Annotated in this window: 45 protein-coding genes and 3 pseudogenes (2 of these 48 cut by a window edge); 14 read left to right on the top strand and 34 right to left on the bottom strand. The window is 59.9% G+C overall.

The features are described 5' to 3' along the window. On the top strand, positions 1 to 239 hold the 3' portion of the coding sequence (locus LOY36_RS12425; protein ID WP_258673815.1) for an aromatic ring-hydroxylating dioxygenase subunit alpha. Its footprint begins 808 nt before the window's first position; only the last 239 of its 1,047 coding nucleotides appear in the window; its start codon lies beyond the left edge, outside the window; the stop codon is at positions 237 to 239. Then, positions 236 to 1,186, top strand: coding sequence for a PDR/VanB family oxidoreductase (locus tag LOY36_RS12420; RefSeq protein WP_258673814.1), 951 nt, complete (start codon positions 236 to 238; stop codon positions 1,184 to 1,186). The genes LOY36_RS12425 and LOY36_RS12420 overlap by 4 nt, the downstream gene beginning before the upstream one ends. Before the next feature lie 10 nt (positions 1,187 to 1,196). Here LOY36_RS12420 and LOY36_RS12415 read toward each other — a convergent pair whose 3' ends face one another. From LOY36_RS12415 to LOY36_RS12395, 5 genes are all read right to left on the bottom strand, one after another. After that, positions 1,197 to 1,910 carry a GntR family transcriptional regulator gene (locus LOY36_RS12415; protein ID WP_258673812.1) on the bottom strand — a complete coding sequence of 238 codons (714 nt, stop codon included), beginning with the start codon at positions 1,908 to 1,910 and terminating at the stop codon, positions 1,197 to 1,199. A gap of 83 nt (positions 1,911 to 1,993) precedes the next feature. Then, positions 1,994 to 3,235 carry a thiolase family protein gene (locus tag LOY36_RS12410; protein WP_258673811.1) on the bottom strand — a complete coding sequence of 414 codons (1,242 nt, stop codon included), beginning with the start codon at positions 3,233 to 3,235 and terminating at the stop codon, positions 1,994 to 1,996. After that, positions 3,232 to 5,115, bottom strand: coding sequence for a feruloyl-CoA synthase (locus LOY36_RS12405; RefSeq protein WP_258673810.1), 1,884 nt, complete (start codon positions 5,113 to 5,115; stop codon positions 3,232 to 3,234). Before LOY36_RS12405 ends, LOY36_RS12410 begins: the two co-directional genes overlap by 4 nt. A gap of 143 nt (positions 5,116 to 5,258) precedes the next feature. Continuing rightward, on the bottom strand, positions 5,259 to 6,707 hold the full coding sequence (locus tag LOY36_RS12400; RefSeq protein WP_258673809.1) for an aldehyde dehydrogenase: 1,449 nt from the start codon (positions 6,705 to 6,707) through the stop codon (positions 5,259 to 5,261). Positions 6,708 to 6,836: 129 nt separating this feature from the next. Continuing rightward, the gene (locus tag LOY36_RS12395; RefSeq protein ID WP_007895816.1) at positions 6,837 to 7,667 is read right to left on the bottom strand and encodes a p-hydroxycinnamoyl CoA hydratase/lyase; all 831 of its coding nucleotides are present in this window, start codon (positions 7,665 to 7,667) and stop codon (positions 6,837 to 6,839) included. Positions 7,668 to 7,879: 212 nt separating this feature from the next. On the opposite strand from LOY36_RS12395, the gene LOY36_RS12390 reads away from it, so the two are divergent. Continuing rightward, on the top strand, positions 7,880 to 8,368 hold the full coding sequence (locus tag LOY36_RS12390; protein ID WP_258673808.1) for a MarR family winged helix-turn-helix transcriptional regulator: 489 nt from the start codon (positions 7,880 to 7,882) through the stop codon (positions 8,366 to 8,368). 5 nt (positions 8,369 to 8,373) lie between these two features. On the opposite strand, the gene LOY36_RS12385 is transcribed toward LOY36_RS12390, so the two are convergent. Beyond that, positions 8,374 to 9,684 carry an OprD family porin gene (locus tag LOY36_RS12385; protein ID WP_258673807.1) on the bottom strand — a complete coding sequence of 437 codons (1,311 nt, stop codon included), beginning with the start codon at positions 9,682 to 9,684 and terminating at the stop codon, positions 8,374 to 8,376. Between the two features lie 332 nt (positions 9,685 to 10,016). Here LOY36_RS12385 and mhpT point away from each other — a divergent pair, with 332 nt between their 5' ends. Then, positions 10,017 to 11,243, top strand: a complete 1,227-nt coding sequence (gene mhpT / locus LOY36_RS12380; RefSeq protein ID WP_258673806.1) for a 3-(3-hydroxy-phenyl)propionate transporter MhpT — start codon at positions 10,017 to 10,019, stop codon at positions 11,241 to 11,243. Between the two features lie 71 nt (positions 11,244 to 11,314). Here mhpT and LOY36_RS12375 read toward each other — a convergent pair whose 3' ends face one another. The 6 genes from LOY36_RS12375 to LOY36_RS12350 form a co-directional block, all read right to left on the bottom strand. After that, the gene (locus tag LOY36_RS12375) at positions 11,315 to 13,738 is read right to left on the bottom strand and encodes an RND family transporter (RefSeq protein ID WP_258673805.1); all 2,424 of its coding nucleotides are present in this window, start codon (positions 13,736 to 13,738) and stop codon (positions 11,315 to 11,317) included. A gap of 52 nt (positions 13,739 to 13,790) precedes the next feature. Then, on the bottom strand, positions 13,791 to 14,891 hold the full coding sequence (locus LOY36_RS12370) for a YCF48-related protein (protein ID WP_258673804.1): 1,101 nt from the start codon (positions 14,889 to 14,891) through the stop codon (positions 13,791 to 13,793). A 71-nt stretch (positions 14,892 to 14,962) separates the two neighbouring features. Then, on the bottom strand, positions 14,963 to 16,324 hold the full coding sequence (locus LOY36_RS12365) for a DUF1329 domain-containing protein (protein WP_258673802.1): 1,362 nt from the start codon (positions 16,322 to 16,324) through the stop codon (positions 14,963 to 14,965). 15 nt (positions 16,325 to 16,339) lie between these two features. After that, entirely contained in the window at positions 16,340 to 17,989 is a 1,650-nt protein-coding gene (locus LOY36_RS12360) for a DUF1302 domain-containing protein (RefSeq protein ID WP_258673801.1), read from the bottom strand. A 79-nt stretch (positions 17,990 to 18,068) separates the two neighbouring features. Continuing rightward, positions 18,069 to 18,836 carry a coniferyl-alcohol dehydrogenase gene (locus LOY36_RS12355; protein WP_258673800.1) on the bottom strand — a complete coding sequence of 256 codons (768 nt, stop codon included), beginning with the start codon at positions 18,834 to 18,836 and terminating at the stop codon, positions 18,069 to 18,071. A gap of 71 nt (positions 18,837 to 18,907) precedes the next feature. Beyond that, a complete protein-coding gene (locus LOY36_RS12350; RefSeq protein ID WP_258673799.1) occupies positions 18,908 to 20,383 on the bottom strand; it encodes a benzaldehyde dehydrogenase in 1,476 nt (491 codons plus the stop codon). 293 nt (positions 20,384 to 20,676) lie between these two features. Here LOY36_RS12350 and LOY36_RS12345 point away from each other — a divergent pair, with 293 nt between their 5' ends. Continuing rightward, on the top strand, positions 20,677 to 22,452 hold the full coding sequence (locus LOY36_RS12345) for a sigma-54-dependent Fis family transcriptional regulator (RefSeq protein ID WP_258673798.1): 1,776 nt from the start codon (positions 20,677 to 20,679) through the stop codon (positions 22,450 to 22,452). Positions 22,453 to 22,670: 218 nt separating this feature from the next. Beyond that, complete coding sequence (locus LOY36_RS12340; RefSeq protein WP_258673797.1) at positions 22,671 to 23,282, top strand: TetR/AcrR family transcriptional regulator; 612 nt, start codon at positions 22,671 to 22,673, stop codon at positions 23,280 to 23,282. Between the two features lie 92 nt (positions 23,283 to 23,374). On the opposite strand, the gene LOY36_RS12335 is transcribed toward LOY36_RS12340, so the two are convergent. The 3 genes from LOY36_RS12335 to LOY36_RS12325 form a co-directional block, all read right to left on the bottom strand. Beyond that, positions 23,375 to 24,478 (bottom strand): polyamine ABC transporter substrate-binding protein, encoded by a 1,104-nt coding sequence (locus LOY36_RS12335; RefSeq protein WP_258673796.1) that lies wholly within the window; start codon positions 24,476 to 24,478, stop codon positions 23,375 to 23,377. A 39-nt stretch (positions 24,479 to 24,517) separates the two neighbouring features. Next, on the bottom strand, positions 24,518 to 25,855 hold the full coding sequence (locus tag LOY36_RS12330) for a hypothetical protein (protein WP_258673795.1): 1,338 nt from the start codon (positions 25,853 to 25,855) through the stop codon (positions 24,518 to 24,520). Positions 25,856 to 25,972: 117 nt separating this feature from the next. After that, positions 25,973 to 27,235, bottom strand: a complete 1,263-nt coding sequence (locus tag LOY36_RS12325; protein ID WP_258673794.1) for a serine hydrolase — start codon at positions 27,233 to 27,235, stop codon at positions 25,973 to 25,975. 388 nt (positions 27,236 to 27,623) lie between these two features. Between LOY36_RS12325 and fdhA the strand changes: the two are divergent. Continuing rightward, positions 27,624 to 28,823: pseudogene (gene fdhA / locus LOY36_RS12320) on the top strand (formaldehyde dehydrogenase, glutathione-independent). A 50-nt stretch (positions 28,824 to 28,873) separates the two neighbouring features. Here the strand turns inward: fdhA and LOY36_RS12315 are convergent. From LOY36_RS12315 to LOY36_RS12300, 4 genes are all read right to left on the bottom strand, one after another. Beyond that, a complete protein-coding gene (locus LOY36_RS12315; protein WP_258673793.1) occupies positions 28,874 to 31,243 on the bottom strand; it encodes a hypothetical protein in 2,370 nt (789 codons plus the stop codon). Between the two features lie 61 nt (positions 31,244 to 31,304). Beyond that, the gene (locus LOY36_RS12310) at positions 31,305 to 32,054 is read right to left on the bottom strand and encodes an ABC transporter permease (protein ID WP_258673792.1); all 750 of its coding nucleotides are present in this window, start codon (positions 32,052 to 32,054) and stop codon (positions 31,305 to 31,307) included. 7 nt (positions 32,055 to 32,061) lie between these two features. After that, complete coding sequence (locus LOY36_RS12305; RefSeq protein ID WP_258673790.1) at positions 32,062 to 33,063, bottom strand: ABC transporter substrate-binding protein; 1,002 nt, start codon at positions 33,061 to 33,063, stop codon at positions 32,062 to 32,064. Beyond that, on the bottom strand, positions 33,060 to 33,899 hold the full coding sequence (locus tag LOY36_RS12300) for an ABC transporter ATP-binding protein (protein WP_258673789.1): 840 nt from the start codon (positions 33,897 to 33,899) through the stop codon (positions 33,060 to 33,062). The genes LOY36_RS12305 and LOY36_RS12300 overlap by 4 nt, the downstream gene beginning before the upstream one ends. Positions 33,900 to 34,034: 135 nt before the next feature. Here LOY36_RS12300 and LOY36_RS12295 point away from each other — a divergent pair, with 135 nt between their 5' ends. The 3 genes from LOY36_RS12295 to LOY36_RS12285 all read left to right on the top strand — a co-directional run bounded on the left by LOY36_RS12295 (position 34,035) and on the right by LOY36_RS12285 (position 36,322). After that, positions 34,035 to 34,787, top strand: coding sequence for a GntR family transcriptional regulator (locus tag LOY36_RS12295; RefSeq protein WP_258673788.1), 753 nt, complete (start codon positions 34,035 to 34,037; stop codon positions 34,785 to 34,787). A gap of 276 nt (positions 34,788 to 35,063) precedes the next feature. Next, entirely contained in the window at positions 35,064 to 35,351 is a 288-nt protein-coding gene (locus LOY36_RS12290; RefSeq protein WP_258673787.1) for a putative quinol monooxygenase, read from the top strand. 80 nt (positions 35,352 to 35,431) lie between these two features. Next, complete coding sequence (locus tag LOY36_RS12285) at positions 35,432 to 36,322, top strand: AraC family transcriptional regulator (RefSeq protein WP_258673786.1); 891 nt, start codon at positions 35,432 to 35,434, stop codon at positions 36,320 to 36,322. A 25-nt stretch (positions 36,323 to 36,347) separates the two neighbouring features. On the opposite strand, the gene LOY36_RS12280 is transcribed toward LOY36_RS12285, so the two are convergent. The 10 genes from LOY36_RS12280 to LOY36_RS12235 all read right to left on the bottom strand — a co-directional run bounded on the left by LOY36_RS12280 (position 36,348) and on the right by LOY36_RS12235 (position 46,654). Continuing rightward, positions 36,348 to 37,298, bottom strand: a complete 951-nt coding sequence (locus tag LOY36_RS12280; RefSeq protein WP_258673785.1) for a helix-turn-helix domain-containing protein — start codon at positions 37,296 to 37,298, stop codon at positions 36,348 to 36,350. A 77-nt stretch (positions 37,299 to 37,375) separates the two neighbouring features. Next, complete coding sequence (locus LOY36_RS12275; protein ID WP_258673784.1) at positions 37,376 to 38,161, bottom strand: 2-keto-4-pentenoate hydratase; 786 nt, start codon at positions 38,159 to 38,161, stop codon at positions 37,376 to 37,378. Next, positions 38,158 to 39,762, bottom strand: coding sequence for a bifunctional 3-(3-hydroxy-phenyl)propionate/3-hydroxycinnamic acid hydroxylase (locus LOY36_RS12270; protein WP_258674176.1), 1,605 nt, complete (start codon positions 39,760 to 39,762; stop codon positions 38,158 to 38,160). The genes LOY36_RS12275 and LOY36_RS12270 overlap by 4 nt, the downstream gene beginning before the upstream one ends. Before the next feature lie 2 nt (positions 39,763 to 39,764). Then, on the bottom strand, positions 39,765 to 40,628 hold the full coding sequence (locus LOY36_RS12265) for an alpha/beta fold hydrolase (RefSeq protein WP_258673783.1): 864 nt from the start codon (positions 40,626 to 40,628) through the stop codon (positions 39,765 to 39,767). A gap of 29 nt (positions 40,629 to 40,657) precedes the next feature. Beyond that, positions 40,658 to 41,260, bottom strand: a complete 603-nt coding sequence (locus LOY36_RS12260; protein ID WP_258673782.1) for an amino acid synthesis family protein — start codon at positions 41,258 to 41,260, stop codon at positions 40,658 to 40,660. A gap of 15 nt (positions 41,261 to 41,275) precedes the next feature. After that, on the bottom strand, positions 41,276 to 41,725 hold the full coding sequence (locus tag LOY36_RS12255; protein WP_258673781.1) for a VOC family protein: 450 nt from the start codon (positions 41,723 to 41,725) through the stop codon (positions 41,276 to 41,278). A gap of 11 nt (positions 41,726 to 41,736) precedes the next feature. After that, positions 41,737 to 42,777: a YCF48-related protein gene (locus tag LOY36_RS12250; protein ID WP_258673780.1), complete on the bottom strand. Its 1,041-nt coding sequence runs from the start codon at positions 42,775 to 42,777 to the stop codon at positions 41,737 to 41,739. Positions 42,778 to 42,789: 12 nt separating this feature from the next. Continuing rightward, on the bottom strand, positions 42,790 to 43,584 hold the full coding sequence (locus LOY36_RS12245) for an SDR family NAD(P)-dependent oxidoreductase (RefSeq protein WP_258673777.1): 795 nt from the start codon (positions 43,582 to 43,584) through the stop codon (positions 42,790 to 42,792). Between the two features lie 26 nt (positions 43,585 to 43,610). After that, a complete protein-coding gene (locus tag LOY36_RS12240; RefSeq protein WP_258673776.1) occupies positions 43,611 to 45,101 on the bottom strand; it encodes an aldehyde dehydrogenase family protein in 1,491 nt (496 codons plus the stop codon). 11 nt (positions 45,102 to 45,112) lie between these two features. Further along, positions 45,113 to 46,654, bottom strand: coding sequence for an acetolactate synthase large subunit (locus LOY36_RS12235; protein WP_258673775.1), 1,542 nt, complete (start codon positions 46,652 to 46,654; stop codon positions 45,113 to 45,115). A gap of 261 nt (positions 46,655 to 46,915) precedes the next feature. On the opposite strand from LOY36_RS12235, the gene LOY36_RS12230 reads away from it, so the two are divergent. After that, positions 46,916 to 47,671: an IclR family transcriptional regulator gene (locus tag LOY36_RS12230; RefSeq protein WP_258673774.1), complete on the top strand. Its 756-nt coding sequence runs from the start codon at positions 46,916 to 46,918 to the stop codon at positions 47,669 to 47,671. An 18-nt stretch (positions 47,672 to 47,689) separates the two neighbouring features. On the opposite strand, the gene LOY36_RS12225 is transcribed toward LOY36_RS12230, so the two are convergent. The 3 genes from LOY36_RS12225 to LOY36_RS12215 all read right to left on the bottom strand — a co-directional run bounded on the left by LOY36_RS12225 (position 47,690) and on the right by LOY36_RS12215 (position 52,005). Continuing rightward, the gene (locus LOY36_RS12225) at positions 47,690 to 49,015 is read right to left on the bottom strand and encodes an alginate export family protein (protein WP_258673773.1); all 1,326 of its coding nucleotides are present in this window, start codon (positions 49,013 to 49,015) and stop codon (positions 47,690 to 47,692) included. An 82-nt stretch (positions 49,016 to 49,097) separates the two neighbouring features. Continuing rightward, on the bottom strand, positions 49,098 to 50,447 hold the full coding sequence (locus LOY36_RS12220; protein ID WP_258673771.1) for an aminotransferase class III-fold pyridoxal phosphate-dependent enzyme: 1,350 nt from the start codon (positions 50,445 to 50,447) through the stop codon (positions 49,098 to 49,100). Positions 50,448 to 50,556: 109 nt separating this feature from the next. After that, positions 50,557 to 52,005 carry an APC family permease gene (locus LOY36_RS12215; RefSeq protein ID WP_258673769.1) on the bottom strand — a complete coding sequence of 483 codons (1,449 nt, stop codon included), beginning with the start codon at positions 52,003 to 52,005 and terminating at the stop codon, positions 50,557 to 50,559. Between the two features lie 327 nt (positions 52,006 to 52,332). On the opposite strand from LOY36_RS12215, the pseudogene LOY36_RS29140 reads away from it, so the two are divergent. Beyond that, positions 52,333 to 53,526: pseudogene (locus LOY36_RS29140) on the top strand (HAMP domain-containing protein); the annotation flags it as partial. A gap of 342 nt (positions 53,527 to 53,868) precedes the next feature. Then, a pseudogene (locus tag LOY36_RS29135) lies at positions 53,869 to 54,384 on the top strand (methyl-accepting chemotaxis protein); the annotation flags it as partial. A 151-nt stretch (positions 54,385 to 54,535) separates the two neighbouring features. Here LOY36_RS29135 and LOY36_RS12205 read toward each other — a convergent pair. Together LOY36_RS12205 and LOY36_RS12200 are read right to left on the bottom strand one after the other, a co-directional pair. Continuing rightward, on the bottom strand, positions 54,536 to 54,904 hold the full coding sequence (locus tag LOY36_RS12205) for a DUF6124 family protein (RefSeq protein WP_258673765.1): 369 nt from the start codon (positions 54,902 to 54,904) through the stop codon (positions 54,536 to 54,538). 912 nt (positions 54,905 to 55,816) lie between these two features. Beyond that, the gene (locus LOY36_RS12200) at positions 55,817 to 56,350 is read right to left on the bottom strand and encodes a UDP-N-acetylglucosamine acyltransferase (RefSeq protein ID WP_258673764.1); all 534 of its coding nucleotides are present in this window, start codon (positions 56,348 to 56,350) and stop codon (positions 55,817 to 55,819) included. Positions 56,351 to 56,805: 455 nt separating this feature from the next. On the opposite strand from LOY36_RS12200, the gene LOY36_RS12195 reads away from it, so the two are divergent. After that, positions 56,806 to 57,671 carry the 5' portion of a hypothetical protein gene (locus tag LOY36_RS12195; RefSeq protein ID WP_258673763.1) on the top strand. 304 nt of this gene lie beyond the right edge of the window, so 866 of the gene's 1,170 nt are visible here — the first part of the coding sequence; it begins with the start codon at positions 56,806 to 56,808; its stop codon lies off the right edge, out of view.

Raw genomic sequence — 57,671 nt, 5'->3', positions numbered from 1 at the left:
GGGGTATGGCGCGCAACTTCAATCCGCAGGATGAAGCCTTGACCGCGAGCATTCGCGAGGGACAGGGCAAGATTTTCAGCGAGGACCTGGAGATGCTCGAACGCCAGCAACAGAACCTGCTCAGCCATCCCGCGCGCAACTTGCTCAAGCTCAATATCGACGCTGGCGGCGTGCAGTCGCGTCGAGTTCTGGAGCGCCTGATCGCCAGGGAACAAGCCCCGCAGGAGTCCATGGCATGATCGAAGTGCTGGTGGTATCGCGCAACAACGAAGCCCAGGACATCTGCAGCTATGAGCTGGCCAGTGTCGATGACCGACCGCTGCCGGCCTTCAGCGCCGGTGCGCATATCGATGTGCACCTGCCCGGCGGCTTGATCCGGCAATATTCCCTGTGCAATCACCCCGAAGAACGCCATCGCTACCTGATCGGCGTGCTCAAGGACCCGACCTCCCGGGGCGGTTCACTGGCCATGCACGAGCAGATCCACCCCGGCACGCGCCTGCCGATCAGTGAACCGCGCAACCTGTTCCCGTTGGTCCATGAGGCCAGGCGCAGCCTGCTGTTTGCGGGCGGTATCGGGATCACGCCGATCCTGTGCATGGCCGAACGCCTGGCCCACAGCGGCGCGGATTTCGAGCTGCATTACTGTGCCCGATCACGGGACCGCGCAGCCTTTGTCGAACGCCTGCAACGCTCGCCTTTTGCCGACCGGGTGTTCCTGCATTTCGATCAGGAACCCGACACCGTGCTGGATGCGGCCAAGGTTCTGGCCACGCCGCAGAGCGACGTTCATTTATATGTGTGTGGCCCCGGCGGCTTCATGCAGCACGTGTTGGACACGGCCAGGAAGCAGAGTTGGCAGGAGCAATGCCTGCACCGCGAGTACTTTGCCGCCGCACCCGTCGACACTGGCACCGATGGCAGTTTCTCGATCAAGGTCGCCAGCAGCGGTCAGGTCTTCGAAGTACCAGCCGACAAGAGCGTGGTGCAGGTGTTGCAAAACCAGGGCATCGAGATCGCCATTTCCTGCGAACAGGGCATTTGTGGCACTTGCCTGACTCGGGTTCTGGAGGGTGTGCCGGAGCATCGCGACCTGTTCCTCACCGAGGATGAACAGGCTTGCAACGACCAGTTCACCCCTTGCTGCTCGCGCTCGAAAACGCCGCTGCTGGTGCTGGATATCTGATAAACCGCACCTATTCCGAGCGGAGAATGACCTTCATCCGCTCCTCGGCCGTCGCTGAGCCGAAGACCTCGGCGTAGCGCAACGTGGCGTTGGCGTGTTCGCGCATGATCGCTTCGGCCCGCGCGCCCTGGCGATTGACCAAGGCATCGAACACCGAATGGTGTTGCATGTGGGCATAGTTGAAGCGTCGGTATTCCCGGACCATATCGTTGCGGTCCACGGCCAGGGCAGTCACCGAAGCGAAGGGCAAATGATCGTTGCGCGCCAGGGCGTCGGCGATCGCCGGGTTATGGCTGCCTTCGACAATCACCTCGTGAAAACGCATGTTGATGTCGTGATAGACCTCCAGGTCTTCTATGGTCACGTACCCTTTGTCGAACAGCTGATCACCCTGCATCAGGCACTGTTCGAGGGTCGCCCGGGCTTTGTCCGAGAGCCCGCGCTCGGCGGTCTGACGCGCCGCCAGGCCTTCGAGTACGCCCCGTACTTCGACCGCACCGGCAATGTCATCGGGGCTGACCGAACGCACCTGAAACCCGCGCCCGCCAAAACGCACCAGCAAGCCTTCCTGCTCCAGCGTGCGGAACGCCATGCGCACCGGCATCCGCGAAACACCGAACAGCTGCGCCGTGGGGATTTCCATCAACCGCTCGCCAGCCGCCAGCTCGCCCGAGGCGATCATCTTGCGCAATGCGACCAGCACCGTTTGACCGGGCTTACTCATCCAGGCAACTTCCAGAAAGGTGGGCCTGCATAGTAACGCAAGAGAGTGACGCCAGGTTTGGGCAGAGGCTGCGGTGTTCTGCCTCAGCCTTGATAGGCTGGGTTCTCGATCAGCAGCGCCATGCCCTGCCCGCCGCCGACACACGCGGCGGCAATGCCATAACGCAGATTGCCCTCGCGCAGTTGCCTGGCCAGGGTCAGCACCAGACGCAATCCACTGGCGGCCAAGGGATGCCCCAGGGCGATGGAGCCGCCCCGCCGGTTGAGGCGGTCGCCGTCCAGTTCCAGCACCTGCGCCACGGCCAGCACCTGTGCCGCCTGGGCTTCGTTGATTTCCAACAAGCCGATGTCGTCAATGGCCAGGCCGCTGCGTTGCAGCAGCAACTGGATCGCCGGCGCCGGCCCGATGCCCATGAACTCCGGTGCCACGCCCACCACGGCACTGGCCAGCAAATGCGCCAACACCGGACGCCGCGCCGCAGAGGCTCGCCCCACCAGCGCGGCCGCCGCACCATCGACCACCGCGCAACTGTTGCCGGCCGTTTGCACACCGCCGGCATGCACCGCCCGCAACCGGCCCAAAGCGCTCAGATCGGTAGGTCGCGGGTGGCTGTCGCGCGTCACGCAGTCCACGCCCCGTGGCAACTGAATATTCCGTGGCTGATAGCCGGCCAACTCAAAACGCTCATTGCCGATCGCTACCAGTTCCGGTTCGAACCAGCCGTCGGCTTGCGCCTGCAATGCCAGTTGATGACTGCACAGAGCGTAGCGATCCACTTCGTCGCGGCTCAGGCCATGCCGCCGGGCCAGGTTGTCGGCGGTGGTGATCATGTCTACGCCTGGGGCCGGGTCGTAGAGGGCTTCCCAGAGAAAGTCCTTGAACGCCACCTCGGCGCCGAGCCGAAAACCGCTACGGTGGGTGTAAGCGGCAATCGGGTTGCGTGACATCGATTCGGCTGCCACACACAGGGCCAGCTGCACGCCGTCATCCAGCTGCCTGGCGGCCTGCCGCAAGAGTTCGAAACCGGTGGCGCAGATGCGCTGCACCCCCAGCGCCGGAGTCTCTTGCGGCACACCACTGTAAAGGCCGATATGTCGAGGCAGCAGGTAAGCATCGAAACTGGCCTGAGCCACGGAGCCGGCGAGCACGCTGTCCACCGAGGACGGATCGACAGCGGCGCGGACCAATACCTCACGCCCGACCTTGATCCCCAGATCGATCGGCGAGACCTGAGCCAACGCCCCGCCGAGGTCGACCCAAGGCGTGCGTAGGGTTTCGAAAATCACCACATCGCTAAAGCTCGAATACTGCCCCGCACCGTTCACGGCAGAGGTCCGGCGCGCAGGATAGAAGGATCTTCACCGCGATACAGCGCCTCGACCTTGTCGGCACGCCACTGCAACACCGCACGCTGATTGATCGAGCCCTTGTCGGTGATTTCACCACGGTCGATGGAAGCTGGTTCGTCGAGCAGCGCGATCCATTCCAGACGACTGGCATTACCAGTGGCGTCGCGGTTGAGCCGCTGCAGCCAATCGCTGAACCACTGACGCACCGGCGCGCTGGCCAAGACTTCTGCATCGCTGGCGTGGGCACTCAAACCGGCCAGACGTCGGCATTCATACAACCGGGGAAAGACCAGCGCCCCCAGGCACTCGCGGTCCGGTGCGGCCACCACCAGGTCCTGAACATAAGGAGAACCTTCGAGCACCGCGCGATTGCGCAGCGGGCCGACGCTGACAAACACACCGGAGCTGAGCTTGAAGTCCTCGGCGATGCGCCCGTCGAACATCAGCCCGAGTTGCGGATCACGGGGGTCAGCCAGTTTCAGCGCATCGCCAGAACAGTAGAAACCCTGTTCGTCGAACACCTCGGCGGTCTGCTGCGGCGCGCGCCAGTAACCCGGCATGATGTGCGGCCCGCGAAAACGCCCTTCCAGCTTGCCGTCCACCGGCACCAGCCGCACTTCGCAACCAGGTGCCGGCAGGCCGATGTAACCGGCCATGGACAGCGGCCCGGTGGTGAACGTGCAGGACGGTGACGCCTCGGTCATGCCGAGCCCGGCCATCATGCGAATGCGTTCGCCACAATGCTGTTCGGCGACCCGGTCCAGGCGATCCCAAACCCGTTGCGACAAACCGGCGGCAGCGAAAAAGAACAGTTTCATGCGCGAGAAGAAACGCTCGCGCAACTCGCCATCCTGCTCCAGAGCGTTGACCAGTTCTTCCCAGCCCTTGGGCACGGTCAGGTAGGCGGTGGGCGATATTTCCTTGAGGTTGCGCAGTGTTTCAGCAAAACCCTGAACGGTCGGCTTGCCGTCGTCCAGGTAAAAAGTGCCGCCGTTGTACAGCACGATGCCGACGTTGTGGCTGCCGCCGAAGGTGTGATTCCACGGCAGCCAGTCCACCAGCACCGGAGGTTCTTCGCCGAACACCGGGAAGGTTTGCAACAGCATCTGCTGGTTGGCGCAGAGCATGCGCTGGGTGGTGACCACCGCCTTGGGCAATTTGGTGGAACCTGAGGTAAACAGAAATTTGGCGATGCTGTCCGGCCCGGTAGCCGTGAAGGCGCAATCGGCCTCGGCACCGCCGGGTTGTTCCAGCAGGCTGGCAAAACTCACCTGACGGCGGCCCGGTACTTGGCCATGCACGGTAATCAGCGGCGTTTCGGCCGGCAGCACCGCGTCGATCGCCCGCTGATAGGTCGCGGCGTCGCTGACGAACACCAGCCCCGGTTGCAGCAGGTCGCAGACATGCCGCAGCTTGGCGAAATCCTGGGACAACAACGAATAGGCCGGGGAAATCGGGCTATAGGGAATGCCGGCATACATAGCGCCCAGGGCAATCTGCAAATGCTCGATGTCGTTGCCCGAGAGGATCGCCAGTGGTCGCTCTGCCGACAGGCCATAACTCAGCAGGCTTTGGGCAATGGCGCGGACGCTGGTCAGCATCTCGGCGTAACTCACCCGGCGCCAGTCGCCGCCCTCCTGGCGAGCGGCAACAAAGGTCTGTTGCGGGCGCACCCGGGCCCAATGCACCAGGCGATCGAGCAAGCGTACGGGCAACTCGGCCAAGGGTTCCAGGGAGCGCATATGCAATATGCCCTGCTCTTCGCTGACTTCGACCGCAGGACAGCCGATGGATACCTGGCGATAGCGCGGTGCACTGGCTTCGGTCTGGGGTGGCGATCTGAATTCGGAACTCACGTGCTTGTTCTCCATCAAGTCACGCCACCGGTCCGCTGCGAAGCAGTCAACTGGGGCATGGCAGCCTTGTTATTGTGATATCTGGCCTGCACGCGGGCGACGAGCGCTCTCAAGCGTACGTCGCCCGACGCTGCGACAGCTGCTCAGATCGGGTAGTGCCGCGGTCCGTTCTGCAAGGTCACCCAGCGCAATTGGGTGAAGTGCTCGATGGACGCCTTGCCGCCAAAACTGCCATAGCCGCTGGACTTGACCCCGCCGAAAGGCATCTGTGCCTCGTCGTGCACGGTCGGGCCGTTGATATGGCAGATGCCCGACTCGACTCGCTGGGCCAAGGCCAACGCGTGACCGGTGTCACGACTGAAGATCGCCGCCGACAAGCCGAACTCGGAATCGTTGGCCAGACGCAGCAGCTCTTCATCACCTTCGCCGCGCAGCACCACCGCCACCGGGCCAAAGGATTCTTCGCGGTACAGGCGCATGGCATCGGTGACGCTATCGAGCAAAGTCGGCTGCAGAATACTGCCCTCCAGCCGCCCCCCCGCGACCAGGGTTGCGCCCTTGTCGAGAGCATCGTCGATCAGCAGTTTGATCCGTTCGCCGGCGTTGCTGTCCACCAGCGAACCCAGCACCGAACCTTCGGCATTGGGGTTGCCGGCGGGCAAGGTGGCGATCTTCGCCGCCAGTTTGGCGACAAAGGCATCGGCCACCTTGGCATCGACGATCAGGCGCTCGGTGGACATGCAGATCTGTCCCTGGTTGAAGAAGGCACCGAAGGCCGCGGCCTCGACTGCCGCATCCAGGTCGGCATCTTCCAGCACCAGGAACGGCGCCTTGCCGCCCAGTTCCAGCAACACCGGTTTGAGATGACGCGCCGACAGTTCACCGACGATGCGCCCGACATGGGTCGAGCCGGTGAAGTTGACCCGACGCACCGCCGGGTTGGCGATCAGCCGTTCGACAATCGCCGCGGCATCCTGGGGCGCGTTGCTGATGACGTTGACCACGCCATCGCCGAGGCCGGCGTCCTGCAATACCTGGCCAATCAGCCTATGCACCGCCGGGCTCAGTTCCGACGCCTTGAGCACCACGGTATTGCCGCAGGCCAGCGGCATGGCGATGGCGCGGGTGGCGAGGATGACTGGGGCGTTCCACGGCGCGATGCCGAGCACCACGCCACACGGTTGACGCAGGGCCATGGCGAAGCTGCCGGGCACATCCGAAGGAATGACTTCGCCGGTGATCTGGGTGGTCATGGATGCCGCTTCACGCAGCATGTTCGACGCCAGATGCACATTGAAACCGTACCAGTTGGCCATGGCGCCGGTCTCACCGGCGGCGGCGATGAATTCCGCGCTGCGGGCCTGCAACTGCTCGGCGGCGCGTAGCAACCGGGTGCGTCGTTCATTGGGGGCCAGGGCCGCCCAGGTGGGGAATGCCGCTTTGGCCGCAGCCACGGCGGCGTCGGCATCTTCCAGGGTGGCGGCGGCAACCCGCGACACGATTTCGCCGGTCACCGGATTACGCCGTTCGAAGGTTCGACCGTCTCGGGCGGGGCACGACTGGCCGCCGATCAGCAGGGGCACGTCCAGCATGGTGATTCCTCTTTATTGTCTTTATCGGGAATACGTTCGAGGGGCTCACAGTAGCGCCGAGGCGCCGGGGCGAACAGCTGGCGGACGCTCGATCGCCCGGCCAGCTCGCCTTGTTCTCAACGCCAGGGCTCAGCGTTTATAAGCCTGCAAACCGGGCTTGATGCTCTTGTCGTCGAGGAACTGCTTCATGCCCTGCTCGCGGCCACCTTCGGTGTCCAGCAGGCGCGACTGATCGAGCTTGGCGTACAGGTAATCTTCGTTCTGCTCCCAAGTGAGTTCGCGGCAACGCTTGAAGCCGTGCTTGGCTGCGCGCAGCACCACCGGGTTTTTCTCCAGCAGGTTACGCGCCAGCTCGATCGTCACCTCACGCAGTTGCGCCAGCGGCACGCTCTCGTTGACCAGGCCCATCTCGGCGGCTTTCTGCCCGCCGAAGGTCTTGCCGGTCATGATGTAGTACAGCGACTGGCGATGGCCCACGGTGTCGGCCATGGCTTTGCTCACCAGGTTACCCGGCGGGATGCCCCAGTTGATTTCCGACAGGCCGAAAGTCGCTTCATCGGCGCAGATCGCCAAATCGCAGGCCACCAGCGGGCTGAAACCGCCACCGAAGCACCAGCCGTTGACCATGGCGATGGTCGGCTTGGCGTACATGCGCAGCAGTTTCCATTGCCATTGAGAGGCTTCGCGGCGGATTTTTTCCTGAAGGATTTCCGGGCCGGCGTCTACTTCGCGGAAGTATTCCTTGAGGTCCATGCCCGCAGTCCAGGCTTCGCCCGCACCCGTCAGCACCAGGACACCGGCGTCCGGATCCTGCTCCAGGGTTTCCAGAACGTCGATCATCTCGCGGTTCAGGGTCGGGCTCATGGCGTTGCGTTTTTCCGGACGGTTGAGGATGACCCAAGCGATGCCTTCCTCGATTTCCACTTTGACCGTTGTCCAGCGACCTTCGTAATTACTCATGGCGATGCTCTCTTGTTCTTGGCTTGACGATGGGTAAAAACTAAACCGCAAATATAGTTATGTCAATTAACTATTAATAAAATTAACCGAGTTGCTTTCGTGCCTGAAACGGGCGCAGCTCCCAGAAATCTGAAAGAGGTCGTGGCTATCCCCGGCCAATCTCGGCAAACTAGATAGTCTTCTTAACCGCCAGCCCGAGGATTCACCCTGCAATGGCCAAGTCTTCCAAGATTGCCGCCGCCCCCGAGGCGCCTGCCGACAGCGTCGAAACCCAGGCGTCGCTGGACGCAGCCCTCGACGACCTGATCGGTTACGCCATGCGCCGGGCGCAGCTGAAACTGTTCCAGAACCTGATTGGCCGGCTCTCGGCCCACGACTTGCGCCCGGCGCAGTTCTCGGCCCTGGCGATCATCGACCAGAACCCCGGGCTGATGCAGGCCGACCTGGCCAAGGCGCTGGCCATCGAGCCACCGCAAGTGGTGCCGCTGCTCAATAAACTGGAAAGCCGGGCGCTGGCGGTGCGAGTGCGCTGCAAACCGGACAAACGCTCCTACGGGATTTTTCTCAGCAAGACCGGCGAAGCCCTGCTCAAGGAGCTGAAACTGATCGCTGCCGAGAGCGACATGGATGCCACGTCCGCCCTCGACAGCCAGGAACGCGAAGAACTGCTCAGGTTGCTGAAGAAGGTCTATCAGGCCTGAAAGACTTACCAGATCGGCACGGTGTAGAGCACCAGAAAGCGGGTCTGGTTTTCATCGCGAAACGCCGCGCCGGCGGGGAAGTCATTGCGATAGATCGACTTGCGCGCCATCAGCCCGACGTTCTTCAAAGGGCCACTCTGGATCACATACCCCAGTTCCATCTGGAACTCCCGCTCCTTGCGGTCGTCGGCATTCAGCGCCGCCAGTTCGATATGATCACCGCGCACATAACGCAGCCGGCTCTTCAGGCCGGGTACCCCGGCAGCGGCAAAGTCATAGTCGTAGATCGCCTGCCAGGTTCGCTCCTTGGCATTGAGAAAGTCCGAGCTCATGGTCAGCTCACTCATGCCCATCAACTCGGTGCCCGACACGTAAGGCGTCGCGGTGTCACCACTGGAGTGCATATAACCCAGGCTCAGGCGATGGCCGCCAAAGCGATAGCCGAACAGCGCCGAAAGGTTGCGGTTGTCGACCTTGCCGGCCTTGGCGCTGCCGTCCTCGTCGCTGAAAAAACTGCGCAAGTCAGTGGTCAGCGTGCCCTCGCCCACCTGCAGCGTGTGCAGCAAGGCCAGGGTGTTCTGCTGGTACAGGTCCGCCACTTCGGCGTGATAGGCACGCAGACTCAGATCCTTGTTCACCTGGTAATCGCCGCCGACATAGGCCATGTGCGATGAGGTGGCCGCGCCGTTGAAACGCCGGTTCGGCGAAGCGATGCTCATCGGCTGGTAGTTAGTGGAATCGCGCTTGTTGATGCGATCGATGTAGCCGGTGTTGAAGGTCAGCCCGTCGATGTCCTTTGAACTGAGGGTGGTGCCGCGAAACGTCTGCGGCAGCAGCCGTGACGGACTGGCGAAAGCGAACGGCAGGAAGATCGATACATCGCCAGTCTTCACCGTGGTTTGGGCAAAACGCATCTTGGCGGTCATGGCCAAGCGCGAATACTCGTCCGCCGCGCGCTTGTCGCTGGCGGACACCGGCAACAACTCGGTGCCGCTGCGGTCCGGCGACGAGTCCAGCTTGACCCCCATCAGGCCGCGAGCGTCAAGGCCGAAGCCGACGGTCCCCGGGGTAAAGCCCGACTCCACATTCATGATGAAACCCTGGGCCCATTCCCGGGCCGCGGTCTTCGCACCGTCGTCCTTGTAGTCCCGATCCAGGTAGTAATTGCGCAGGGTCAAGGTGCCGTGACTGTCATCGATAAAGCCTTCGGCCAGCGCCGGAGTGGCAATCACACTCAAGCCCAACAGGGCCAGACGACGTGCGCGAACAGGTAAGGTTGAGATCGCCACGAGGGCGTCCCGAGGGAGATTTGGCATGTTCGATGTCCACTTATTGTTGTTGTTTTTTGAACGGGATCGTCGGGGTTGCCCCAAGGATCTCCGGTCAGAGAATGGAAACGCCTGAGAGTGGAGTCAATCCGCAATGACCGATAATCGAACATTAATATTATTATCTATTTTTTAAATACATCACCAACCCTATGTCATCACATTGATTTAAATGAAATTAATGGCATTTTTCAGTAAAAAACCTTGGTCATTCATTTTTTAGTTATCTTTGTTAATCTTAATTTCAGCCTGCTATCGCCTACAGCAATCAGGCTCGCGTTCCCCCGTAAGCCCCAACAAAAACAATAATGAGGTTCGCCATGGACACCCCATCACGTCGCACGACGCTGACCATCGCCCTGTGTTTTATCGTTGCACTGATCGAAGGCTTCGACCTGCAAGCCGCTGGCACTGCCGCCGCAGGCCTGCGCCAGACCTTTGCCCTGGACCCGAAAATGATGGGTTGGGTATTCAGCGCCGGCATCATCGGTTTGCTGCCGGGCGCCTTCTTCGGCGGCTGGATCGCCGATCGCATCGGCCGCAAGAAAATCCTCATCGGCGCGGTGCTGCTGTTCGGCGTGTTCTCCCTCAACACGGCCTATGTCAGCAGTTTTTCCGGCCTGCTGCTGGCGCGCTTCATGACGGGCCTGGGCCTGGGTGCCGCCCTGCCCAACCTGATCGCGCTGTGTGCCGAAGCCGTGGGTGAGCAACGTCGCGGCACCGCGATCAGCATCATGTATGCCGGCGTGCCGTTGGGCGGCGCACTGGCGGCGGTGGTCGCCATGCTGTTTGCCGAGCATTGGCAGATGACCTTCATCATCGGGGGGCTCGTGCCCCTGCTGGTGGTGCCGTTGATGGTCCTGCTGCTGCCTGAGTCCAGCGCCTTTCGCCAGCAACAAGGCAGCGTCAACGTGGCGCGCGCCTCAACCGGCCAAGCGCTGTTCGGCGAAGACCGGACCCGCGTCACCCTGGCGTTGTGGCTGAGTTACTTCTTCACCCTAACCGTGATGTACATGCTGCTCAACTGGCTGCCATCGCTGTTGCTGGAACAGGGTTTCAGCAAACCCCAGGCTGGCCTGGTGCAGATGCTGTTCAACATCGGCGGCGCCCTCGGTTCCCTGCTCGGCGGGCTGCTGCTGGATCGCTGCAACGGCATCAAAGTGGTGCTGTTTGTCTACGCCGGGTTGCTGGCGGCGCTGGCCGGGGTCGGCCTGTCGGTGGGCATCGTCCCCATGGCTATCGCCGGTTTTTCCGCCGGGTTATTTGTGATGGCCGCGCAGCTGGTACTTTACGCCCTGGCACCGCCGTCGTACCCGACCTCGGTGCGCGCCACCGGTGTTGGCGCAGCGGTGGCGATCGGTCGCCTCGGATCGGTGGCCGGGCCGTTGGCCGCGGGGCAGATTCTGGCGGCCGGGGCCGGCACCACCGGAGTTTTGCTGGCGACCTCACCTGGGCTGCTGATTGCCGCACTGGCGATCATCAGCGTGATTGCCCGTTCGGCCGAGCCACAGTTACGTACGGCGAACCCGGTCGCGGATAAAACCTGACCGGGGTACACATCTTTGTAGCAGCAGCCTCGCAAGCTCGGCAGCTGCTACAGACGGTGTACCCCTGTCCTTCAGCTCTCCTTGACCAACTGCCCATGCCGGCTCGCTTCAGGCTTTTTTGCGAAGACCTTCTGCGGCAGCAGCAGCCAGGCCAAGGCCGGCAACAGGATCAAGGCACCGAGCATGTTCACCAGGAACATGAACGCCAGCAGAATTCCCATGTCGGCCTGGAACTTGATCGGTGAGAACGCCCAGGTCGACACTGCAACCGCCAGGGTCATGCCGGTCAGCAACACCACTTTGCCGGTGAACAGCAGCGCCTGGTAATACGCCTGGGCCAAGGTGTCGCCGGCACGCATTCGAGCCAGGATCACACTCAAGACATACAGCGCGTAGTCGATGCCAATGCCCACGCCCAATGCGATTACCGGCAGGGTCGCGACTTTGACCCCCATGCCCAGCCCCACCATCAGCGCCTCGCACAGAATCGAGGTGAGCATCAGCGGCAGCATCGCGCAAAGGGTTGCGCGCCAGCTGCGGAAGGTCAGCAGGCACAACAGGCTGACCGCGCCGTAGACCCAGAACAGCATCTCGCGCATGGATTTTTTCACCACGATATTGGTCGCGGCTTCGATCCCGGCGCTGCCGGCGGCGAGCATGAATTTGACCTCTGGCACCTGATGCTCGCTGATGAATTTTTCGCTGGCCTCCACCACCCGATTCAGGGTATCGGCCTTGTGATCGGCCAGGTAAACGTACAGCGACAACATCGAGCAGCCCTGATTGAACAGCTCCCGTGGTGCACGGGTTTGCACGGCTCCCAGCGCACCGTCATTGGGGATCAGCTCATACCATTTGAAGTTGCCTTCGTTGTAACCGGCCGTGGCGATCTTGCTCAGCGCCGCCATCGAGGTGGTCGACTCCACGCCTGGCAATTGCTCCAGCCGCCAGGCCAACGCATCCACTGCCGACAGACTCGCGTAGCGGGTGCACTGATCTTCCGGAGTCTTGATCATGACCACGAAAATATCCGAGCTGGCCGCATAGTTCTGGGTCATGAACAGCGCGTCGCGGTTGTAGCGCGAGTCAGCCCGCAACTCCGGAGCGCCGGGATCGAGATCGCCGATCTTCAAGTGCAGGCTCACGGCAAAACCGAACGCTGCCAACAGCAGACCGCCCAGCATGGCGCCCATGGCCCAGCGCCGTTGGGTGAACAAATCGAGCACGCGCCACAACGGATGCTTGATCTGCGCCTGCAATTCGGCGTTTTCCGAACTCAGGCTGCGTTGCGCCGCTGCCGGGCTGACACCGATATAGCTGAGCAGGATCGGCAACAGAATCAGGTTGGTGAAGATCAGCACCGCCACACCGAGACTGGCGGTGATCGCCAGATCCTGAATCACCCGGATATTGATCAGCAGCAACACCGCGAAGCCCACCGCATCACAGAGCAACGCGGTCATGCCGGCTGCGAACAGTCGGCGGAAGGTATAACGCGCCGCCACCACCCGGTGGGTGCCCCGACCGACGTCCTGCATGATGCCGTTCATCTTCTGCGCGCCATGGCTCATGCCAATGGCGAACACCAGAAACGGCACCAGTGCCGAGTAGGGGTCCAACTCATAACCGAGGATGGCGAGCAGACCCAACTGCCAGAGCACTGCCACCAGCGAACACGTCACCACCACCAGCGTGCTGCGTGCGCAACGGGTGTAGCCAAACAGCACCACCACGGTCACCAGCACCGCCATCACGAAGAACAGCAAGACCTGGGTCAGCCCCTCGATCAGGTCGCCGACGATTTTGGTGAAACCGGTGATGTGAATCCGCAGGTCATCGCTCTGGTACTTGTCCCGCAGGGCTTCCAGTTGCCGGGAAAACTCGCCGTAGTCCAGGGCCTTGCCGGTCTGCGGACTGATGTCCAGCAACGGCACGAAGATCACGCTGGACTTGAAGTTGCCGGCCACCAATTGACCGACCTCACCGGAACGCGCGACGTTGGTTCGCACCTGTTCGATACTGGCCGCCGAGCCATCGTAGTCGTCGGGGATCACGGTGCCGCCATCGAGCCCCTCCTCGGTCACGGCGGTCCAGCGCGTGGTCGGGGTCCATAACGATTTCATGTAGGGCCGGTCGACACCCGGCAGCAGATAGAGCTCGTCGTTGAGCCTGGCCAGGGTGTCGAGGTAATCCTTGGTGAAAATGCTGCCCTGTTTGACCTCCACGGCGATCCGCAGCGAGTTGCCCAGGCCGCTCAACTCACTGCGATTCTGCAGAAAGTTGGCGACATAGGGATGCCCCGTGGGAATGGTCTTCTCATAACTGGCATTGATGCCGATGCGCGTGGCTTGCCAGCCGAGCACCAGCGTCACCAGCAGACACAGCAGGATCACCAGCGGTCGATGGTTGAAGATCGCTCGCTCGGCGAAGTTGCCCGACGCCTGGTCAAACTCTTCCAGGCGGCCGATCACGGTTTGGGTTTTGTCGTCTTTCAAGTCTGACTCCTGTTGCACGGGCCGTGGCCCGATAGCGCTACACCGTGAAGATTCAAGGTTTGCCAGAGGCTCGTGGATCCTGGTCAGCGGCCACACCGCTCAAACCGACGCTGGCCAGACTGCCATCGGCCGCCTGTTGCACGGCCGCGACAGTCCCGCCGCTGCGGCTCTGGCGTTTGTCGAAGCTACGACCCTGGTCATGGCTGAATAAAAGTTCGCCGCCCTGGCTGGCCAACAGCAGGCTGCCATCGCGCAGTTCGATGGCGCTCGCCAGTGTTGATTCGATGCCAGTGTCGAGGCGTCGCCAACTGCCGCCACGGTCATCGGACCACCAGGCGTTACCGCGCAAACCGTAGGCAATCAAGGCGCCACCGCGAGTGCCGAGCAAGCCGAAAAAGCTGCCTTCATAAGGTGACTTCAAGGCCTGGAATGAATGCCCGGCATCGGTCGAACGCAACAGCAAACCGCGCTCCCCCACCAGCAGCAGATCGTTGCCCGAGACGCGGATGCCATACAGGTTCAGGCCCTGCGGATTGTCCACATGCCGCATCCACGGCTGCCAGCTTCGCCCGCCGTCGTCGGTACGGTAGATCTGGTTGTAGGCGCCAACGACGTAGCCGTGCAGGCGGTCACTGAAGTACAGGTCGAGAAACGGTTTATCCGGTCCGTCGTCGAGCATCTGCCGGGCCTGCGCCAGGTTGCCGGCGCCGCCCGATTGATTGGCTTCGCGCTCAGCGGCCTGCACCGCCAGCGAGGCGGCACGCTCACCGTCGAGTTGCTTGTGCCAGGTTTCACCGCCGTCCTCGGTGTGCAACACCACGCCCAGATGACCGACTGCCCAACCCTGCTCGGCATCGACGAATTGCACCGCCGTCAGGCTGACGCTGACCGGCACACTGGCCTGGCGCCAATTGATTCCAGCGTCATCCGAGAGCAGCACAATCCCGCGCTCGCCGACCGCCACTAGCCGCTCACCGGCCCGGGTCAGCCCGAGCAATGCCGCGCGCTGGGCCTTGGCGGTCGACAGTGCCGGCTGCTGCAGTACTGCAAACGTGCTCGCCTGGGCGTTGAACGCACACGCCATCAAACCCAATGCCAGGACGCAGGCGCCCCGGCGCAGGCCGAAGCCCGCATAGCGTTTTTGCCCCATCATGTCTTTATCCCACTCGCAAAGTCACAGGCGACCGCAGCGTGCACCCTCACCCGCCGCGGCCTCCCTCAGGTTCAACGCATGTTTTCGTTGGCCATGGCATCCGGCGTGAAATAGGACGCCGAAGGTTTCGCGACTTTCTGGTACTGGACCGCCAGATCGTTGCTCGAGGAGTTGAGAAAGTAAGCCCCGGTGTCGAGGTTGTAGCTGCCCCACATGACCTGCGCGGTGAGGGCCGGCAGGTCCGGCGCCAGCAGCGTCAGCGAATACATCTGCCGTCCGAGCTTGCCCTGGGCGTCATACCCATCGGCCATCAGGATCTGCCAGGAGTCTTCGTCGATGTAGTAAGTCCGACGCGGCACCACATGGCGCTTGCCGGACTTGAGCGTGGCCTCGACCACCCAGACCCGATGTTTCTCCCAACGCACCAAGTCAGGATTGAGGAAGTTCTGTTTGACCAGGTCGTCGCTCTTGGCCAGGGCGGCGCGGTTATTGTTGTAGGCGACGATCAGTTCTTTCTTGCCCATCAGCTTGAGGTCATAGCGATCGGTAGGCCCGAACAGCATGAACGCTTCGTCGAACAGACCGACCCCCGAGGTCACGAAGTCCGGGGTGTCGTAGGCGATGTTCGGCGCCCGACGCACCCGGCGCTGGCCGACCAGATACTGCCAGGCCGCACGGTTGGCCGGGTCCAGGTCCCAATGGGTCATCAGGCCTTCGCCGGCCTTGGACGACGGCAACTCGGTCAGCAGCTTGCCCACCAGGTACTTGCCGGAAAAGTTTTCCAGGCTGCCGCCTTCGACGTAGTAGGGAAACTGGTAGGTGTACTGGGCGCGGGTCGCCTGGACTTTCTTGCCGCCGGCGGTCATCAGCCAGGTATCGAAAGGCGAACTGATGGTGTCGCCGCCCTGCCAGGACAACCGATAGTTCCACAGCACTTGCGTACCGTTTTCCGGGATCGGGAACGGAATGCCGCCATAGGCGCCGGCGACTTTCTCGCTCGCCACGTCCAGCGTGGCGCGGGTGGCATTCTTGCCGGTGTTGTCATACACCCATTGTGGGGCTGCCGCCGAGCGATGGGTCGGATACACGTCCAGGCGATAGTCCGGGTATTTCTTCAGCAGCAGCTTGGTGCCTTCAGCCAGTACGCTCGCGTACTGCTCCATGTTCGAGGCCTTGATCGAATACAACGGCTTCTCGCCGGTGAATGGATCGGGACGTTTGTCACCTGGCTTGTAGCCAGGCGCGACCTTGGTGTAACCGCCCTGCCAGGCCGGGATGCTGCCATCGGCATTGCCGGCGCGCTCGCCGCCAAGGGGTGTCAGTTCAGTCTTCAAACGTGCAGCCTGCTCAGGCGACACCGCTGCCTGCGCCAGGCTCATGCCGGCAAGGGCCAGGGTGAGGACGCAAGTGTTGAGAAATGCTTTGTTCTGCATGGCGAATCCACCTTATTAGAATGAGGTTTTCACGTAGAGCGAGACGAAGTCGCGGTCGGCCAACGACTGCCCGTAACTGAAATTGCCGTCCTCGCGCAGCCCGGCTTTTGGGGCACCGAAGAAGTTCACGTAGTTCAGGCCGACATCCCAGCGCTGCAGGTAGGTGGCCTTGAGCCCGACACTCCAGTCGCCGGAATGGGTATTGCCGAAGCCCGATTTGTTGACCGCCGAAGAGCGCCCATCGAGTACCACACCCATGCCGATCGGCACGGTCAGGTCGATCCCGTCGACAATCTGGAAGTACGCCGGCTCCACCAATACCCGCAGCGCCGTGGCATCGCGGGTGGTGTTGGCATCCAGCGCGGCGGCGTTCTCGGTCACGCTCAGGGTGCGGTTCCAGGCCAGCTCGGCCAGCGCCGAGCCGCCGTCCCAAAATGCGGTTGGCGATAACAGGTAAATCGCCGACAGGTTGGCGTGAGCGGTTTTGCCCCTGGCAAACAGTGAGTTATCGTCGCCATCGGCCTCCATGCCAGGGGTCACCACTTGTAGATTGCTCACCAGCGGCGCGTTCCAGCGCACGGAGGTTTCACCGGCAAAGTTGAACGGTCCGTAAGCGGTGGAGAAGCTGACGCCGGCAGTCTTGATGTCTTCGGCGTAGACCTGACGATAGGAACTCAGGATCGGCAATCCGGTGGCCGCAGCGGCCGTACCGTCGAGGTAGGCGTACAGGCCGGTCGGGGTTTTGTCGTGATACTGCGCAGCGTAGAAACCCAGTTCCAGCTCGGTGCCGGTCGGCTTGAAGCGGATCTGCATACCGCCCTGCCCCGAATTTCGCGGTTTCAAATCGCCGCCATTCACCGTGTCGTTGCCGAACACTTCGCGCAGTGAACCGCTGCCGTAACCGATGGCATCGATATCGCTCAGGTAGCTGCCGGCACCGGGCACATTGGAACGTTCCCACTCGAACTGGTAGTAAGCGCCCACCGACAACTGTGGGTTGATCTGCAACTGCCCTGAGATCTGATTGACCGGACGCAGGATCTCCTTGAACTGGGTCCCCGGCACGCTGAGCAACTTGACCACATCGGTCGGGCCTTGGGCATTGGCGATGCCGTTGCCACCGTAGAACAGGCTTTCGCCGTAGATCAGGCTGTGTCGGCCCAGACGCACCACGCCTTGGGAGTCTTCGCCGAGGTCACCGCGCAGGAACACGAAGGCGTCGAGAATTTCCGCATCGCGACCGTGGAGCTTGCGGGTTTCGCTGAGGAAATGCGTTTGCTCGCTGCTGTCGGTGTCCTTGTTGTAGATATCGTCGTACCAGGCTGCGCCGCTCACGCGCAGGCCATAGTTTTGCCGGCTGAGGTCCATTTCGGAAAACAGGTCCAGACGATTGGAGACCAGGCCACTGCTGAAGTTTTTATCGCCCTGACTCTGGATCGAGGGATACAGGCCGTTGGCGGTCGGTGCGTTGACCAATCGGCTGTCCTGCCCCTGAAGACGCCAGGCCTGGCTGTACTTGATGGTGTTGTCCCAACGCAGTTTCCAGTCGGAATCACCAAGGTCCATTTGCATGGCCTCGACCCTCTCGACCATCACACCGGCGCTGCATAACGCCAGAAACAGGGCGCAATGCTTGAAACGAAAGCAACGTTTAACGTTGTCCATGGACGCTCCTCATTATTTTTATTTTTGGCATGGCTTCGCCACAGGTAGTGGCTTGCGCCGCTGTCTACAGGTGTGCATTTCAGATGTAGGTGGAGGCCAATCCGCCATCGACGGCCAGGTTGACGCCGTTGATCCAGCGCGACTCGTCGGCACACAGGAAAGCGATCACCGCCGCCACCTCATCGGCATAACCGGGGCGTTTCATGCGATGGGCATCGGCCTGGGTTCGGGCCTCACCGAGCATGCTCACGAAGTTGCCGAGGATTGGCGTGAAAACCGGACCTGGCGCCACGCTGTTCATGCGCACCGAATGTTCGAGAAACCAGGGTTGGGCCTGCAGGTAATTCCAGACGATCAAGGCTTCCTTGAAATACTGGTAGCAGGTCTCGTCCGGTACCGGGTGCTCGGCCAGCCAGGCCTGCCCGGCGGCGAAACCTTCGATGCGCGCCAGTGCCTTGTGCTGTTCCAGACGTAACGGCCACTCGGCGCCGAGGATCGAGGCGATATTGACGATGCTGCCGCCTGCGTTGATGCGTGGCAGCAACGCGCTGCTCAAGTGGCGCAATCCCAGGTAGTTGACCCGCGCCAGCAGTTGCGGGTTTGCAGTGCCCGGTACCCCGGCGATATTGCACAGGCTGTCGATCCGTGCCGGTAGCTGCGCCAGCAACCGGTCAATGTTCTCGGCACTGCTCAGATCGCCCTGAACAAAACCGTCCAGGGTCATGTGCGGCGCCTTCAGGTCCACGCCAATCACGTGGGCGCCGTGGCTGCGCAGCAGGCTTGCCGTGGCCGCGCCGATACCCGAAGAGACGCCAGTCACCAGCACAATCTTGTTGTCGAGTTTCATGTTGAGTCCTCTTATTATTTTTGTGTACTCGGTGAGCCGACCTGCCTTGTCGGCCCGGCAAAACCGGCCCGTCAGAACGGGTAACGCGGCGCCTTATCCTTGACCGTCACCCATTGCCATTGGGTGTATTCATCCCAGTCGGCCGGGCCGCCAACACTGCCGGCATTGCCTGAGCTGCCGCGTCCGCCGAAGGGGTTGATGCATTCGTCGGCCACTGTCTGGTCGTTGATGTGCAGCAGACCGCAGTTAAGTTGCTCGCCCATCGCCATCGCGTGCCCGACCGAAGGCGAAATGATCCCCGCGGACAAGCCATACTCGGTGCGGTTGGCCAGGTCGATGGCCTCATCGTCGCTGGCAAAACTCACCACCGTGGCCACCGGGCCGAAGATTTCCTCGTCGAACGCGCGCATGCCAGGGCGCACACCGGAAAGCACCGTGGGTTGGTAGAAGAGCCGCTCAAACTCGCCGCCGGCTTCCAGCGTTGCCCCGGCCGTCACGCTCTCCGTGACGATTTCATGCACTCGCAACAACTGGTGCTTGTTGATCAACGGCCCCAGCACCGCCTCGCCGCGAGCGGCATTGCCGACCGTGATTGCCCGTGCCTTTTCTGCCAGCCGGCGGATCAGCTCTTGTGCAATCGACTCATGGGCCAGGATGCGTCCGGTGGCCATGCAAATCTGCCCCTGATGCAGCCAGGCACCCCACGCGGCGTTGCTGGCCGCCAGTTCAAGATCGGCGTCTTCGAGCACGATCAACGAGTTCTTGCCGCCCAACTCCAGGGCGACTTTTTTCAGATGACGGCCAGCCAGCTCCGCGACTTTGCGCCCCGCTGCGGTGGAGCCGGTGAACGCGATCATCCGCACATGCGGATCGCGGCACAGCGCTTCTCCGGCTGGCGCCGCACCCGGCAACACCTGCAACAAGCCCTTGGGCAGACCGGCCGCCTCGAACAACCGGGCAATGATGAAACCGCCACTGACCGGGGTCTGCGGATCGGGCTTGAGCACCACGGCATTGCCCGCCGCCAGTGCCGGCGCCACCGACCGCAGGGACAGCACCAGGGGGAAGTTGAACGGCGAGATCACTCCGACCACGCCATGGGGCAATCGGCGTGCATAGGACAAGCGCCCCGCTTCGCTCGGCAGAACCAGACCATGGGGTTGCGACAGCAGCCCGGCCGCCTGATGCAGCAACACGATCGCCTCACGGACCTCATGTTCACCCTTGAACAGGCTGCCGCCACTTTCCCGGGCGATGTACAACGCCAGTTCGGCAAAGTGTTGCTGGGCCAGTGCGGCAGCTTTACGAAAGATCTCTGCGCGTTCCCGTGGCCCCAATGCCGCCCAGGCCGGTTGAGCACGAGCGGCGTTCAGGCTGGCAAACGCGATGTCCGCTGCATCGGCCAAACCGGTGATGGTCAACACCTCACCGGTGGCCGGTTCGATGACGCTATGGCTGCCGCCCAATGGACGTAGCCAGTCACCATTGAAGATGCGTTCACGCCATGGCTCGTCCCGCAGAAAATCAGATGGTTCACTTACCGACATTTCGGTCTCCCGGCTCTTGTGTTTGTCATTGCCTGACGCGGCCTTGCTAAAACGATGCAAGGCGTCTGCGTGGTGAAAGCGCTAGAGCAAGGGCTGTGCCGACTTCCTGCGTCGCGCCGCATTTCAAGTGGCGAAGGCTCTGGCCTGCGGGCTGTAGAGGGGTGTCTGCGAATAGGACAAGGTGCTTGGCGTACAGCCGGCAGCTCGCCACTTGTCCAAATGATAAAGTTATGTTTAATAACTGTTTTGCTAGTTGATCATTTCGATCAGTCGACTCGCTCAGGGGCATAACAATGAACAATCCCCATTCGCTGCTTCCACATCTTGCCATGCAGGAGGAGCATTTCTCGCCCCGAGGCGACAGTACCCAACTGGCCGAAGGCAACTCACCGACCCTGGCCGAGTTGACCGAATGCCTGTTCTTTTCCCCTGTTGACGGACGTATCTGGCTCAACGACCAGCGCATGCTGTTATTGCACAGCTCATCCTTCGGCGCGCTGCGACGGGAAATTATCGAGCGCCAGGGACTGGAACAGACCCGCGGCCTGTTTACCCGCACCGGCTATCTCTCCGGCGCGCGCGATGCGCGGCTGATCCGCGAGCGCTGGCCAGACGCCGACGCCGCCGCGGTTTTCTCGGCCGGCACGCGTCTGCATACACTCGAAGGCATGACCAAGGTCGAACCCCTGCACTTCAAATTCGACGCCGACTCGGGCTTCTATGAAGGTGAGTTTCTCTGGCACCACTCCTGTGAGGCCGACGAACATATCGCCGCCTACGGGATCGGCCAGGATCCGGTGTGCTGGACCGAACTGGGCTATGCCATCGGTTATGTCAGCGGGCTGTTTGGCCGTCTGGTGATCTTCCGCGAAACCGAATGCCGGGGCATGGGCCATGAGAGCTGCCGGGTAATCGGCAAGACTGCCGAGCAATGGGGCGATGTCGAACAGGACCTGAGTTATCTCACTGCCTCACCCTCAAGCGCCGCGCCCAAACAGCCTCAAGCCCCGGCGCCCGCCCCCCAGGATGACGACAGCGAAAACCCCGGCGGGCCAAAACCGATTGGCGCCAGCGCGGCCTTCAATGCCGCCACCCTCGCCTTGCAGCGCGTGGCGCCGACGCCCGCCACGGTGTTGTTCAGCGGCGAGTCCGGGGTCGGCAAAGAGTTGTTCGCCCGTCAGTTGCATCAGTTCAGCCCACGCCATCAAGCACCTTTCGTGGCGCTCAACTGCGCCGCCATCCCGGATAATCTGATCGAGGCTGAGCTGTTTGGTGTCGAGCGTGGCGCCTACACCGGCGCGACCCATTCGCGCCCCGGACGCTTCGAGCGCGCCCAGGGCGGCACTCTGTTTCTCGACGAAATCGCCAGCCTCAGCCTGCCGGGTCAGGGCAAGTTGCTGCGTGCATTGCAGGAGCGGGAGATCGAGCGCATCGGCGGTGGCCAGCCAATCAAGGTCGACGTCCGGGTGGTGGCGGCGACCAATGTCGACCTGCGCAAAGCCGTGGCGGCCGGAGACTTTCGCGAAGACTTGTTCTACCGGTTGAATGTCTACCCCATCGTGCTGCCGCCACTGCGCGAACGTCGCGACGACATACCGTTGCTGGTCAACGCGTTCCTGCGCCGCTTCTGTCAGGCCTACGGCCGCAAACCCGCTGGCCTGACCATGCGCGCACTCAAGGTGTTGTTGCGCTATGACTTTCCCGGCAACGTACGGGAATTGCAGAATCTGGTGGAGCGCGGCCTGATCGCCAGCGAAGACGGCCAAGCCATCGACCTGGTCCACCTGTTTCGCAACGAACCCATGCCGCAGGATGCGTACTCGCTGGACGACAATGGCAGCCTCGCCGCAACCGACCAAAGTCCCGCCGGCACACAGCCTCGCCCTGCCTTGCTGGAAACCCTGGCTCGCCTGGAGCACGGCTTCTCCATTGAAGGGCTGGAGTCGCGCCTGATCGATGAAGCGCTGCAAAAAAGCCAGGGCAATCTGGCCGCTGCCGCGCGACTGCTGGGTTTGAGTCGTGCGCAGTTTGCCTATCGACTGAAAAAATACCGACAGGCATCAGCTTGATTCAGGCGGGTCAATGCACGCTGAACAATGCGTAAAAGATTAATGAAATTAACTATATAGCCTGAGGACTCTCGCCATCAGCCAACGAGACTTTTCGCTTGCGGGATAAACGCGCACTACAGAAATTAGCGCTTTAAAAGTTTTACTCGATTAAGTATTTTGCATGGACGATTGGGCGACATGCGCCCCCTTTTATTCATCGCGACAAGGGATCAACCGTGAGCGGACTGCGTGAACGTCAGAAGGTCGAACGACGCCAAGCCATCAGCAAGGCAGCGATCGAACTGTTCGAGCGTCAAGGTTTCCAGAACACCACCATCGAACAGATCGCCAACCAGGCTGGGGTGTCGGCGCCTACCGTGTTCAAGTACTTCGGCAACAAGCAGGAAATCATCCTGGAGATCCTGCACGACGCCGACCAGCGCGCACTCAAGGACACCCGCTGCCAGATTCCTGAAATAGAAGATCCGGTCGAGGCCCTGTGCTACCTGGAACGCCTGCTGACTGGTTACGCCCTGGAAGTCATGCATCCCAGTCTCTGGCGTGAACTGTTGCCACTGATATTGTTTGGCGGCGACAACGAACTGCCCGAAGGCTATCGCGCCATGAACGATGCACTCAGGGCTGAAATCAGCGGGTTGCTCAGAGAACTGCAGCAGGCCGGCAAGCTGCGCGCCGACCTCAACGTTGACCTGGCCGCCTTCCTGTTGAACGACTACTCACACCTGCAGTTGTTCAGGCTGGTCAACCAGGAACAGCCGGACATCGAGTCACACTCCGCCCAGGTAAGGCGTATCACCGAGCTGCTCTTTTACGGAATGCGGGCCTGAGAACGCCAGCCTCCTCCCAGACTGGCTGCAGGCTATAGCGCGAGGCGCGTCATTGCTGGCGAGCCCGGCGTCGCGACGCCGGGCCACGATGATCAGCGATTGGTCTTGATGGTGGTCCAGGTGCGGGTGCGGATCCGCTCCACGGCTGCCGGCATGGGCTCCAAAGCGAACAGTGTTTTGCGCGCTTCGTCCGGCACATACATGTTGGGGTTATTACGGATCTCGGCGTTCACCAGTGCAGTGGCGTCCTTGTTCGGATTGGGGTAACCGATCTTGTTGCTGATCCGGGCAATGACGTCAGGGCGCAGGATGTAGTTGATGAACTCATAGGCCTCTTTGGTATGGGGGGCGTTGGCCGGCACCATCATCACATCCGACCACATCGGCGCGCCTTCCTTGGGTAACGCCATCTCCACCCTGACGCCCTTGCCGGCCGCATCGGCCAGTTGCTTGGCCAGCGCCACGCCACCCGACCAGCCGACGGCTACGCAAATGTCACCGTTGGCCAGGTCCATGCCGTAGCGTGAGGAGTTGAAGTAGGTGATGTGCGGGCGAATCTTCATCATCGCCGCCTGGGCCTGCGGGTAGTCCTCGCGCTTCTGGCTGTTGGGGTCGAGGCCCTTGTAGTGCAAGGCGATGGGCACGATTTCGTTGGCCGCGTCGAGGAAACCGACACCGCAACTGGCCAGCTTGGCGAGGTTCTCTTCCTTGAAGATCATGTCCCAGGTGTTCATCTGCACATTGGCGCCCAGGATTTGCTGAACCTTGTCGACGTTGTAGCCGATCAGCGTGGTGCCCCACAGGTACGGTGCCGCGTAGCGGTTGCCAGTATCACCGGCAGCTTCCAGGGTTTTCATGAACTCCGGGTCCAGGTGCTGCCAGTTCGGCAGCTGGCTGCGGTCCAGGGGCTGGACGGCACCGGCGGCGATCAGGTGACTCAGGTTGGCGCTGCCCGGGTACACCACGTCATACCCGGAATTGCCGGTCAGCAGTTTGGACTCCAGGGTTTCGACACTGTCAAAAACGTCGTAGATCGGACGGATGCCCGTTTCCTCCTGGAAGCTCTTGAGAATCTCAGGTGGCAAATATTCGATCCAGTTGTAGATCCGCACCGTGCGCTCTTCAGCCAGACACACACCGCTGGCCAGCAACGACACTACAGCGCCCAACAAGGTGTTACGCAAAAACGTGTTCATGGTGAAGCACTCCTGCGCGGCCGCGAAGGCTCGCGGCACTTAATAGCGGTAGGTGAAGTACAGTTCCAGCGCGCTGAATTTCTGGTCATCGCCGAACACTTGCTTGGCGGCGGCCAGCGGCTTGACCCAGTTATAGGAGAGCGACGTATAGAACGACGGCGTCGGGGTCCAGTCGAGGAAAACCACACTCTCATCGGCAAAGCGCCGATCGCTGACGGGTGCCCCCATGTAGTTTTTCTCATCCAGCCAGAACTGATAGTGGATCGCACCGAGGGTCAGCGTTTCATTGAGGTGGGTCTTGAGCGAGAACTGCTGGACGTTTTCGTTGCTGTTGAACAGCAGGTAATTGCCGACGACATCCCCCACCAGCCAGGTGCTCCAGTCGACGAAGCCCTTGCTCAGTGACTCCCAGGCTTTCTGCCGGTTGTCGGCGAGGTTGTCGTCGCCGGAAAAACTGGCGTAGCGATAGCCGATCACCGGGGTCAACGGCAACGTGTTGAAGGCGTAATCCGCCTGACCGTACCAGGCGTTGGCATCGTAATCCACGCCTTCACCACTGCCCCGCTCCACGGCGTATTCGGCATTCAGGGTCAGGTCCGGCACGCCCGGTACTTTGGCCTTCAACGCACGCACGTTGTACACCTGCATCCCGTCCCGGCGTCGTGGCAGTGTACTGCCCTTGGGCCCCAGCGCATTGACCTTCATCGCCATGGCCCCCAGTGTCACCTGGTCGTCGAGGTTGTAGTCCAGGTTAGCGCCGGTCATGCGGAAGTCACCCAGATCGTCATCGACCCGCAAGGTGAAGGCCTGGGTTTTCAATGCGCCATGATCCCAGGCCAGAATGGCCGAATCCTTGAAGGCAGTCCTGGGACCAAGCCAGTAGGCGCCGTCCTTGAGTTGGTCGAGGTTACCGTCCATCACGATGAAGCCAGTGCCGATCATGTAGTTCTGGCGACCGGCAGTCAGCGTCCACTCGCCGCTCCGGAAACCGCCGTAGAGTTCTTCGGTGGCCACCTTACCGTCAGAGCTGCGAGTGAAGCCGCCGGCATCGCCATCGCCAAAGGTGGTCGCCGCCACCAGCGAGCCACCGGCCAACAGGCTGAAGTCTGGCTGCAGGGCGTATTCCAGCTTGACGCCGGGTTTGACGTAGAGCTCCTGCCAGTCGATTTTCGTACCGCCATTCTTGCCGCTGCGCGCATCGACGCGGCCGCTGCCGAAGTTGACGTTACGGGTGGTAAGGGTCGCACCACCGGCGGTGAAGTTGACCTCACCCTTGAGGTTGCCATCCTCGAAGGTGTAGCCCGCCAGCGCGACTTGGGCGGTCAGGGGTAAGCCGACCGCTAAGAGCGTTCGAGAGAAACGCGTCATGAAAACCATATGAAGCTCCTGTGTGATTATTGTTGTTACAGGGCAGTGAATGGCGGCGCAGAGCGCCGCCAACACCTGGCCGAGCCAGGCGAATAGGACGCAAATTTCTTGTCTTTATGGGGCGTTTCAGTGGCGAAGATGCGCGGCGATGGCACGCAGCATGCGCACGCTGTCAGCATCGAACGGGCTGACAGCCTCGGTCAGCGATGACTGTTTGACGATCACCACACCGGACGGCTTATCGACGAACAAGTATTGGCCGTGGATACCACCGGCCATGATCGCCTGGCTGTGGTCGTTGAAGACGTACCACTGGCTGCGGTAGGAAGCGTCAGGCGTCCATTGGGAGAACTCGGAGTTTTTGGCGTAGATCGCCGGATCGGAGCCGGCAACGATGCGTGCAACCGTCTCGGTCGACAGCAACTGCAGCCCATCATGGCGACCGTCGTTGGCCAGCAGCCGACCGAACCGCGCCATGTCGCGCAAGGTGGCGTTGAAACCGGCACCGGCGACGCTACGCCCCCAAGGGTCGGCCATGAAGTAGCCGTCGCGCTCACACCCCAACGGGCTCCAGAGGTCTTGCAGCAATTGATTGCAAGCCTTGCCCGAAGCGCGCTCCATGACCCAGGCCAGGGCTTCGGTGGTGGCGGTCACGTAATGGAAAAAGCCGCCGTGACTGCCGCGTTTTTTCAGCGACGGCAGGTACTGATACAGCGACTCGAACTGAGCGTACTGCGCAGGTGCCGGCTGGAAACCGCAGGCATAGCCGTACTGCGAGCTCTCGGAGTTGGGATCGTCATAGACTTCGCTGTAATCGATGCCCACGGCCATGTCGAACAGCTGGCGCACCGTGGCATCGCCAAACGCGCTACCCAACAGTTCGGGCACGTAAAACGCCGCCGGCAACTCCGGATTGAGGATGCCATCGCAGACCAGTTGCTCCCCCAGGGTGCCGATCAGCGACTTGGTCACCGAGAACATGACGTGCCGGTCCCGGGGACGCTGGCCGTTGAAGTAACGCTCGAACAGCACGGTGTCGCCCTGCATCACCAAAAAGGCGTCGGTCTGACTGGCCACCAGATGATCGATGACACTGACGCTCAAGCCACATTCACTGTCGAAGTGCAGTTCATCCAGCGCTTGTGGCGCTTCCTTCAAGACGCTGACCGGTCCGCCACCCGCCTCCACATCAATGGAGGGACGCAGGCGCGCCAGATTGCGGAACCCCCACTGATTGAACGGTGGACGCATCCAGTTGTTCCAGGTGACGCGGCGTTTCGGCTCGGCCGGAAAACCCTGCATAAACAAAGGCGCCAAGCGCCTGTCGAGTGACGCTTCATTCGTCTCGATGTAAAGACTGGCCAGCAACGGCACGGTGTTCTGACTCATCGGGTTTCCCCTGCAAAATGACTCTGCGTGAAAGCAGATGCAGGGAAATAATTACCCGGTATTATTTTTTAGTCAATAAAACATTTATCAGATAAAAATATTTTGGCGCTGTGCTTTGATGGGGGGCAAACACGGCGTTCAGCGCCCGCTACTCCTGCGTCAGCCCTGCCAACCGGTGGGGTAATTGGGTGCTAAATGCCCTCGCAGGGTGCTGACACCAGGCGTAGGATCGATACGATGACTGCTTATCACGCATCGTTGGAAGGTGACTTCCAACCCATCTGCATTCACGTGCAAACGCAAGACATTTACCGCCGCACTGTAAGGCCGCGCGACCCTTCGCAGTACAAGGGCCGTGTTCTCACAACAACAAAAGCGAGGTGAAATCATGTCTGGTAATCGTGGTGTCGTGTATCTCGGCGCAGGCAAGGTCGAGGTGCAAACCATTCCCTATCCGAAAATGCAAGACCCGCGCGGCAAGCGCATTGACCATGGCGTGATCCTGCGCGTGGTTTCGACCAATATCTGCGGCTCCGACCAGCATATGGTGCGTGGCCGGACCACGGCCCAAGTCGGGCTGGTGCTTGGCCATGAGATCACCGGCGAGGTCATCGAGAAGGGCCGTGACGTGGAAAACGTGCAGATCGGTGACCTGGTATCGGTGCCGTTCAACGTCGCCTGCGGCCGTTGTCGCAGTTGCAAGGAACAGCACACCGGCGTCTGCCTGACGGTCAATCCGGCGCGCCCCGGCGGTGCCTATGGCTATGTGGACATGGGTGACTGGGTTGGCGGCCAGGCCGAATACGTGCTGGTGCCGTATGCCGACTTCAACCTGCTGAAGCTGCCCGACCGCGACAAGGCAATGGAGAAAATCCGCGACCTGACCTGCCTCTCCGATATCCTGCCGACCGGCTACCATGGCGCGGTGACCGCCGGTGTCGGCCCTGGCAGCACGGTGTATATCGCCGGTGCCGGTCCGGTCGGACTGGCTGCTGCCGCCTCCGCCCGTCTGCTGGGTGCGGCGGTGGTGATAGTCGGCGACGTCAATCCGCTGCGCCTGGCGCATGCCAAGGCCCAGGGCTTCTAGATCGCCGACCTGACCCTGGACACTCCGCTGCACGAGCAAATCGCCAACCTGCTCGGTGAGCCGGAAGTCGATTGTGCGGTCGATGCGGTCGGCTTCGAAGCCCGTGGCCACGGTCATGACGGCGCGCAGCACGAGGCCCCGGCCGATGTGCTCAACGCGCTGATGGGCGTGGTGCGGGTCGCCGGCAATATCGGTATCCCCGGTCTGTATGTCACCGAAGACCCGGGTGCGGTCAACAAAGCCGCCAAGCATGGCAGCCTGAACATCCGTTTCGGCCTCGGCTGGGCCAAGTCCCACAGTTTCCACACCGGCCAGACCCCGACGATGAAGTACAACCGTCAGCTGATGCAGGCGATCATGTGGGACCGGATCAAGATTGCCGAGGTCGTCGGTGTGCAGGTGATCAGCCTGGACGACGCGCCGCGTGGTTACCACGAGTTCGATGCCGGGGCGCCGAAGAAATTCGTCATGGATCCGCACAAGCTGTTTACCGCGGCCTAAGAAGCAGGTTAAGAAAAGGGCAGCTTTGAGCTGCCCTTCTTTATGGCCGTTTATAACGTTAGAAACAGCGCCGAGGTCCAGACTCGGGATTGATCGCGCTGCCGGGCGCAGATGAACAATGGGTGCTCACGGCCCGGTTGCAGATTCAACCGGGCAAGCTCGATTTGCCCTTGCAGTTCTCGAGGCAGCGGTGCATCGGTTGTCCTTTCGAGGGACACCTTCAACTCCGCGCCCGGCAGCTCTTCAATCACTTGCGATTGCGCCAGCAACGCTTCGCCGGACAACTCCATCAACACCGTCGGCGCATGCACGTAAGGTTGCGGCTCAGACGGGTCGCCAACCTTGATGTAGTTATCGATGCGGCTATGAACCTGCAGCGTGGCGCCGGCCAATTGCGACAGGTCGATTTCGATGCTGTCGGTGTCGCCATTGGTGTCGGTGCGAAATGCCAGAACCGTTGCATCCTTGCGCCATACGGTTTGCTCGGGATGATCGAGCCCCAAGGCGCGAAAGCCGTTGATGACCGCACCCGTCACCCGAATCTCGCCAGTCCAATAGGCGCCGCGATAACGATCCTTGATCCGTGCGCCGCCCAAACGCAGCCGAATGCGCTGGCCGGAAAACCCCAGTTCCTGGTGCAGGTTGCGCGACCAGATAAGTTTGTCGCCATCGAACAGATCGACCTGCTCCCAGCCCGCCTCTCCGAGCAGTCGATAGTCCAGCGTGGCATTTGAATCAGCGGTGAAAACCTCACCCATAAAATGCTGGCCCTGGCGCAGGCTGGCAAATGAACGTTCGCCGGTGGTGGCAAAAGTGCGACGGGCGCGAAGTGCCTTGCCAACACTGGCTCGATCGAAGGTCTCAGCCACCACGCCGGTCAGCCCGCCGCGAGAGCCGAACACCGCTGTGGCCGGAACACCGCCGCCGCAACGCCCCTGATGCTCATCGCTGTTGGCCGCGGCGCCAACCCGATAACCACGCTGAAGCGCTTCGGCGTAGACCCAATGGAACTGCCCCCAGGCCGAACCGACCTCGATCAGGCGCTCCAGCTCCGGATGGTGCCAGTCGAGGTTGCAACGGCGCCCACCGACGTGAGGCATCATCAAATGCCCTTCGGGGTCCTTGGCATAGGCGGCATACAACTCATCCACCGGCCAGGCACCCGGCTTGATGGTGCCGGCGGTGAACTCGTTCCACTCGAAGGAACGCACCAATCGCCCTTGATTGTCGAAGGGAAACTCGGGTTTGCGGTCATGCAGGAACACCACATTACGGTCGCCGCCCGCGCAAGAATTGCCGCACCATTCGGTGCCGGGATAGCAAACAAATCGTCCTGGTTCATTGAGTTCGTGAATCAGCTTGACCGCCTGATCCCAGCGCTGCTCGGTGATATTGAAATCATTGGCGGTGTAACCGAGGACATCGAGCCCGGCGACATCGCGACCGTAGCTGAGGTTGTACAAGGTGTCGTTGGTGCCCACCGTGTCATCGGAGTGCACATGCAGGTCGGCGTACAGCGGGCGCAATGCGGTGCCGGCCGGATCGACCGTGACAAACGCCTGAGCGGCGCGCACAAAAGGTGCCGCCACCGCGGCCGACAAACGCCACTCCCCCACCGCACCGAGATCAAAACCCTCAAGCCGGGCAGTCGCCCAGCCTTCAGTCGCTAAAGTGAACGGTTGTTGTCGCTCGCCCCCTTCAGGGTCAACGAGGGTCAGGACACCCTTGAGCGGCAAGTTGCGGCAGGTATTGCCCCAGGCATCATCAACCCTGAGCAGTACGTCGAACGCCTCACCCGCGCTGACCAGACGAGGCACGACCAACTGCACGCTCTGCGCCGGTCCCGGCACGATGTTCAGCAGCGGATCACCCGGCACCTCGGCAAATTTCGAGCTGCCCAGCGGGTCGATGAACAAACGGAAACGGAAGTCCTTCTCGACAAAACTCTGCACCCGCGTACCCGCGCCGCCCTGACGACGATCGCCCAGGCGAATGATGATTTTGTCTCCCGGATTCAGGTAACCGTCGATGATGTCGATGATGATTGCTTTCTGAAACGGCCGTTCATGGCCCTTCTGGTCGAAGCGCGCTTTCAGATGCTGCACAGAGGCCTGGCTCTGACCGGGGACCAGCTCGCCGGCTTGATACTCGGCGCTGACATAGTTGGGGCCAGTCGGATTCGACGTCTGGAACAAGGCCCAGTCGGAGTAGAACTTGAAGGCCAGTTTCAGCCAGGCGCCGTCCGCCAGGCCGCTGCCACCCACCTCGTAGACCAGGGTGATTTCATCCCATTGACCGGCAATCAGCGTGTCACGATCACAGTGGATGCGGCCCAGAAACGGGCGTCTTTTGTTGCGTTCGTAGAGGCCTTGAGGGGCAATGTAATGCCCGGCTTCGCGGGGATCGAAAACGTTACTCACATGACACCTCGTGCAGTGGTCCACTGAAGGTTTGAAGGGGGTTGAAATCAAATGACGATGCTTATTGCACTCGCCATTTCTGGTAATGACGCTCGATGCGCCTGAATACAAAACTCTCCATCAGCCAGGCAATCAGGCCGATCACGACAATGCCCAGCAACACCTGGCTGCTGTTGCCGATCTGCCCACCCGTCGACACCATCCAGCCGATGCCCTGGGAAGCACCGATCATTTCCGCCGCGACCAATGCCCTCCAGCCCTGGCTGAAGCCGATGCGCAAGGCCGCTGTCACGAAGGGCAACGAGGCCGGCAGGTAAACGTGAGCCAGCAGTTGCCAGGAATTGGCGCCCAAGGTGCGTGCCGCGCGGACTTCACCACCGCGGATGCTCTGCACGCCCTCCTGAATGGTCACGGCCATGGGGAACATCGCGGCAATGAAAATCACCAGCACGATGGAGACATAACCCAGGCCAAAAATGATCATGATCAGCGGCGCCCAGGCAATCGGCGGAATGGCCATGAACAGGCTGTTGAGCGGTGAGATGAAATCGCGAAACCGCGAAGACAGGCCACCGGCAGTACCCAGCAGCACCGCAACGATCACCGCCGCGCAGAAGCCGCCAACCTCTTCAAGGACGCTGGCCTGCAGGTGCTGCCACAGCGAACTGTCGCCCAGCCAACGCACAGCCTCGCGGGCGACATCCCATGGCTGCGGCAGGATGTAAGTGGGAAAGCGGCTGGCCAGGGCCATCCAGATCAACAGCAGGCATGGCAGCGACGCCCATCCCCAATTCGGTTTTGGCAAGGACATGACAGACTCAGCGCGAGGCTTTTTCCAGGTAGGAGGTGTCCACGATCTGTTCGGTCTTGAGCGTGGTATCGATAAAGCCGAGGTCGTGGGAGTAATTCATCAGGCGCTGGATGAATTGGATATCCGCAGGCTGCAAGTCCGCTGACCAACCCAACCGGGTACGTGCCTGGGCGACGATGGTTTGCGGGGCGATGGTCTTGCCGTCAGCACCTTGCACCGGCTCGAGCTTGAACGCCTCGGCGATGATTCGATTCGACTCATCGGGGTGCTCGTTGAGAAAGGCGATGGCCTTGCGGTGCGCACGCAACAGCTTCACCACATCGTCCGGTCGTTCCTGCAAGGTTTTCGGTAACGCGATCACCACGTACCACGGGTAGTTCGGCAGTGCCTGATTGACGTCGAGCAGAATCCGGCTCGACCCGCGCAGCAACGACTGGCTGACAAAGGGTTCCCAGGAAAACGCCGCATCGACAATGCCGCGCTCCAGCGCCGCGTTCATATTGCCGGGTGGCATGTCGATGATGTCCAGATCCTTGTCAGGATTGAGCCCGGCCTTTTCTTTCAGCACATAGCCGCGCAGCAGCACATCCATGCCACTGCCCTTCTTGACCCCGGCCAGTTTTTTCCCCTTGAGTTCATCCAGGGCGGTAACCGGACTCTTGGCGTCGACAATCACCGCGGCCTGACCGTAATTGACCTTGGCCAGAATCCGGCTTTGCAGCCCCCGGGAAAACCACTGATACACCGGCGGCGTACCGACATAGGCCACATCCAGCTCGCCAGCGGCCAATGCCTGCTGGATCACCGGACCATCGCCCAAGGCCTTGAGATCGACATTCAAGCCTTCCTCGCGGTAGTAACCCTGTTTGTCGGCGATCAACGCCGGGGCGTTGGCCATGGCGAATACGTAACCCACACGCAAGGGTTTCTCTTCGCCAGCCACGGCGAATACGCTGCTGGCCAAGGCGGCAACAGACAAGGAAAGGGCAAGCAGCGAATGTTTGATCATGCTGTCAACTCAGGTTGGCGGGTTGGGTAAGCGGAGGCTGTAGGCACTTCCATGACCTGGGAAATGCGCTCCATCAGCTCATTGCGGTAATCGAGAAAGGTCGGCAGGCGGCGGGTTTTCAGGTTGGAGCGAGGGCGCGGCAAATGAATATTCAGTTCGCTGTGGATACCGCCGGGGGCGATGTTGAGCACGATGACCCGATCCGCCAGAAACACCGCTTCGTCGATATCGTGGGTAATGAACAGCACCGTCTGACCCAGTTCAGCCCAGATGCGCAAGGTCTCTTCGTTCATGCTGTTGCGGCTGATGGCATCCAGTGCAGCGAATGGCTCATCCATCAGCAACACGCTGGGCTCCAATGCCAGGGTCCTGGCCAGGGAAACCCGCTGCTGCATGCCGCCAGAAAGCTGATGCGGCAACCGATGCGCGGCATTCTCCAGACCGACCAGACGCAGATACTGCAAGGCTTGAGAACGCTGTTGCGATTCGTTGATCCGGGCCGCCATCCGCAGGCCGAAACGGACGTTTTCCAAGGCACTCAACCAGGGAAACAACTGCGGCGCCTGAAACACATAACCCAACTCCGAACGCTCTGGACGCACCGCCGTCTGGTTGATACTGATCTGACCGCTCTGGGGTTGCTGAAAGCCTGACAACAAATTCAGCAAGGTGGTTTTCCCGCAGCCGGATGGCCCCAGGATCGCGACGAATTCACCGGGTCTGGCGTTCAGACTGAAAGAGGAAAACACGCGATGGCCATTGGGGTAGCTGAAGCTGATGTCATCGACCGTCAGCGCGTCGGCTTGCTGCTGTGCGTAAGGGAGGGTTTTGAACATGGCAAGTGTCGTCAGGTCGTTTACAATGGGAATGCCTGGCATAATACGTATTAATACAAGTAGTCCCAATAACCTATTTTTATAACCTTAGAAGTGAAGGCGCACCGCCCTCCTCCAAGGCCATGGAAACCGACAGTGTCTACGTCCATTCTTCGCGACAGCACCACCTCACTCTACGAACAGATTGCCCATCAATTGCTGGAAGAGATTCAACGCGGCGACTTTGAGCCCAGCGGCAAGCTGCCGTCAGAAGCGGAGCTGGGCAAACGCTTTGCAGTGAGCCGCGTCACCGTTCGCCTGGCGGTGGGCAAGCTCAGCGATGACGGCGTGGTCGAGCGCAAACAAGGCAAGGGCACCTTCGTGGCGGCCAAACAGGTGCGGCACGGCCTGGACGCGTTGCGCAGTTTTCATGAAGCCTTGTTGCTGCAAGGGCTCGAACCGAGCATGCGCGTCATCAGCCATACCCTGCAGCCGGTTCCAGAGGCATTGCGTGGTTTGTTTGAAGAAGCGGACGACTGCCTGCTTCTGGAACGACTGCATTTCGTCGATGACGAACCCATCGCACTGGGCCGCAGCCATTTACCGGCCGAATTGGCCAGCGTGGTCTGGACTGAAGTCGAGCATCAACCGATCTACTCCATTCTCGAGTCGATCACCGGCATGGCGGTCACCCGCGCCGATCTGGCGATCCGCGCGCAAGAAGCCGATAAAAACCTGGCCAGTGCCTTGCACATCAAACGTGGCGCGGCACTGCTGGTCATGGAGCGCACCTCCTGGTTTGCCGACGGCCGCTGCTGCGACCGTACGACCTTCTACATCCGCCCGGAACGTTATGCCTTTGTTCTCAGTGGTGTCTTTAAGTCCAGACCCGCACCGGCACAACCGTGATGAGCTTGCACCGGGCCTTCGCGGCCTGCTTCAGTGACGTGTTCCAGGGTGCCGACATACACTTCGGTCCTGGCCTGGGCGCAAAAAAAAAGCAGAATGACTGGAATCGGGTATTTCTAATTTTTTTTAATCATTTTTATTTTCTGACTATATATATAGTCGTTGTTTCCATAGCGAATTCGTTGCGCCATATCGAATCTACACCAAAAGGAATTTACATAATGACCTCTAACGAAAGAGGACTTTCGGTGTAGTCAACCCAACTAGAGAAATAACATGTCCGTCAACCTCGTCATCAGCTTTAGTGTAAAAGAAGAAAAACTGCAATCGTTCAAGGACATCATGAACGACGTGAAGATCAATCTGCCGAAGGTGGACGGCTGCCAATCGGTCAAGATCCTCAACCACTTGGAAAATCCGCTCGCGTTCACGCTGGTGGAAGCCTGGGATTCGCGTGAAATGCACAGCACCCACGTCGACCAGATAGTCTCGAGCGGTCAATGGAACGTCATCGTCGAGCATCTGAGCAGCGCGCCGGTCAGTGGCTACTTCAGCGAAGTTTGATGCCGTAACGTCAGCGGCCGGGCGCTGCTGGATACCAGCCTGTCCAGATGGGGCGGCCAATTTGTCGAGAAACCATAGCAATGACACTCGAAGTAGTACCGGCAGCGCTTTACTCGATGCGCAACGTAAAGCCTGTCCTTGCTGACGGTAGCTCGTCCATCCTCCATAAAACGCTTGGAACGAACCTGGAAAACAAGGCGATCTATATCGCCACGCCGTTGATCGTCTACATCAAGCAGGGCAAGCAGATTATTCGCGACTATGACGGCATGGCCAATGTCGTCGACGAGAATCATCTGATTTTCCTCTCCAAAGGCGTGTACACGGTATCGGACTACGTCACTGGCAGCGATATCTTCGAGGCGGTGCTGCTGTTTTTCGACGACAAGCTGATCGCCAAGTACCTGTCGCATGCGGTCGGCGCAGGCAATTCGCACACGGACAGCCAGCAGAAGAAGAACGTGCACGGCACCTATACCCTGCATGCCAACGAACAGATTCAGCGCTATATCGATTCGCTGAATTATGTCTACAAGGGTGCGCAGGGCTCTGACGCGCTGCTGGAGTTAAAGCTGCTCGAACTGCTGCACCTGATCGCCATCCAGGACAAGTCCTTGCGTTTCCTGCGCGAACTGTTCGGCGACGGCAACCGCAAACGCCGCCTCATTACCGACTTCATGGAGCAGTACTATTCGCACAAGCTGAAGATTGAAGACTATGCCCTGCTGACGGGACGCAGCGTCTCGACCTTTATCCGCGACTTCAAGCGCAGCTACAGCACTACTCCGAACCGCTGGATTACCGAGAAAAAAATGGACATCGCGCACCAGCTATTGACGGATAAAAATTATTCCGTCACCGACGCGGCTACGGAAGTGGGATATGAAAATATCTCCCACTTCATCAAGGTCTACAAGCAACGGTACGGAGTCACGCCGAAGAAAGCCAAGACCTTCGCGGCAGAACTGTAGCGCACGATTTGCGCTGCTTTCGCAGTCAATCAATATGAGCCCTCGGAGTCTCGGAAGGAGACTCCCCGAACAATGCCCGGTAATGCGCGGCGAAGTGGCTCAGGTGAAAAAAACCCATCTCGACGGCAACCTCTCCGACATTGATCTGTGCAGCGTGCGTGGTGATCAAACGACGGCGAACGGCATTGAGTCGCAGGTTCCTCAAATACTCGACCGGACGCGTGCCGGTAACCGCCTGAAAACTGTTCTGCAACGTTCTGCGGCTAACACGCAATTGCTCACACAGATCAAGGATACTCAGCGGTGTGTCACCGCTGGCATCAGCCAGTTCTTGGCATTTTTTGACCAGGTAGGCGCTGACGGCAAAGTTGCCCCGACGACAACGCACTTCATCCGAGGCGTTGCTGAAAAGATCAAGGAGGGCGTTGTGCAGCGTGTCTTCGAGCATTTTTTCCGAAGCGGCACTGATTGCGCCCTTCTGTTCCAGCAGGTGGCGAAACAGCGGATATATCCGTTGCTGCACGCGCAGTAAAACGGCGTCATCGACGTTGATCTGCGGCACCGACTTCAAGCGTATGAGCTGATCGTTCGAGAGTTCGAACGCGGCCAGTTTTGCAAACCTGACAGTGTCGACGTTAATCGCAAAAAAATGAGTACCCTCCGGCGCGTGCAAGACAAACTCCTCACCATCACGCAACAGCACCACGCTATGTGCCCCTACTTGGTGCCCTTGCACGACCGGAGCATTGCCGGAACCTAGCGACATGGCGATGCAAAAGCGTCCTTTCGGAGCACAGCCGTGCTGGACAACACGCTTGTCCAAAACCTCCTGAAAAATCTGGAAGCGGTCCGCCGAAACCTGCTTCAGCTCGCTGGAAAGACAACCACGCCCCAGCTGGTCATAAATCTGTTGCCAGCCGAGGATGGAGCCAGCATGTTTTTGAGGATCGTTGAACGTACGAACTTCGGTGAACATGATCATCTTTCCTCAGATGCCGTGATTTTTTATCGGCAAATACTGGAGTGCTCGATCATCCATGACAGTAGAGTCAGTCAGGTTGCGCCGGAAGGCGCCTTGAAGCCTAAAGCCAATACCGTGCCAAGCATGTGTAGCCGATACTGGCCAGGCTGGATATTCATCGGTGGCAATAACGCCCCGGACAAGATCACCTGTCCGGCCTCGAGCGGATGACCGTCTGCCAGCAATCGCCGAATCAGCCAACACAGGTTTACCAACGGCGTATCCTTTCGCTCTTCAGTATCACCGCCCCCGTACATCATTTCTTCGCTTTCCAGGCTATAGGTCACACTGGCGTGTTGAACCGGATCAAATTTCTGGACTTGACCCATGCAGTAGAATCCCGCCGCTGCGTTGTCGGCAAGAAAAGCCCCGGCACCAAAACTCCAGCCCTCCCAGCGACAGTCGGCAATCTCAAAGGCCGGCGCGACTTCGGCGATTGCGGCCAGGATCTCATCATCGCTGTAGTCCCCTGGAGTCAGTGAATGGCCCACGACAAAAGCCAGCTCAACTTCCAGTTTCGGTTGAATCAATAGCGCCAGATCAACAGAGCCTTGCGCCTCAACACGCATGACATCGGTCAATGCACCAAAAACCGGTTCGTTGAGACCAAAGCGCTTCTGGGCGGCAGCGCCGGAAAATGCAATCTTCCACCCGGTCAACTTCTCTCCCGACATCAAGCGCTGGTTCAGTGCCAGACACTGGAGAAAATAACCGTCGAGTACGTCGAGTGCTTCATGATCAATTGGCGGCAAGGCCACAGCCGACCGGGTCGCATCGCGCAGCTGCGTGATCAGACTTTTATTTTTAATCTGGTTCATGACAACTGCCTGGCGAGTTTGACGAGCACGCTATCCAGCCGTTCAGGCGTGGTGATTGCCGCAATAAAGCGGTCGGGACGCACGACTACAATGCAGTCTCGTACCGTGGAGAACCAATCACCCAGACGATTATCAACGTCCTCCACACTGATGGCTCCCACACTGGTAAGCGGTTGATTACGTTCCCCGCTGCGTGAGCGATTGACCTGAATGAACTGCGTGTTCCAGCGCGCCCAGTAGGCTGCCGACTGTTCGCTGAGGTGCTCACTCGGATTGACCCGATAACCGAGCACCGCGTAAGAGTCGCCGAGTACTTCATCCAGTCGCCGCCTCTGTCCCTGCGCATCTTCTACGTAGGGTTGCACGAACAATTGGCCTACCAGATCACCTTCGAGCAACTCTGCCCGCTCGTGATAAACCAACCCTTTGGTGATGGTCGCTTTGGGTTTGAACTTGAACTCAAGCAGGTGTGAGCGCAGGTTATCCACCGTGTTGACGGCCTGGAACAACCAGTCACGGACCCCCGCCATCAGCGGATTGGTCAGCCCTAACACCGCTCCCATATTATCGGCCAGGCCGATCAGGTCCGTGGCATGACCACGACGCTCCAGATCGTAGCTGGCAAGAATGGACGCATTGGCCCGTCCCTGAATGATGGCGGCCAGTTTCCAGACCACGTTGGCGACATCGCGCAAGCCTGAGTTGAGCCCCTGCCCGGCCCATGGCGGTGAAATGTGTGCGGCATCCCCCACCAAGGCAACGCGCCCTTCGACAAATCGAGCGGCGACCCGAGAGTTGTGTGTATAGGCCCGGATGCGGACGATATCCAGCTGTTCCTCCGCGTCGCCGATATGCCCACGAATCAGTGTCCGGATAGTCGCCTCTTCGCACATCTGCGCCTCATCCTCGCCCTCCAGCAGCATGAACTCCCATCGACGTTGCCGGTACGGCAAGTAGATACAAACGAAGGGACGTTGCGGGTCGGCATGCAATGCGGTGTAAGGCGCATCAAGCTGGTCGTTGCGAGTGTCCACCACCACCCATTTGCGTGGGTGGGTCATGCCCAACAACTCGATACCGAGCTTTTTACGTACGCTTGAGCGTCCACCATCGGCACCGATCACATACTGGGCGTGCAACTGGTATTGCTCACCCGAGGCGTCCCGAACCTGCAAGGTCACGCCCTCGTCGTCCTGCACCAGGTCGAGCATCTCATGCCCCTGGCGCAGTTCCACTCCCGCGTATTTTCCCAGCGCCTCACGCAAGGTGCCTTCAAGCATCTGCTGCATGAAAATGTTGCGCATCGGCCAGCCATAATGGGCGGTGCTTGGCTTGACCTCGGCGAAGCAAACACCGCGAGCGTTGTAGTAACGCAACGGCACATCGCAAATCATGTCGCGCACCGCGAGATCTGCGACGCCGATCCCCTGCAGCACACGCAGCGCTTCATCATCCATGCCTACCGCTCGAGGATAAGGCAGGATGCCGTCGGAGAGTTCCAATACGACGCAGTCGACACCATACAAGCCCATGTAATGAGCCGCCGTAATCCCGTTGGGACCACCGCCCACGATAACAACCTGGGTTCTCTCCTGCTTCATCGTCATTCACCGATTTCTTGTAGTTGTTGTGTAGGCAGACCCTGGAGGTAGTGCAACACGACACGGTTGAAAATTTCGCCCTGATCATCATGCACGTAGTGGCTGGCGTCAGCGATCTCAGCAGTCTGCGCCAATGGGTTGGCAGACTTGATCGCTGCAAGCGTCGCCGCAGGAAGAAAGTCTGAGCGAGCCCCACGAATAAACAGCGTTGGGCAATCCAGAGCTCGCACCGCCGGCCACAAATCCGTAGGCGTTATGCTCAGACGGGCCTGGGCAATGCCCTGCTGATCGTGGCGCCACACGATGCCGTTGTCCGTTTCTTTCATGGAGTGAGCCAGCCGTGAAGCCAAGCCCTGCTCCGACAATCCGGGGCGCGATTGTCGCCAGAAGCTGCGGGCGCTTTCCCAGTCTGGAAACAGCAGTGGGGTCTGGCTCATCTCGCGACGAATACGCGCAGCGCCATCGCCACTGATCGACGATCCGGGACCGATATCCTCAATGATCAATGCCTGCAGTCGTCCAGGATTCAACCGCGCATATTCCAGGGCATTGGTGCCGCCAAGGGAGTGCCCGACCAACACAAAGCGCTGCAAGCCCAGATGTGCCACCAGATCCTCGAGATCGCTGACATAAGACTCGGTTCGATAGCTGGTGCTCGGTGCCCAGTCACTCAAGCCCCGGCCACGCTGATCCAGCGCGTAGCAGCAGTAACCATCGCCCAACGCCTCGACCAATGAATCCCAGGTTTGAGCGTAAGCCCGAAGTCCGTGCAAGAGCACCACCGGGATACCTTGCTCACTGCCCCAACGCAGGTAATGCAGGCGCAGTGAAGAACCAGTGGTGAAGTAACAGCTTTGTGCAGTCATCGGCATACTCCCCCGCAGTTGACCGGGCCTTAAACCAGGCCGTCGTTACCCTTGATGTCCTTGGCTTGCAAACCACCAAGACGCGCATGCAATCGGCCGCGAGTGGCGAATGCCCAGATGATCACGACTTCATCGGGTGACGGACCATCACCAAAGGACAGGGAGATGCTGTCGTAGTGCGAACGCACGTAGAGCGCATCTTTGTGCGCCAGTGGCACATCGATCGTGGCGCCCGGACCACCGCGTTTGCCCGTGGACGGCACCCAGGATTTGCCCCCGCCCAAAGCAACCCGGATCGGATCGGCTGCGGGGTTGGTGAGAAACGCGTTGCCATGCTCGTATTCGCCTTGGCTACCCACCAGGCAAGCTTTGCCATAACTGACAATCTTGTGTTCGCCGGCCAGTTCCTGGATGCGTCGACCGAACTCTTCACCCAGCAGCGGCGACGGTTCCACCAGTTCGGCCAGGCTCTCGCTGTAACGGCCGGCGTACGGGTTGTGAATCACTGCAGCGACGGCGTACTTGAACAGCGGCTCACCGTCAGCCAGTTGCCCGCTTTCGTTGGCCAAGGTTTCTTCGGTGAAGCTGTACCATTTGCGGATGTGGTAACTGGCAAAGTTTTGCGCTTTCATCAGGTTTTTCTCTTCTTAAAGTGGGTCGAGATCAAAGTTCCGGCTCGGCGCGCCGGCCGCCTTGAAGCGGGCCTTGCCCCGTGCGTCGTCGTGCTCGGTCTCGAGGAAGAATTCCATGCGATTGCCATCGGGGTCGTTGAAGTAAACACCGTTGCCGATTTCATGATCAGTGATCTTCACCACCTCGACCCCTTTGCTGAGCAACATGCCGTAGAGCTGGCGCAGGGTGGTGAAATCACCGGCGATTTCCAATCCGTAGTGCTGCAATCCCAGGCCACCTTGATGGGCGCCGGGCTCGGCACGGATCAACGCGATGTCATGGTGTTTGCTACCAAACGCCATCATGACCCAGCTATCGCCCCGGGCACTTTCATGCATGCCCAGGATGTCGGCGTACCAACGCGCCGAGACATCAGGATCACTCACCCATAGCGATAAGTGAGTACGAACGACTTCGACTTTCATCGCGCGATACCTCAGTTCTTTTTGACGATGGACTGGTGTCCGGCCTTGATCTGCGCCACGGCGGGCGTCCAAAGCACATCGGCGATTTCACTGAACTCACGCCACTGTTTCTGCCAACCCACACCGCCGTTCTCGGACGTGAACAGGTGGCCGTACTTGGTACCGGCGAGGACTTGCCGAGAGTCAGCCGGGTTGATGCCGATGGCCCAGACGCAGGAATTGGGCTGCTGGGGAAGAGGCAGTACTTCCCAACTGACCGCCGCGTCATGGGAGACCAGGACCTTGCTGGTGGTGCCGGGGGTGCCGTCGGAAATGCTCAAGTACAGGCTGCTTTGCGTGCCCAGCGGCGCATTCATGGCGCGCACGTAGTAAAGCCCGAAGGTTTCGCGAGCCACAATGCCGGTCCAGGTCAGGCCTTCATCAAGGCTGCGGTAGACAGCGTTGACGCACACCACCACGATGACTTTTTCACCATGGTTAGGCAGCACCAGAATGTTGTGGACATCCGAGTTGTAGTCCCACAGCAGCCGATCATCGACTCGCGTCCAGGTATCACCGCCATCCCGGGAGTGAAACAACCCGCCCTCTTCCAGGCCGAACCATAGCTGGTTGCGGTCAGTCGGGTCATAGGCGAAGGCCAGCAAACGGGGCCGACTGACACCGTCGCAGAACTCCGGAATATCCACGGGTGCACGGTCCCAGTTCTGGCCACCGTCAAGGGTGCGCCACAGCACGGCACGCGACGGCGCACCGGTGCCGACGAAAATACGCTGCGCATCCTGCGGGTCGACGGCCACCTTCCACACCGTCTGCCCATTGAAGGGCGAGTCGACCTGCTGCCAGTGGCCACCGGTGTCATGGCTGACACACAAGCCAATGTCGGTGCCGGCATAAATCACCTCTGGCGTACCAGGGTGAAAGCTCAAGGATCGGGTGATCGCATCGAACTCCAGGTCCTGCCCCAGGCCAAGACGATGCCAGGTACGGCCGTCGTCGGCGCTGCGGATCACGGCCTGGCCGACGGTGGCGACCAAAAGGGTTCCGTTACTCATCGCTGTTGCTCCTCAAATGAAGATGCCACGGGTCAGGCCGCCGTCGATACCGATGGACTCCCCAGTCACTGCCCCGGCCTTGGGAGACGCCAGAAAACCAATCAGCCAGCCCATTTCGATAGGTGCCAAGGTGCGGCGAATCGGTGTCGCGTCGATGTAGCCTTGCTCGACCTGCTCCGGAGTCTTGCCCTGCTTGACCCCTTCACGCTCGTACAGCTCCTGGATATGCGGGGTATCCACCACGCCAGGGTGAATCAGGTTGACGGTGATGCCGGACGGACCCAATTGGTCGGAAAGGGTTTTGGTCATATGGGCAATGGCCAGGTTGCGCATGCCCGACAGCACTTTGCTGCCACGCCCGGTCAAGCCGCCGATATTGATGATGCGACCGAAACCGCCGGCTTTCATGTGCGGGGTCACGGCCTTGGCGCAGCGGAAATAACCGATCACCTTGGTGTTGAGGTCAGACAGCAGTTCGTCATCGCCGGCGTGCTCGATGTCGTTGCGCACCACCCCGGAAGGCGCCGCTGCACCGTTGACCAGAATGTCGATGCGGCCGAAGTGCTTGTGCGCGGCTTGCACCATGTCCGATACGGCGGACATCTGGTTGGTGTCACAAAACAGTGGCAGTACTTCGTTGCCCGTCTCGGCGGTGATTTCTTCGGCCGCTTGCTGGAGAAACTCCATGCGACGTGCGCAGATCACCACTTTGCAGCCTTCCTGGGACAGAAAACGTGCGACTTCCTTGCCTATCCCCATGCCACCGCCGGTGACGATTGCCACGCGGCCTTGCAATTCCAGATCCATAGCAGTTCCTCTTGTGATTATTCAGCTCAGGCGAGATCGACAAACACGCTCTTGGTCTCGGTGTAGGCGTCGATCACGTTTTTTCCCATTTCCCGGCCCCAGCCGGATTGCTTGTAGCCACCGAACGGCGAAGCCGGGTCGACGACGTTCCAACAATTGATCCACACCGACCCGGCCTTGAGTTGCGCCGCCACCCGGTGGGCCGAGCGCAGGTCGCGTGTCCAGAGGCCGGCTGCCAGGCCGTAGGGCGAGTCGTTGGCGCGCAGCACCAGTTCGTCGATGTCGGTCCAGCTCATGACCGTCAGGACCGGGCCGAAAATTTCTTCCCGGGCAATACAGGCGCGCTCGGCGCGATCAAGAAACACGCTGGGTTGAATGAAGTGCCCGCGCTCCAGGTGGGCAGGCCTGCCGCCACCACAGATCAGTTCCGCGCCCTCCTCCAGGCCACGCTGCAGGTAGCCGCTGACCGTATTCAATTGCCGCGCCGACACCAACGGCCCCATGCTGCTGGCCGGGTCCAGGCCGGGGCCCAGGACGTGGGCGGATGCGTGACGCTGGAGTTCTTCGAGGACCTGATCGAGCACGCTGGCGTGCACATACAGACGCGATCCCGCCGTGCAGACCTGGCCCTGGTTATAGAAAATGCCATCGGCAGCGCCCTTGGCGGCCCGCACGATGTCGGCGTCCGGCAAGATGATGTTGGGCGACTTGCCCCCCAACTCCAGCGACACCTTTTTCATATTGCTCGTGGCGCCTTGAGCGATCAGCCGCCCCACCTGGGTGGAACCGGTGAAGGCGATCTTGTCCACGCCTGGGTGCTGGGCCAGCGGCGCGCCGGTTTCGGCCCCAAGGCCGGTGACCAGGTTGACGACACCAGGCGGGAAGCCGGCGGCCTCGATCAGTTGCACCAACCGAATCGCCACCAACGGCGTTTGCTCGGCAGGCTTGAGTACCGCGACACAGCCCGTTGCCAGCACCGGGCCGAGCTTCCACACGCACATCGTCAGCGGAAAATTCCACGGCACGATCAACGCACAGACCCCCACCGGCTCGCGCAGGGTGTAATTGAGCATCGGAGCGCCACTGGCCGGCGATACGGGCAGCGTGCTGCCTTCGATCTTGGTTGGCCAACCCGCGAAGTAGCGCACGATATTCGCCGCACTCGCCGCCTCACCACGGGCGGTAGCGATGGGCTTGCCGTTTTCCAGGGTGATCAGTTGCGCCAGTTCTTCGCGGTGCTGATCAAGCAATTCAGCCAGACGAAACAACAGCAGCCCGCGCTGGGCCGGCGACTGCCGGGCCCATTCGCCGTTGAACGCTGTGCGAGCGGCATCGACGGCAGCGTCCACGTCACGCGCGCCGCCTTCGGCCACCTCGGTCAATGTGCTTTCAGTGGCAGGATTCTCCACCGCAAAACGGCGACCGCTGGCCGCGTCCTGCCAGGTGCCGCCCAGGAACAGACGACCGGGCTGGGACAACAAGGCCTGGACCGCGGGTAATAATTGGATCTGACTCATAGCCCTCTCCTTCACAGCGCCATTTCAATCAGGCATGGACCACTGTCGGCTTTGGCATTGGCCAAGGCTCGTTGCAGTTCGGCATTGGTGTGCACCGTACTGGCGGGTACGCCGTACCCTTTGGCCAGCGCCTTCCAGTCAATACGTGGGCGATCCAGCTCCGTCAGGCTCAAGGCTTCAGGGCCGAACTCGGTCACGCCAAAGCGGCGTAACTCGTTCTGCAGGATCGCGTAGCGATGGTTGGCTGCAATCAGGATCACCACGGGCAATTGCTCGCGGGCAATGCTCCACAGGGTCTGGATGGTGTACTGCGCGCTGCCGTCGGACTGCAGGCAGAACACGCGGTTGCCGCGCTCCGCCAGGGCTGCGCCGAACCCCACCGGAATACCCTGGCCGATCGCGCCACCGGTGTTGGTCAGTACACGATGCCGTGCGGCATTGGCCGAAGCCGTGAAAAACGGATAGCCGCAGGTGCCACCCTCCACCGAGACAATGCTGTCGTCCGGCAGTGAAGCCGCCAAGACTTGCCCCACTGACTGAGGTGTCAGTTCGGCATGGCCGGGTGGCAGTGCAACGCCGATTGGCGTGGGCACATAAGCGGGCGCATCGAGAGCGTCGGCCAGGGCCGTCAGTGCTCCGGCGACGTCGTCTCCCACCTCCGCCAACGACAGCAAACGCTCACGCTCTGCCAGGCGCGACGGGATGCCTTCGTAACCGAAATAGCTGATGGGCTCCGGCACGCCGGCGCAAACGACTGCGTCATATTGGTCGAGGATTTCGATGGCCACTTCCGGGAAATACGGCAGGCGATCCAGGTCCGGCAAACCGCCGCCACGGTAGCTGAGCCGAGGAAAGGTCTCGGCAAACAAGCGCACACCTGGCAGTCGGGCCAGGCGCCCCGCTGCTTCCAGACCGGCAACGGACAGCCCTTGATCACCCACGATAAACACCAGCCGCTGCCCATCACGCAGTGCCTGCGCCACCGCTTCGATCCGGTCACCGGCGAAACGCCGAACCGGCGCCTGCACCGCTGCGAAGTCACCCTTGTGAGCCACGGTATTGGCTTGCAGATCCATGGGCAAAATCAGGCTGGCGATCTGCCCTTTGGCCTGCCAGGCAGCCCGCACGGCTTCCTGCAAGTCTTCCCCTGTCCCTGACGCGGTGCGCGAGGTTCGCACCCAGCCAGAGACGGTCCCGGCCAAGGCCTGGATGTCACTGGCCAGCGGCGGGTCGTAATTGACGTGCCATGAGGCGTGGTCGCCAATCACATTGACGATGGGCGTATTTGCGCGGCGGGCGTTGTGCAGGTTAGCGATGCCGTTGGCGAAACCAGGCCCCAGGTGAGTCAGGGTCATCGCCGGTTTGCCGGCCACTCGGCCATAGCCGTCCGCCGCGCCGGTGCAGACCCCCTCGAACAAGGACAACACCGGCTTCAGGGCTGGTGCGTCAGCCAAGGCCGCCACCAACGGAATCTCTGTCGTCCCGGGGTTGGCGAAGCAGTATTCGATACCACTTGCCGCCGCGGCCCTCACTATCAGTTGTGCACCATTCATATCCGGCCCTCTTGCTCGAACGCTTGTCGTGTTTGAGATTTATCACACACAAGAGATGACAAAACAACCTATTTTTTTACATTAAAATCATATTATGAGATTTATGTAATTTTAACGCCTAAAAAAACCGCATCTGCGGTTATATTTCTCAGACACTGCAATGCGGTGGCTTTCCATGATCGGCTCGCCTACCTATAGTGCGTACCTGTTCGCCCCTACATGCATTCGCCCCCTACATGCGATTCCCTCACTAGGAGAAAAATGAGCAGTCTGAGCAAAATGCTGAGCGTCCTGGACCTCTTCGGCCCCCAAACGCTAAAAATCGCCCCCGACACCATCGCCGAACGCATGGGGTTGTCGCGGGCAACCGTGTACCGCTACGTCAAGGATTTGTGTGACGCCGGTTTGCTGACCCGAGTGGATGCCGGCCATTACGGCCTGGGGCCGCGCATCATCGAACTGGACTGGATGATGCGTCAGTACGATCCGATTCTTGTGGCGGGTCGTGAGTTGATGCACGAACTGTCCGAGGAGACCGGCCTTGCGGTGTTCGCCAGCGTTTTTTATGACGGCCACATCATCAACACCTACATCGCCGAACCCACTGACACCTACCGCTTTGCTTTTGGGCGCGGCCAACCGCTGCCGTTTTTTCGCGGTGCACAGTCCAAGGTGCTGATCGCCTTCCAAAAGGGCCGGCGCCTGCAACGCTTGTATGAAGAACACCTGGCCAATTCGCCCGACAACCCTTACGACTGGGCCAGTTTTTCCAAAGCAACGAAGAAGATCCGCAAGGACGGCTATTGCCTGACGCAGGACGAACTCAACCTGGGGCTCACCGGTATCGCCGCGCCCATCATCAATCGCGAAATCGATGAAGTGGTCGGCAGCCTGTCGGCCGTCGGCAGCAGCCAAAGTTTCAAACTGCTGCGTCAGGAAACGGTCATCGATATGGTGATGGAGACGACCCGGCGCATCGCCGAGAACATGCAGAATCAGGCCGCCGTGGTCGAGTAACAGACGACGGCTGTGCCGTCAGAACGGAACAGCCAGTGTCAATTGGCTGTATACGTTGGTGCCATTGCCCGCTACCTGATTGCCTCCGGTCGTTGCATCCTGCCTTGGCTGGTAGAACCCCATCAGCGGGGTAATGATCAGGTGCGGGTTGACGGCCCACTCGGCATACAGGTCCAGCTCACGCCCGTCCAGGTTCAGCGCGTTGCTTTTGCGCAGGGTGTCGTAATCAAAATACAGCGCACCCAGGGTCAGGTTTTCCATCGGCGTGGCTTTCAGACCGACATGGTGGATACGCGTATTGCTGTTGAACGGTCCAGCGTAATTGCCAGCGACTTCACCCTGAAACCACGTACCGTATCCGGTACTCAAACCGGTAAACAGTGAGTCCCACCGCTGCGAGTAACGGGTGTAGCGGTACGTCAGTTTCGGCGCCCAGGCGATGTCGGCGAAGGTGTAGCCGGCCTCGGCATACCAGGCTTTCTGCGGGCCGGCATCCTTGTCCTGCCAGGCGTATTCAAAGGCCAGGCTGGCATTCTCGATTCCGGCGTCGCCTTCACCGCGAACGCTGTAGACGTTCATGCCCTTGCGCTGCCGCTGAAAATCGCTTGCCCATCGATCGCTCACATCAAGGCCATGCACCCAGGTCAAGCCCAACGTACCCGCCTTGGCGGTGTAGTCCAGGGTGCCTGCGGCCAATTCGGTTTCGGCTTGAGCACGGTTGTCAGACTTGAGCCACGCCAGGCTGCCGTGCACCCCATCCTGCCCGCCCAGACGCACGACGGCGGTTTGATCGAAAGCGTGCCGCGCGGCCAGATAATAAGCACCGCCACGGTTCAAATGACCATCGGCAGGCCCTTTGCCCATGTTCGGCCCATCATCGTTGATCAGGAACCCGCGACCCAGCTTGACCACCTGGCGCCCACCGGAGACATCGACCCCATCCTTGCCCAGCACCGGGAACAGATCACCGGAGCGCCAGCCCAGGTAAGCATCTTCGATCTTGGTGGTGCGCTCGGTACCGAGGGAGTTGCCGGCAGGGTCACCATCCCCCCAGGTCGCGGAACTGACCAGGCTGAACGCACCATAAGCGGTGCCATTGCCAGCCAACGCCTGGTCGCCACTTAATCCGTACTTGATAAAGCCTTCGCGCCAGGTAGATCCCCCCGGCGTGCCGTCATAATTCTTGCGACTGTTGAACTGACCGAACACAGCCAGGATATCGGCGTTGACGTGGCGGCTCTCATCGGCGTACAGCTCGTACGCCTGAGCCTGGCTGATGGCCGAAAGCGCCAATGCACTGACAAGACCGCTCCTTGAACATTGAGTTCGTGATAGATAGCGCATGGTTGAAGCTCCTTATGGTGCGCGTGTAAATGGTGGACCTAAAACCGACGCAACCTCGCTGCGTCGGTTTCTTTTGCGCTGACTAGCGACAGTTGGCGAGGGCCGTATCCAGGGCGGACGCGATCATACCGGCTTCATCGGACGTGAGGGTTAAGGGCGGCGAAAGAACGATTTTATTTGCGATCGGACGCACCAGCACCCCGATGCGGCGCGCTTCATCAGCGATGCGTGAGGCACGGCCGGAGGCCGGATCGAGCGGCTCGCGGGTGGCCTTGTTCGCCACCAGGTCCAGCGCAATCATCAAGCCCTTGCCGCGCACTTCACCCACCACGTCATAGCGCTCGGCCAGTGGTTGCAACTGCTCCAGCAACTGCGCTCCCACCCTCCCCGCATTCCCCGGCAGATCCTCGGCTTCGACGATATCCAGTACGGCCAGGGCCGCCGCACAGGCGGTCGGGTGCCCGCTGTAGGTGTAGCCGTGCATGATCACACTGCTGAAACCCGGACCGTTTTCGATCGCATCGACAATGCGCTGGTTGAAGACTGTAGCCCCCATGGGGATGTAGCCGGCGGTGATGCCTTTGGCCAGGCACAGAATGTCCGGGGCGACGCCCCAGCCTCGACTGCCGAGCATGCAACCTGAACGGCCAAAGCCAGTGACCACCTCATCGGCGATCAGCAGAATACCGTGGCGATCGCAGACTTCTCGCAGACGTTTCCAATAGTTCGCCGGCGGCACGATCACACCACCCGCGCCTTGCACAGGTTCGGCGATCATCGCCGCAATGGTCTGCGCCCCCAGCAACGCGATCTGATCTTCAAGCTGGCGAATACAGTGGTTCGTCAGCTCCTCGGGGTCACGGCAATCCCAGGGGTTGCGATACAGCCAAGGCGTGTCGAGTAAATGGCAGCCCGCAAGCAGTTGCCCGTGGTTGTAATGGTAAACACCATTGCCGCCCACCGAAGTGCCGCCCATGTGCACGCCGTGGTAGCCGTTGCGCAGCGACAGGAAGCGGGTGCGTCCGGGTTCGCCACTGGCGATCCAGTATTGGCGCGCCATTTTCAGCGCGGTCTCCACCGCATCGGAACCGCCGGAACTGAACAGCACCCGCGTCATGTTCTCTTGGGCAAACATGGACGTCAGGCGCTCGGCCAGGTCGAACACTCGGGGGTGGGCGATGCCGTCGAACGTCTGGTAATACGCCAGCTCATCCAACTGCGCGGCGATGGCCGCTTTAACCGAAGGACGGTTGTGTCCAACGTTGACGTTCCATAACCCGCCTACACCGTCGAGCATGCGATGCCCCTCGATGTCGGTGATGTAGTTGCCATCACCGCGGGCGATGATCAAGGTCTTGGACCGATGCGCCGGTGCCGAAGAACTCATTGGGTGCCAGAATTTCTTCTGTGCTGTCTTATATTTCTCGTACATGATTCAGCTCCTGACTCAGTGTCACGCTTTCTTTTCGCGCACCGACAAGCCGCCCGGTACGGGGACGGATCGGTATTTTCGTGTTGGTTGAACGGTGCTGCGTGGGGCTTTAAAGCTTGTGGCTACCCAATGCCAGGTACCGCTCCGGCGACGTCTTGCGAAGTCGAGCCGCCAAGAACACGCCAGCCAGCAGGGCCGCGGGAATAATGGCGCAGAGACTGTATGACAAGGCCACGCTCGCGCCCGTCAGTACATCGAAATGCACCACGGCGAGTACCAGGACCGCCAACAGGGCAAGGCAAGAGAAACCGGGGAAAATCCGCCCACGCCAGATCCCCAGCTTGAGTTCGGGGTGGCGCCGGAAGAAGACGAATACCGCTGCCGAAGTGATCGCCATCAGCAAAATCACGCAAAGCGTGGCCAGGTTGGACAGCCAGGCAAACAGCTGCAGGATCGGATCGGCATCCATGGCGGCGAAAATCAGCACGACCACGGCAGAGATCAGGCTTTGCAACGCCGAGCCCATATGTGGACTCTGGTGGACGCGATGGGTAGTGCCCAGCCGGTGCGGCAACAGGCCGTCACGCCCGATCGCGTAGAAGTAGCGTGCCGCTGCGTTATGAAAGGCCAGCAGCCCGGCATAGATACTGACCATGAACAGCACCCGGATAATCTGAGTCAGATACGGGCCGACAAAGTGGTCGGACATGCCATAGATAAACGTCGTCGGGTCCTGCAAGGCCTGAAGCGTGGTCACGATTTTGTCCGCCCCTACGCCCACCACCATCGACCAGACCGACAGCGCGTAGAAACCACCGATCAGCAATACCGAGCAGTAAGTGGCAATCGGGATGGTGCGTTGCGGGTTCTTGGCCTCTTCGCCGTAAATAGTCGTGGCCTCGAAACCGATAAACGCCGCGAAGCAGAACAGCAAGCCGATTGACGGTGTGCCGCTGAACACATGGCTGCGATCAAACGAGTCGAGATTGATGCCACTGTCACCCCCGGTTTTAAGAATGGCGAAATCCAGGGTCAGGATGGCCAGATACTCGGCAATCACCACAATCGAGAGCAACCGGGCCGAGAGATCAATCTTGCGATAACCCAGAATCGCGATGCTGGCCATCGCCATCAACGAGTAAGACCACCAGGGTAACTCCAGGCCGAAAACGGTCGCCATGGTGCCACTGACCACGCCGCCGAACATGCCATAGAGGCCGACCTGAAGGATGTTATAGGCAAACATCGCCAGCACCCCCGCCGCCCCTCCTGCCATACCACCCAGGCCTCGGGAGGTGAAGGCATAGAAACCACCAGCGTTGGTGACATGCCGCGACATGGTGGTGTAGCCCACTGAAAACGCCAGCAACACCAGCAAAGCCAAGAGCAACAGCGCCGGTGTGCCCGCGCCATTGCCCACCATGATGCCAATGGGAAAGCCACCGGCAATGACACTTAACGGGCTCGCCGCCGAAACCACGAAGAAGATGATGAAGCCAACACCCAGGGCGCCACGCTTCAACTCCGTCGAGCTGTTGATCGGGATAGATACGCTCATGTTCTTGACCTTATTGTATGAGGCAGTCGCTGTGGGATCGGTGCAGTCAACCGCTCACTGTCACCGAATAGCTTATTGTTCTTGTCGCACGCTGGATTTGATCCTATGCCTCTCCGTGAACGCCTCGCTATCCCAAATCGGTAACATCGCAGACCCCGCCCCAAAACAGGTCAAGGCAACCTGCAGGCTTGTGCCGATTCGGGATAACCGCCTGGCTTTTCATGCCCGCAACATAGCCTCGCGAGGTCTTGACCCAGAGGCGGCCGCCATACCCTGACGTTGGAGGGATCGCCGTATCCATCCACTTCGGCGTAGGAAATCCAAGCCATGCTCTTCACTCGTCTTACCCTCCAGTCACGCATCACACTCTTGAGCGGGCTGTGCCTGCTGACGGTCATGGGCGCGTTGATCGGCGCCTCGATGTATCAGAACCAGCAAGGCGCCACGCTGTTGAAACAGCAGAGCAGCCAATTGCTCGGAGAGTCTGCCCTGCAAAGCCTGCAAGCCCAGACCGCTGACCACAGCCAACGAATCGAACGTTTTTTTAACGAAACAGCGCTCTATGGCCAGGGGTTCGCCCAGCAGGTCCTGCTATTGCGCGCACAAACGCTCAACGGTCGCTTGACCACGGAACAACTGCGCCACGACCTGATCGGCATTACGCGCCAGGCCCTATTGAACCGAGACAAAGTACTCGGACTGTATGTGGTGTTGCTGCCGGATGCGCTCGCGGGTAGCGATGCCGACTTCGCAGGACAGCGCGACCTGGCCAGTAATGAAAAGGGACGTTTTGCCCTGTATTGGTCGCAGAGCCAGCCGGGACAGCTGGTTCAGGAAGTGCTCAGCGAACCCCAAATCTACGCCAACACCGCCCCAGCCGACAGCGAACCGGAGAATGCCTGGTACCTCTGCCCCCAGGCACAGTTACGCACCTGTGTCGTAGAGCCCTATGCGGTCGAGGTGGAAGGCCGCAAAACCCTGATGAGCAGTATTTCCGTGCCGCTGATCGACAAGGGTAAAACCATCGGGGTCGTGGGCATGGATATCAGCCTCGACACCTTGCAGATGCTCGCGACCCAATTCAAAGAAGACCTCTATGGGGGCCAAGGCGAAGTGACCCTCCTGTCGGCAGCAGGCCGGGTGGCCGGCCATAGCGGTACCGTCTCCCAGGCCAGCATTGACGTACGGCAAACACTGCAAACCGTGGCCGCCAACCCACCGTGGCAACTCCAGATAAAGGTTCCGCAAGCCTTGGTACAGGCCCCCGCTCGAGCAATGCAAACGCAATTGGACGATAAGAGCCGCCAGGCCAACTGGCTCAACCTGTGCCTTGGATTGCTGGCAAGCGGCCTGGGGCTGCTGCTGATCTGGCTGGCCGCCTATGGCATAACCCGCCCGCTGCTCAAAGTTGCCGGCCTGCTGAATGCCATTGTCGAGGGCAACGGCGACCTGACCCAGCGTCTGCCGGGTGGCCGTCACGATGAACTGGGTCAATTGGCTAACGGGTTCAATCGCTTTCTCGATAAATTGCAGCCCATTATTCGTGACATTCAGTCGGCCTCCCTGGATACACGCAACACCGCCGATCGATCATCACTGGTTGCCCAGGAAGTCAGCGCAGGCATGCAAAGGCAGTACCGGGAGGTCGAACTGGCCGCCACTGCGCTGCATGAGATGAGCGCCAGCGCCCAGGAAGTGGCGCGTCACTCTCACCTGGCGGCCGAGGCAGCGGCGGTTGCCGAAAACGCGAGCCGGTCGGGCCATGAAATATTCGCCAGCGCTGTGTGCAGCATCGACCTCCTGGACCAGCGCCTCGAGACGACCCTCAAGCAGGTGCACACGCTGGCGGACAACAGCCAACAGATTGGCCAAGTGCTGGATGTCATCTGCGCCATTGCACAACAGACCAACCTGCTGGCCTTGAATGCCGCCATTGAAGCGGCCAGGGCCGGCGAACAGGGGCGCGGTTTCGCCGTGGTGGCCGACGAGGTCAGGCACCTGGCGAGCAACACCCAAAGCTCGGTCGAGCAAATTCGCACGGTGATCGAAGCGCTGCAACACCTGAGCCAGGACGTGGTGCACAGCACCCACCTGAGCCGCGAACAAGCCAGTCACAGCGTGGCTCAGGTGGAACAGACCCGTACGGCGCTGGAGCGTATCTCCAGCGCCGTGGACGCGATCGAACAACTGAACCAGCAAATCGCCAGCGCAGCCCTCGAGCAAAGTGCAGTCGTCGAAGACATCAGCCATCGGGTCAGCGATATTCGAAGTGTCAGCGAAACACTGACCACCCGCATGCAGGACGCCTCACAGGCCAGTCACTCGCTGCATGCCATGGCGAACCACCAGCAACAACTGGTGGGCCATTTCCGGGTGTGAGCCGATGGGTGAGCTGACAGCGCTTTGCGGAGAAAAAAGACAGGCCGTTCGATGTGCTGCCGGTGTTCGGGGGACTGATAACGACCCCTTCGCGTTGCAACTATCAAAGCCCTTTACCGAGGGGCAAGCCTCTCGGTAAAGGGCTGAGTGATTACTTAGGTGGCACGAAGTTATCCAACATTCGATTCACCGCCAGTTCCGCCAGCATGATGACCTGTTGAAGTGCCAGCAGGGTATTGCGGTGGGTGCCCTCCACCAATGCAGCAATGTCGCTGGCCATGACACTGGCCGAGGCCAGGTTTTCACACGTTTGAACCAGCAAAGCTTCATGGCCGACATCCGGCGCAACCATGTACATGGTGCTGGGTTTGCGTGGGGTGTTGTTTATGATCGCTGCCGGGTTGAGGTAGAAATTAAGGGCGCGCTCGGCGGCTTCGTGGAATTTCTTTGAATCGACGGATTCGTACGGGGATGCCGGATCGGTGTCCGGTTCCGGTGGATTGGGTGTCACTTTGAACATAGATGAAACTCCCACTTAGAATAAATAAGAGCCATCACCCTCGCTACCAAACGATGGGTGGCGGCCATACGCGGGTTGGTAGACCGGTCTAAGTAGGAAACCCGGCGCTCACAATGGAGCCCCACGCATGACCACCATATAAAGCTGAGCCCCAAAAAAGGGACTGCATAAGGTGTCGCCATGCGACTACTTAAAGGCGGGCTACCAAACCCGATCACTGTTTTTCAGTGACAGGGAAACGATATAGCCCGCCCCACAGCCGCACAAGCCAGCGGATTCTGGCGCACGCGTAGGCAACGACGCAAGGCGTTGTAGCCGTTAGGACGTAACAGTGGGTGTCCTTAAACACGCATCGTTAAACGTGTGAGCGCTTTCAAAAAAACGAGGAAGTGTCTGACATTTTTTGGGTTGTGTTGCTGCGGCCGCAGCTGTCGCCCGCTTAAAGGCATGCAGGGCGCGCACGACGGTGCAGTTTTTTGAATCGAGGATTTGGTAGGAGGATGCCGGATCGGTCACCGGCGGATTGAAAGGACGCTGAACGCGGCGTCGGTCCTTTTGAATGGAACCGTGCAGGGTCGAAAAAGGATGGCAACTGTACGCAGGTAATGGAGTCGTGGGAGGAGCTTCGCAATACCGACTTGCCCGAGGGCACCCTGTGTACAGTCACCATCAACATCAGGCATGGAGCTGCCTGTCCCGTCAAAAGAGGCACATGAAACTTAACGTGCCACGGGCTGCTCCGCCCGGTCACTGCGGCGGTGACGAGAGACAAAGTACCGGCGACCGCTTGGCCAAACAGCCGGCCGATTCCGTAGCGGGTGTAGGCAATAGCGTTGGATGTTGTAGCCTCACGAAGTCATAGAGCGTTTCACCGAGCACGTCCTATCAAGGCGATTCACCTTGTCTTTACGCCTAGTTCAACTTCTGAGCTTCCAGTTTCGCCAGGAAGTCTCGAATATTGTTCTGTACGGCGCGATTGACTGATTCCTTGAGTCGGACGACACCTGCGAAGGCGTAGCCTGGAGGGACGATGCCTTGGGTGGTGATCGTTTCTTCGAGCAAGGTTTCGCCCGTTTTGCGATTCACCAGCAGGTACTTTGCGGAAGCATCAGTCACCATGGTCACGCCAGCTGCCGGCGGATCCAGCTCCTGGATTTTGACGAAAAGATTCACTTTTTTTGTCGACTCGTCGTCGAACACCGAGCTCTTGTTAATGGCTTCTACTACTGCCCTTTCCCAGAGTTCGGGAATGCCCTCACCATCGGACGGTACATTTCCTGTTTGCTCATTGGGCGCAGCAAAGGAAACGGATACTGCACGAAGGTCCGCGTCCACTTTGTGAGTCGAGGGCGAAATACTTGGAACGGAGAAATTCAGTGGGGGTACAGATGTGCAGCCGCTTAGCAAAGCGACCAACAATGTACTGACGGCGATCCTTGAACGCATCCTGCTTCCTTTCTGCAAATGAGTTGATACGAGAAGAGCATAGTAGGCGTTAGCCCAAGTCGCCTTTGTCTCTTCGAGAGGCACCTACAACCTAGCATGCCACCAGAAAGCTTCCTGAGGTGCTGTTACATGGCCGCAAAGGTGACGAGCGCCTATTAATCATCCGGTACATGCAGGAAGGCTTTAACCTGAATGACGTCTGGAACATGCTTTCCACATCAACGTTGTACATGGAACGCGGTCTGGTTTAGCGCATTAGAGGGAGGTCCCGTTTTCATCGGAACCAAGGCCGCGATGGACTGGGTCGTAAATGATTGCTGATCTGCTCCCTCTCGCTTGCTTTTGGCTATGGGTATAGAGCAAGCGGTGAGTGATCAAAAAATTGCACACAGCATGAGTGGCCTTTTGATAGCATCTGAGTACCTACGAAGCCCCAGTCACCTAGGAGCGTCACTTTGATCAGACCATCTATAGATTCACCTAGCCTGTGTTACACCCTTTACTACGACGAGTCCAACAACCATCGAAAGTTTTATATCAACGAAAACAAGAATAACTACAACATCGACAATGACCCCAATAGAAAGCAGGCAGCGGCCACAAATTTTATGCTCGGTGGTGTCGCCCATAAAAAAAATGAGTGCAAGGCGAATGCGACTGAACTGATTGAAGGCCTGAAGCTTCAGGATTCTGTTAAAGAACTAAAATTCGGCGTCGTGGCAAGGGGGAGTTTTGATCAGACACTCAAGTCGGCACCGCTGAAAAAAATTCTCAAATGGCTGCTCGATAGCGATCTTTATGTTCACTATTTTAACTTAAACTTGGAATACTGGGCCTTCATCGATATTATTGACGACTGCACCCACCACTGCGTGCAAAACCACCGACTTGAATTTAAAAGTGATTTGCATTTCCGGGAGTATCTCGACTTTCACAAAGATGTACTCTATCGAGTCATCAAGGCAGACAAGGAAAAATTTATTGGCTTGGTGAAAGAGTTCCGGTATCCATTTATCGAAGGGCAAGAGCAGCCGTTTGTTGAGGCGTTACATAAATATGTGGTCGATTACTCCGTCAAACTGTTCATGCAACAGCCTAGACCTGATCGAGACGAGATAAATGCCTTCTTAAGCCTTGCAGAGCTCTTCTCTATCAGTCTAGATATTGAAGATATGACGCTAACTCTAAATCTGGAGGAAGGAGTCCTGGTCGACGGCCTCTCTGTTTTTTATCAGAACCGCGGGTTGATGCTTAGCCACTCCGAGCATATCTTTGACGACGAATTTTCTGTTGAGGACGAGATTGCCGTCTTGAATCGGAG

The organism is Pseudomonas sp. B21-019 (genome assembly GCF_024749225.1).
Taxonomy (GTDB): domain Bacteria; phylum Pseudomonadota; class Gammaproteobacteria; order Pseudomonadales; family Pseudomonadaceae; genus Aquipseudomonas.
The sequence above is the reverse complement of the archived record's forward strand: the minus strand, read 5'-3'. Positions and strand labels throughout refer to the sequence as shown.

Coding starts and splice junctions, on each gene's coding strand:
- LOY36_RS12345 (WP_258673798.1), top strand. CDS start 20,677: ATGAACAATCCCCATTCGCTGCTTCCACATCTTGCCATGCAGGAGGAG.
- LOY36_RS12330 (WP_258673795.1), bottom strand. CDS start 25,855: ATGGTTTTCATGACGCGTTTCTCTCGAACGCTCTTAGCGGTCGGCTTA.
- LOY36_RS12215 (WP_258673769.1), bottom strand. CDS start 52,005: ATGAGCGTATCTATCCCGATCAACAGCTCGACGGAGTTGAAGCGTGGC.
- LOY36_RS12275 (WP_258673784.1), bottom strand. CDS start 38,161: ATGAACCAGATTAAAAATAAAAGTCTGATCACGCAGCTGCGCGATGCG.
- LOY36_RS12370 (WP_258673804.1), bottom strand. CDS start 14,891: ATGATGGGGCAAAAACGCTATGCGGGCTTCGGCCTGCGCCGGGGCGCC.
- LOY36_RS12305 (WP_258673790.1), bottom strand. CDS start 33,063: ATGATCAAACATTCGCTGCTTGCCCTTTCCTTGTCTGTTGCCGCCTTG.
- LOY36_RS12350 (WP_258673799.1), bottom strand. CDS start 20,383: ATGTCGGTAAGTGAACCATCTGATTTTCTGCGGGACGAGCCATGGCGT.
- LOY36_RS12225 (WP_258673773.1), bottom strand. CDS start 49,015: ATGCGCTATCTATCACGAACTCAATGTTCAAGGAGCGGTCTTGTCAGT.
- LOY36_RS12200 (WP_258673764.1), bottom strand. CDS start 56,350: ATGCGTTCAAGGATCGCCGTCAGTACATTGTTGGTCGCTTTGCTAAGC.
- LOY36_RS12390 (WP_258673808.1), top strand. CDS start 7,880: ATGGCCAAGTCTTCCAAGATTGCCGCCGCCCCCGAGGCGCCTGCCGAC.
- LOY36_RS12255 (WP_258673781.1), bottom strand. CDS start 41,725: ATGAAAGTCGAAGTCGTTCGTACTCACTTATCGCTATGGGTGAGTGAT.
- LOY36_RS12205 (WP_258673765.1), bottom strand. CDS start 54,904: ATGTTCAAAGTGACACCCAATCCACCGGAACCGGACACCGATCCGGCA.
- LOY36_RS12300 (WP_258673789.1), bottom strand. CDS start 33,899: ATGTTCAAAACCCTCCCTTACGCACAGCAGCAAGCCGACGCGCTGACG.
- mhpT (WP_258673806.1), top strand. CDS start 10,017: ATGGACACCCCATCACGTCGCACGACGCTGACCATCGCCCTGTGTTTT.
- LOY36_RS12270 (WP_258674176.1), bottom strand. CDS start 39,762: ATGAAGCAGGAGAGAACCCAGGTTGTTATCGTGGGCGGTGGTCCCAAC.
- LOY36_RS12335 (WP_258673796.1), bottom strand. CDS start 24,478: ATGAACACGTTTTTGCGTAACACCTTGTTGGGCGCTGTAGTGTCGTTG.
- LOY36_RS12395 (WP_007895816.1), bottom strand. CDS start 7,667: ATGAGTAATTACGAAGGTCGCTGGACAACGGTCAAAGTGGAAATCGAG.
- LOY36_RS12355 (WP_258673800.1), bottom strand. CDS start 18,836: ATGAAACTCGACAACAAGATTGTGCTGGTGACTGGCGTCTCTTCGGGT.
- LOY36_RS12280 (WP_258673785.1), bottom strand. CDS start 37,298: ATGTTCACCGAAGTTCGTACGTTCAACGATCCTCAAAAACATGCTGGC.
- LOY36_RS12220 (WP_258673771.1), bottom strand. CDS start 50,447: ATGTACGAGAAATATAAGACAGCACAGAAGAAATTCTGGCACCCAATG.
- LOY36_RS12285 (WP_258673786.1), top strand. CDS start 35,432: ATGACACTCGAAGTAGTACCGGCAGCGCTTTACTCGATGCGCAACGTA.
- LOY36_RS12230 (WP_258673774.1), top strand. CDS start 46,916: ATGAGCAGTCTGAGCAAAATGCTGAGCGTCCTGGACCTCTTCGGCCCC.
- LOY36_RS12415 (WP_258673812.1), bottom strand. CDS start 1,910: ATGAGTAAGCCCGGTCAAACGGTGCTGGTCGCATTGCGCAAGATGATC.
- LOY36_RS12265 (WP_258673783.1), bottom strand. CDS start 40,628: ATGACTGCACAAAGCTGTTACTTCACCACTGGTTCTTCACTGCGCCTG.
- LOY36_RS12260 (WP_258673782.1), bottom strand. CDS start 41,260: ATGAAAGCGCAAAACTTTGCCAGTTACCACATCCGCAAATGGTACAGC.
- LOY36_RS12420 (WP_258673814.1), top strand. CDS start 236: ATGATCGAAGTGCTGGTGGTATCGCGCAACAACGAAGCCCAGGACATC.
- LOY36_RS12365 (WP_258673802.1), bottom strand. CDS start 16,324: ATGCAGAACAAAGCATTTCTCAACACTTGCGTCCTCACCCTGGCCCTT.
- LOY36_RS12245 (WP_258673777.1), bottom strand. CDS start 43,584: ATGGATCTGGAATTGCAAGGCCGCGTGGCAATCGTCACCGGCGGTGGC.
- LOY36_RS12240 (WP_258673776.1), bottom strand. CDS start 45,101: ATGAGTCAGATCCAATTATTACCCGCGGTCCAGGCCTTGTTGTCCCAG.
- LOY36_RS12290 (WP_258673787.1), top strand. CDS start 35,064: ATGTCCGTCAACCTCGTCATCAGCTTTAGTGTAAAAGAAGAAAAACTG.
- LOY36_RS12360 (WP_258673801.1), bottom strand. CDS start 17,989: ATGGACAACGTTAAACGTTGCTTTCGTTTCAAGCATTGCGCCCTGTTT.
- LOY36_RS12310 (WP_258673792.1), bottom strand. CDS start 32,054: ATGTCCTTGCCAAAACCGAATTGGGGATGGGCGTCGCTGCCATGCCTG.
- LOY36_RS12325 (WP_258673794.1), bottom strand. CDS start 27,235: ATGAGTCAGAACACCGTGCCGTTGCTGGCCAGTCTTTACATCGAGACG.
- LOY36_RS12250 (WP_258673780.1), bottom strand. CDS start 42,777: ATGAGTAACGGAACCCTTTTGGTCGCCACCGTCGGCCAGGCCGTGATC.
- LOY36_RS12400 (WP_258673809.1), bottom strand. CDS start 6,707: ATGCTGGACGTGCCCCTGCTGATCGGCGGCCAGTCGTGCCCCGCCCGA.
- LOY36_RS12385 (WP_258673807.1), bottom strand. CDS start 9,684: ATGCCAAATCTCCCTCGGGACGCCCTCGTGGCGATCTCAACCTTACCT.
- LOY36_RS12235 (WP_258673775.1), bottom strand. CDS start 46,654: ATGAATGGTGCACAACTGATAGTGAGGGCCGCGGCGGCAAGTGGTATC.